The 56,454-nt window shown below is 68.0% G+C and carries 55 protein-coding genes, 1 tRNA gene and 1 pseudogene (2 of these 57 running past the window's edge); 30 read left to right on the top strand and 27 right to left on the bottom strand.

The window, feature by feature from the left end; translation table 11 throughout:
• Together RS84_RS03635 and RS84_RS03630 are read right to left on the bottom strand one after the other, a co-directional pair.
• Positions 1-21: the start of a hypothetical protein gene (locus tag RS84_RS03635; protein ID WP_045256377.1), read on the bottom strand. Its footprint begins 312 nt before the window's first position; only the first 21 of its 333 coding nucleotides appear in the window; the start codon lies at positions 19-21; the stop codon falls past the left edge of the window.
• Positions 22-122: 101 nt separating this feature from the next.
• Positions 123-398 carry a helix-turn-helix domain-containing protein gene (locus RS84_RS03630; RefSeq protein WP_052676194.1) on the bottom strand — a complete coding sequence of 92 codons (276 nt, stop codon included), beginning with the start codon at positions 396-398 and terminating at the stop codon, positions 123-125.
• A gap of 106 nt (positions 399-504) precedes the next feature.
• On the opposite strand from RS84_RS03630, the gene RS84_RS03625 reads away from it, so the two are divergent.
• The 9 genes from RS84_RS03625 to RS84_RS03585 all read left to right on the top strand — a co-directional run bounded on the left by RS84_RS03625 (position 505) and on the right by RS84_RS03585 (position 12,905).
• Positions 505-1,158, top strand: coding sequence for an N-6 DNA methylase (locus tag RS84_RS03625; protein ID WP_235281376.1), 654 nt, complete (start codon positions 505-507; stop codon positions 1,156-1,158).
• Between the two features lie 107 nt (positions 1,159-1,265).
• Positions 1,266-2,831, top strand: a complete 1,566-nt coding sequence (locus tag RS84_RS03620) for an Eco57I restriction-modification methylase domain-containing protein (protein WP_235281375.1) — start codon at positions 1,266-1,268, stop codon at positions 2,829-2,831.
• Positions 2,824-5,361, top strand: coding sequence for a GIY-YIG nuclease family protein (locus tag RS84_RS03615; RefSeq protein ID WP_152641739.1), 2,538 nt, complete (start codon positions 2,824-2,826; stop codon positions 5,359-5,361). The genes RS84_RS03620 and RS84_RS03615 overlap by 8 nt, the downstream gene beginning before the upstream one ends.
• A gap of 211 nt (positions 5,362-5,572) precedes the next feature.
• Positions 5,573-6,226: a hypothetical protein gene (locus tag RS84_RS03610; RefSeq protein WP_045256375.1), complete on the top strand. Its 654-nt coding sequence runs from the start codon at positions 5,573-5,575 to the stop codon at positions 6,224-6,226.
• Positions 6,227-6,288: 62 nt separating this feature from the next.
• Positions 6,289-7,764, top strand: a complete 1,476-nt coding sequence (locus tag RS84_RS03605; RefSeq protein ID WP_045256374.1) for an HNH endonuclease signature motif containing protein — start codon at positions 6,289-6,291, stop codon at positions 7,762-7,764.
• Positions 7,765-8,429: 665 nt separating this feature from the next.
• Entirely contained in the window at positions 8,430-10,958 is a 2,529-nt protein-coding gene (locus RS84_RS03600; RefSeq protein WP_045256373.1) for an ATP-dependent Clp protease ATP-binding subunit, read from the top strand.
• A 116-nt stretch (positions 10,959-11,074) separates the two neighbouring features.
• On the top strand, positions 11,075-11,578 hold the full coding sequence (locus RS84_RS03595) for an amino-acid N-acetyltransferase (RefSeq protein ID WP_045256372.1): 504 nt from the start codon (positions 11,075-11,077) through the stop codon (positions 11,576-11,578).
• A 9-nt stretch (positions 11,579-11,587) separates the two neighbouring features.
• Positions 11,588-12,235, top strand: coding sequence for a hypothetical protein (locus RS84_RS03590; RefSeq protein ID WP_045256371.1), 648 nt, complete (start codon positions 11,588-11,590; stop codon positions 12,233-12,235).
• 259 nt (positions 12,236-12,494) lie between these two features.
• Positions 12,495-12,905: a hypothetical protein gene (locus RS84_RS03585; RefSeq protein WP_045256370.1), complete on the top strand. Its 411-nt coding sequence runs from the start codon at positions 12,495-12,497 to the stop codon at positions 12,903-12,905.
• A 4-nt stretch (positions 12,906-12,909) separates the two neighbouring features.
• On the opposite strand, the gene radA is transcribed toward RS84_RS03585, so the two are convergent.
• Entirely contained in the window at positions 12,910-14,277 is a 1,368-nt protein-coding gene (radA, locus tag RS84_RS03580; protein ID WP_045256369.1) for a DNA repair protein RadA, read from the bottom strand.
• A gap of 168 nt (positions 14,278-14,445) precedes the next feature.
• On the opposite strand from radA, the gene RS84_RS03575 reads away from it, so the two are divergent.
• The 6 genes from RS84_RS03575 (at position 14,446) to RS84_RS03550 (ending at position 20,984) form a co-directional block, all read left to right on the top strand.
• Positions 14,446-15,093: a helix-turn-helix transcriptional regulator gene (locus RS84_RS03575; RefSeq protein WP_045256368.1), complete on the top strand. Its 648-nt coding sequence runs from the start codon at positions 14,446-14,448 to the stop codon at positions 15,091-15,093.
• A complete protein-coding gene (locus RS84_RS03570; protein ID WP_045256367.1) occupies positions 15,080-16,495 on the top strand; it encodes a cytochrome ubiquinol oxidase subunit I in 1,416 nt (471 codons plus the stop codon). The genes RS84_RS03575 and RS84_RS03570 overlap by 14 nt, the downstream gene beginning before the upstream one ends.
• Before the next feature lie 15 nt (positions 16,496-16,510).
• On the top strand, positions 16,511-17,530 hold the full coding sequence (gene cydB, locus RS84_RS03565; RefSeq protein WP_045256366.1) for a cytochrome d ubiquinol oxidase subunit II: 1,020 nt from the start codon (positions 16,511-16,513) through the stop codon (positions 17,528-17,530).
• Between the two features lie 11 nt (positions 17,531-17,541).
• Positions 17,542-19,191, top strand: coding sequence for a thiol reductant ABC exporter subunit CydD (cydD, locus tag RS84_RS03560; protein WP_045256365.1), 1,650 nt, complete (start codon positions 17,542-17,544; stop codon positions 19,189-19,191).
• On the top strand, positions 19,188-20,831 hold the full coding sequence (gene cydC / locus RS84_RS03555; RefSeq protein ID WP_045256364.1) for a thiol reductant ABC exporter subunit CydC: 1,644 nt from the start codon (positions 19,188-19,190) through the stop codon (positions 20,829-20,831). Before cydD ends, cydC begins: the two co-directional genes overlap by 4 nt.
• 62 nt (positions 20,832-20,893) lie before the next feature.
• A tRNA-Ser gene (locus RS84_RS03550) sits at positions 20,894-20,984 on the top strand.
• Between the two features lie 51 nt (positions 20,985-21,035).
• Here RS84_RS03550 and RS84_RS19560 read toward each other — a convergent pair.
• The 4 genes and pseudogenes from RS84_RS19560 to RS84_RS03540 all read right to left on the bottom strand — a co-directional run bounded on the left by RS84_RS19560 (position 21,036) and on the right by RS84_RS03540 (position 22,789).
• On the bottom strand, positions 21,036-21,527 hold the full coding sequence (locus RS84_RS19560; RefSeq protein WP_235281380.1) for an integrase core domain-containing protein: 492 nt from the start codon (positions 21,525-21,527) through the stop codon (positions 21,036-21,038).
• A gap of 6 nt (positions 21,528-21,533) precedes the next feature.
• Positions 21,534-21,749: pseudogene (locus RS84_RS19555) on the bottom strand (IS481 family transposase); the annotation flags it as partial.
• Positions 21,695-22,156 carry a helix-turn-helix domain-containing protein gene (locus RS84_RS19550; protein ID WP_235281379.1) on the bottom strand — a complete coding sequence of 154 codons (462 nt, stop codon included), beginning with the start codon at positions 22,154-22,156 and terminating at the stop codon, positions 21,695-21,697. The pseudogene RS84_RS19555 and the gene RS84_RS19550, both read right to left, overlap by 55 nt.
• A gap of 294 nt (positions 22,157-22,450) precedes the next feature.
• Positions 22,451-22,789, bottom strand: a complete 339-nt coding sequence (locus RS84_RS03540) for an NIPSNAP family protein (protein ID WP_045256432.1) — start codon at positions 22,787-22,789, stop codon at positions 22,451-22,453.
• A gap of 151 nt (positions 22,790-22,940) precedes the next feature.
• On the opposite strand from RS84_RS03540, the gene RS84_RS03535 reads away from it, so the two are divergent.
• Together RS84_RS03535 and RS84_RS03530 are read left to right on the top strand one after the other, a co-directional pair.
• A complete protein-coding gene (locus RS84_RS03535) occupies positions 22,941-23,327 on the top strand; it encodes an ArsR/SmtB family transcription factor (RefSeq protein ID WP_045256363.1) in 387 nt (128 codons plus the stop codon).
• A gap of 10 nt (positions 23,328-23,337) precedes the next feature.
• Entirely contained in the window at positions 23,338-23,814 is a 477-nt protein-coding gene (locus RS84_RS03530; RefSeq protein WP_045256362.1) for an SRPBCC domain-containing protein, read from the top strand.
• A 169-nt stretch (positions 23,815-23,983) separates the two neighbouring features.
• On the opposite strand, the gene RS84_RS03525 is transcribed toward RS84_RS03530, so the two are convergent.
• Positions 23,984-25,090, bottom strand: coding sequence for a sensor histidine kinase (locus tag RS84_RS03525; protein WP_235281374.1), 1,107 nt, complete (start codon positions 25,088-25,090; stop codon positions 23,984-23,986).
• 381 nt (positions 25,091-25,471) lie between these two features.
• Between RS84_RS03525 and RS84_RS03520 the strand changes: the two genes are divergently transcribed.
• Both RS84_RS03520 and RS84_RS03515 read left to right on the top strand, forming a co-directional pair.
• The gene (locus RS84_RS03520; protein WP_045256361.1) at positions 25,472-26,122 is read left to right on the top strand and encodes a response regulator transcription factor; all 651 of its coding nucleotides are present in this window, start codon (positions 25,472-25,474) and stop codon (positions 26,120-26,122) included.
• 225 nt (positions 26,123-26,347) lie between these two features.
• Positions 26,348-27,583 carry a hypothetical protein gene (locus tag RS84_RS03515; RefSeq protein ID WP_045256360.1) on the top strand — a complete coding sequence of 412 codons (1,236 nt, stop codon included), beginning with the start codon at positions 26,348-26,350 and terminating at the stop codon, positions 27,581-27,583.
• Positions 27,584-28,129: 546 nt separating this feature from the next.
• Here the strand turns inward: RS84_RS03515 and RS84_RS03505 are convergent.
• Entirely contained in the window at positions 28,130-28,705 is a 576-nt protein-coding gene (locus tag RS84_RS03505) for a hypothetical protein (RefSeq protein WP_045256358.1), read from the bottom strand.
• Between the two features lie 103 nt (positions 28,706-28,808).
• On the opposite strand from RS84_RS03505, the gene RS84_RS03500 reads away from it, so the two are divergent.
• Together RS84_RS03500 and RS84_RS03495 are read left to right on the top strand one after the other, a co-directional pair.
• A complete protein-coding gene (locus RS84_RS03500) occupies positions 28,809-29,399 on the top strand; it encodes a TetR/AcrR family transcriptional regulator (protein WP_045256357.1) in 591 nt (196 codons plus the stop codon).
• The gene (locus RS84_RS03495; protein ID WP_045256356.1) at positions 29,396-30,244 is read left to right on the top strand and encodes a sugar nucleotide-binding protein; all 849 of its coding nucleotides are present in this window, start codon (positions 29,396-29,398) and stop codon (positions 30,242-30,244) included. The genes RS84_RS03500 and RS84_RS03495 overlap by 4 nt, the downstream gene beginning before the upstream one ends.
• Here RS84_RS03495 and RS84_RS03490 read toward each other — a convergent pair.
• Positions 30,213-30,539, bottom strand: coding sequence for a hypothetical protein (locus tag RS84_RS03490; RefSeq protein ID WP_045256355.1), 327 nt, complete (start codon positions 30,537-30,539; stop codon positions 30,213-30,215). The genes RS84_RS03495 and RS84_RS03490 overlap by 32 nt on opposite strands.
• Before the next feature lie 106 nt (positions 30,540-30,645).
• On the opposite strand from RS84_RS03490, the gene RS84_RS03485 reads away from it, so the two are divergent.
• From RS84_RS03485 to RS84_RS03470, 4 genes are all read left to right on the top strand, one after another.
• Complete coding sequence (locus RS84_RS03485; RefSeq protein WP_045256354.1) at positions 30,646-31,968, top strand: flavin monoamine oxidase family protein; 1,323 nt, start codon at positions 30,646-30,648, stop codon at positions 31,966-31,968.
• Positions 31,969-32,113: 145 nt separating this feature from the next.
• A complete protein-coding gene (locus RS84_RS18580; RefSeq protein ID WP_052676192.1) occupies positions 32,114-32,887 on the top strand; it encodes a hypothetical protein in 774 nt (257 codons plus the stop codon).
• Positions 32,888-32,923: 36 nt separating this feature from the next.
• Positions 32,924-36,847: a Pls/PosA family non-ribosomal peptide synthetase gene (locus tag RS84_RS03475; RefSeq protein ID WP_045256353.1), complete on the top strand. Its 3,924-nt coding sequence runs from the start codon at positions 32,924-32,926 to the stop codon at positions 36,845-36,847.
• Positions 36,844-38,220, top strand: coding sequence for a M1 family metallopeptidase (locus RS84_RS03470; RefSeq protein ID WP_082062012.1), 1,377 nt, complete (start codon positions 36,844-36,846; stop codon positions 38,218-38,220). Before RS84_RS03475 ends, RS84_RS03470 begins: the two co-directional genes overlap by 4 nt.
• Here RS84_RS03470 and RS84_RS18575 read toward each other — a convergent pair.
• Positions 38,162-38,725 (bottom strand): hypothetical protein, encoded by a 564-nt coding sequence (locus RS84_RS18575; RefSeq protein ID WP_052676191.1) that lies wholly within the window; start codon positions 38,723-38,725, stop codon positions 38,162-38,164. The two genes, RS84_RS03470 and RS84_RS18575, sit on opposite strands and share 59 nt — an antisense overlap.
• A 243-nt stretch (positions 38,726-38,968) precedes the next feature.
• On the opposite strand from RS84_RS18575, the gene RS84_RS03455 reads away from it, so the two are divergent.
• Positions 38,969-40,234, top strand: a complete 1,266-nt coding sequence (locus tag RS84_RS03455) for a hypothetical protein (RefSeq protein WP_045256352.1) — start codon at positions 38,969-38,971, stop codon at positions 40,232-40,234.
• Here the strand turns inward: RS84_RS03455 and RS84_RS19100 are convergent.
• Genes RS84_RS19100 through RS84_RS03445 form a run of 3 tightly spaced genes read right to left on the bottom strand, consistent with a single transcriptional unit; the run spans position 40,118 to position 41,822 of the window.
• Positions 40,118-40,609 carry a hypothetical protein gene (locus tag RS84_RS19100; RefSeq protein WP_152641738.1) on the bottom strand — a complete coding sequence of 164 codons (492 nt, stop codon included), beginning with the start codon at positions 40,607-40,609 and terminating at the stop codon, positions 40,118-40,120. The genes RS84_RS03455 and RS84_RS19100 overlap by 117 nt on opposite strands.
• Positions 40,606-41,166 (bottom strand): hypothetical protein, encoded by a 561-nt coding sequence (locus RS84_RS03450; RefSeq protein ID WP_045256351.1) that lies wholly within the window; start codon positions 41,164-41,166, stop codon positions 40,606-40,608. The genes RS84_RS19100 and RS84_RS03450 overlap by 4 nt, the downstream gene beginning before the upstream one ends.
• Positions 41,163-41,822 (bottom strand): hypothetical protein, encoded by a 660-nt coding sequence (locus RS84_RS03445; RefSeq protein ID WP_152641737.1) that lies wholly within the window; start codon positions 41,820-41,822, stop codon positions 41,163-41,165. The genes RS84_RS03450 and RS84_RS03445 overlap by 4 nt, the downstream gene beginning before the upstream one ends.
• An 83-nt stretch (positions 41,823-41,905) precedes the next feature.
• On the opposite strand from RS84_RS03445, the gene RS84_RS03440 reads away from it, so the two are divergent.
• Both RS84_RS03440 and RS84_RS03435 read left to right on the top strand, forming a co-directional pair.
• Positions 41,906-42,808, top strand: a complete 903-nt coding sequence (locus tag RS84_RS03440) for a hypothetical protein (RefSeq protein ID WP_045256349.1) — start codon at positions 41,906-41,908, stop codon at positions 42,806-42,808.
• A gap of 162 nt (positions 42,809-42,970) precedes the next feature.
• Positions 42,971-43,999: a PLP-dependent cysteine synthase family protein gene (locus RS84_RS03435; protein WP_045256348.1), complete on the top strand. Its 1,029-nt coding sequence runs from the start codon at positions 42,971-42,973 to the stop codon at positions 43,997-43,999.
• Here the strand turns inward: RS84_RS03435 and RS84_RS03430 are convergent.
• The 7 genes from RS84_RS03430 to RS84_RS03400 all read right to left on the bottom strand — a co-directional run bounded on the left by RS84_RS03430 (position 43,978) and on the right by RS84_RS03400 (position 49,293).
• Positions 43,978-44,775 carry an endo alpha-1,4 polygalactosaminidase gene (locus RS84_RS03430; RefSeq protein ID WP_082062020.1) on the bottom strand — a complete coding sequence of 266 codons (798 nt, stop codon included), beginning with the start codon at positions 44,773-44,775 and terminating at the stop codon, positions 43,978-43,980. The genes RS84_RS03435 and RS84_RS03430 overlap by 22 nt on opposite strands.
• A gap of 8 nt (positions 44,776-44,783) precedes the next feature.
• A complete protein-coding gene (locus tag RS84_RS03425; RefSeq protein ID WP_045256347.1) occupies positions 44,784-45,473 on the bottom strand; it encodes a DUF899 domain-containing protein in 690 nt (229 codons plus the stop codon).
• 61 nt (positions 45,474-45,534) lie between these two features.
• On the bottom strand, positions 45,535-46,911 hold the full coding sequence (locus tag RS84_RS03420) for an MFS transporter (protein WP_045256346.1): 1,377 nt from the start codon (positions 46,909-46,911) through the stop codon (positions 45,535-45,537).
• A 46-nt stretch (positions 46,912-46,957) separates the two neighbouring features.
• The gene (locus tag RS84_RS03415) at positions 46,958-48,034 is read right to left on the bottom strand and encodes a YbdK family carboxylate-amine ligase (protein WP_045256345.1); all 1,077 of its coding nucleotides are present in this window, start codon (positions 48,032-48,034) and stop codon (positions 46,958-46,960) included.
• Between the two features lie 6 nt (positions 48,035-48,040).
• Entirely contained in the window at positions 48,041-48,307 is a 267-nt protein-coding gene (locus RS84_RS03410; RefSeq protein WP_045256344.1) for a Rho termination factor N-terminal domain-containing protein, read from the bottom strand.
• 84 nt (positions 48,308-48,391) lie between these two features.
• Entirely contained in the window at positions 48,392-48,598 is a 207-nt protein-coding gene (locus RS84_RS03405; protein WP_045256343.1) for a CsbD family protein, read from the bottom strand.
• 113 nt (positions 48,599-48,711) lie between these two features.
• The gene (locus RS84_RS03400; RefSeq protein WP_045256342.1) at positions 48,712-49,293 is read right to left on the bottom strand and encodes an NAD-dependent epimerase/dehydratase family protein; all 582 of its coding nucleotides are present in this window, start codon (positions 49,291-49,293) and stop codon (positions 48,712-48,714) included.
• A 138-nt stretch (positions 49,294-49,431) separates the two neighbouring features.
• Between RS84_RS03400 and RS84_RS03395 the strand changes: the two genes are divergently transcribed.
• Positions 49,432-49,809: a hypothetical protein gene (locus RS84_RS03395; RefSeq protein ID WP_235281373.1), complete on the top strand. Its 378-nt coding sequence runs from the start codon at positions 49,432-49,434 to the stop codon at positions 49,807-49,809.
• Between the two features lie 29 nt (positions 49,810-49,838).
• Here RS84_RS03395 and RS84_RS03390 read toward each other — a convergent pair whose 3' ends face one another.
• Entirely contained in the window at positions 49,839-50,186 is a 348-nt protein-coding gene (locus RS84_RS03390; RefSeq protein ID WP_045256340.1) for a hypothetical protein, read from the bottom strand.
• Between the two features lie 260 nt (positions 50,187-50,446).
• Between RS84_RS03390 and RS84_RS03385 the strand changes: the two genes are divergently transcribed.
• Positions 50,447-50,932, top strand: coding sequence for an FBP domain-containing protein (locus tag RS84_RS03385; protein ID WP_045256339.1), 486 nt, complete (start codon positions 50,447-50,449; stop codon positions 50,930-50,932).
• On the opposite strand, the gene RS84_RS03380 is transcribed toward RS84_RS03385, so the two are convergent.
• The 5 genes from RS84_RS03380 to RS84_RS03360 all read right to left on the bottom strand — a co-directional run.
• Positions 50,922-51,725: a PaaX family transcriptional regulator C-terminal domain-containing protein gene (locus RS84_RS03380; protein ID WP_045256338.1), complete on the bottom strand. Its 804-nt coding sequence runs from the start codon at positions 51,723-51,725 to the stop codon at positions 50,922-50,924. The genes RS84_RS03385 and RS84_RS03380 overlap by 11 nt on opposite strands.
• A complete protein-coding gene (locus tag RS84_RS03375) occupies positions 51,722-52,954 on the bottom strand; it encodes a kynureninase (RefSeq protein WP_045256337.1) in 1,233 nt (410 codons plus the stop codon). The genes RS84_RS03380 and RS84_RS03375 overlap by 4 nt, the downstream gene beginning before the upstream one ends.
• A gap of 1 nt (position 52,955) precedes the next feature.
• A complete protein-coding gene (locus RS84_RS03370) occupies positions 52,956-53,966 on the bottom strand; it encodes an amidohydrolase family protein (protein ID WP_045256336.1) in 1,011 nt (336 codons plus the stop codon).
• A complete protein-coding gene (locus tag RS84_RS03365) occupies positions 53,966-54,817 on the bottom strand; it encodes a tryptophan 2,3-dioxygenase (RefSeq protein WP_045256335.1) in 852 nt (283 codons plus the stop codon). Before RS84_RS03365 ends, RS84_RS03370 begins: the two co-directional genes overlap by 1 nt.
• Positions 54,818-54,980: 163 nt before the next feature.
• A protein-coding gene (locus RS84_RS03360) for an amidase (protein WP_045256334.1) crosses the window boundary here: on the bottom strand, positions 54,981-56,454 show its 3' portion. The gene runs 236 nt beyond the window's last position; only the last 1,474 of its 1,710 coding nucleotides appear in the window; its start codon lies beyond the right edge, outside the window; it ends in the stop codon at positions 54,981-54,983.

Here is a 56,454-nt window from a genome sequence, read left to right as displayed (position 1 = left end):
CAGGTTCCGGTCGATATTCATGCCCCCACGCTACGCCGCTCACAGCCGATCGATAGGGAGAAGTGATGGGGAGGAGTGCCCATGCGGGGGGTGCGTCAGCTCGCACAGTGGCGGCACATCCGTTAGCTCGCGCGGCGGCGTCCGTCCACGAGCGGCGTCGCGAAGTCGGCTGAGGAGACCTCGTCGATGAACGAACCCGGCGACGCATGCAGCGCCTCTGAGATGCGCACGAGCGTCAGGATGCTCAGCATCGAGCGGCCCGATTCATAGCTGCGGATGTTCGAGGAGTCGATTCCGCTGAGCACCGCCAGCTGGTCCTGCGTGAGCCCCTTGCTCTTGCGTTCCGCCGCTATCCGAGCGCCGATCCTGGCGGCAGCGGCGGAGGGAGTACGGGGCACCCGACAAGCCTGATCGCGCCCGGTCGATCACGCCAGGGCGCAGGTCCCCGGGTACTTGTACACTCACGATGTGAACAAGGGGACGGATGCTGCGCCTGAGCAGCTGGTGAAGTCGCGCAAGCGCGTGGCTGATCATGGCGAGGTGTTCACTCCGCGATGGCTGGTCGACGACATGCTCGATCTGATCAAGGGGGAGACGGAGCGCATCGATTCCCGGTTCCTCGAGCCCGCGTGCGGATCGGGGAACTTCCTGGTGCCGGTGCTGGAGCGCAAGCTTGTCGCGGTGCAGGCGCGTCACGGACGGAGCGAGTTCGAGAAGCGGCACTACGCGCTGTTCTCGCTGATGTGCATCTACGGCATTGAGTTGCTCGCCGACAACGCCGCAGAATGTCGCGAGAACCTGAAGGGTACTTTCGCCCGGTATCTCAAGCTGGATGATCGTTCGTCGAGCGATGAGCGCAGAGACGAGACGACACGCGCCGGCGACGCTGAATGGCTCCGAGCCGCATCCACCGTCGTCGAAGCGAACATCATCCAGGGTGACGCGCTCGCGATGACCACCGCTGATGGCGAACCCATCGCGTTTCCCGAGTGGGGCTACTTGGGGCGCGGGAAGTACCAGCGACGCGACTTCCGCCTGGACACGCTTACGCAGCGCGCGTCGGCCTCGGAGGGTCTCTTCGCCCACTTCGAAGAGCATGAGATCTTCACGCCCATTCGCAGCTATCCGGTGATGACTGTGAAGGAGCTCGCGGTATGAGCGAACAGGCGGCCTTCGCTCTTCGCAGGCACAATCCCGACGTCCTCACGTGTATCGCGAACCTCTCGAACGACGAGGTCTTCACGCCGCCCGAGTTCGCGAACGAGATGCTCGACACCCTCGAACGGGCCTGGGCGGAGTCGAACGACGGCGCGTCGATCTGGGCCGACCCCGATGTCACCTTCCTCGACCCGTTCACGAAGTCTGGGGTCTTCCTGCGCGAGATCACGAGACGGCTGACCATCGGGCTCGAGTCCCAGATCTCCGGTCTCGAGGAACGTGTCGATCACATCCTCACGAAGCAGGTCTTCGGCATCGGCATCACGCGTCTCACCGCTCTTCTCGCCCGGCGCAGCGTCTACTGCTCGAAGGACGCGACCGGCGAGCACTCGATCGCGAGCGGCTTCGATCGCGACTGGGGCAATATCTGGTTCGAACGGACCGAGCACACCTGGGCAGGGCGCAGGAAGGTGCGGCGCGCCCATCCGCTCACGGGCGACGAGCAGGTGATCGAGCAGGACGGGACGGGGCGTTGCGTGTTCTGCGGCGCCTCGGAAGCCGAATACGGCCGTGACTCCGATCTCGAGTCCCATGCGTACGCACTCATCCACACCCACGACATCAAAGCTCGCATCGCCGAGCTGTTCGGAGCCGAAATGCAGTTCGACGTCATCATCGGCAACCCGCCTTATCAGTTGAGCGACGGTGGATTCGGAACTTCCGCAGCGCCGATCTATCAGCTCTTCGTGGAGAAGGCGCTTGAACTCGATCCGCGCTACGGAGTGTTCGTCACGCCATCACGCTGGTTCGCGGGCGGCAAAGGTCTCGACGCCTATCGCGAGCGGATGCTGGGCGATCATCGGATGCACGACATAGTCGACTATCCGAAGCTTTACGAGGCGTTCCCCGGTGTCAAGATCCGCGGCGGCATCTCTTACTTCCTTTGGGACCGCGACTACGACGGCCCCTGCACGGTTCAGACGATGTGGGACGGCCAGCCTGTCGGCGAACCCGTCGCGAGATATCTGGACGCGTTCGATGTGCTCGTCCGTTGGAACGCCGCGGTTCCGATTCTGGAGAAGGTGCGGGCGAAGGGGGAGCCGACGCTTGACGCGCAGGTCTCGTCTGGCAAGCCCTTCGGTCTTCGCACCTTCGTACACGGGAGCGCCACAGTCGAGGGACTGAAGGACCCGGTGAAGCTCTTCGGTTCGCGCAAGATCAGTTGGATCGAACGGGAGCGAATAGAGGCGAACTCGGCGTGGATCGACCAGTGGAAGGTTCTCATGACCGCGGTCCAGGGTACGAGCGCAGCCGTCGAAACCAAGTTTCTCTCTCGCCCCATCGTGGCTGGCCCAGGGACGGCGTGCACCGAAACCTACATCGTCGCGGGTCGATTCGACACAGTCGATGATGCCAATCGCATGGCACAGTTTCTCCGCACTCGTTTTGTGCGGTTCCTGGTCTCGCTTCGCAAATCCACTCAGCACGCGACGCGTGACGTCTACGCATTCGTCCCGGCTGTTCCACTTGATCGTGAGTGGACCGACGAATCGCTGTACGTGCGCTACGGCTTGACAGACCAGGAGATCGCGTTCATCGAGTCTCAGGTCGCCTCCCATGACGTGGTAAACGTGGAGGAGGATGCGCTCGCAGAGGATGATGCCGGTGCCTAAACAGCTCGACGAGCTCTTCGAACCGAAGCCGGAGTCCCGCCTCCGCATCTATGCGTATTCGATCGCCGACGATGCGCATTCAGGCCTCCTCAAGGTCGGCCAGACGACGAAGGATGTCGGGGCCCGCGTCGCGCAGCAGGTCAAGACCGCGGCCATCCAGAATTACGAGATCGTGCTCGACGAGCCGGCAGATCGCCACGATGGGACGACGTTCAGCGATCACGAGGTGCGGGCTCGTCTCAAGCAGAAGGGCTTCAAGAACCCCACGCTCGAATGGATGGAATGCACGCTCGACGACGTCCGCACGGCGATCGCCGAGCTTCGGTCCGGTCAGGTCTTCGGGGGGACCCATCACGCAGACTTCCTGATGAGAGCCGAGCAGCAGGCTGCGGTCGATAAGACGTTCGGCTACTACCAGTCGCGATGGTCCGAGGACTCCGACGCCGTCCCCGAGTTCCTCTGGAACGCCAAGATGCGCTTCGGCAAGACGTTCACGACCTATCAGCTCGCGAAGAAGCTCGACGCGAGGCGGGTTCTCGTCGTCACGTTCAAGCCCGCCGTCGAAGACGCCTGGGAGGCGGACCTCAAGAACCACATCGACTTCGACGGGTGGCAGTACATCTCGAAGGCGACGGGTGGCGACCCGGCATCCGTCGATTCTGAGCATCCGCTGGTCTTCTTCGGGTCCTTCCAGGATCTGATGGGGCGCGACGCGGCCGGAAACTTCAAGGCCAAGCACCAGTGGCTCACCGAGCTGAGCTGGGACCTCGTCGTATTCGACGAGTATCACTTCGGTGCCTGGCGCGACGCGGCCAAGGAGCTGTTCGAGGGGGAGGACGAGAAGGCCAAGAAGAAGGCGACAGACGACGAGTTCGGTGCCGACCTGGAGAAGTTCGCCGAGGAGCGCGAAGAGCAGGGTCTCGACGAGGATGCCTTCGTTCCGATCAAGGCGAACGCCTATCTATACCTCTCTGGCACGCCGTTCAAAGTCCTCAACGAGGGCCGCTTCATCGAAGAGCAGATCTTCAACTGGACCTACACCGACGAGCAGCGGGCCAAGGCAGAATTCACCCGGCAGCATCCTGATCTCCCGAATCCCTATGCCTCCCTGCCCGAGATGCGGCTGCTCACCTACCAGATGCCCGACGAGCTCCTCGCGATCGCCAGTCAGGGCGAGTTCGACGAGTTCGACCTCAATGCCTTCTTCGAGGCGAAGGGCACGGGGGCGGATGCTGAATTCGTGCACAAGGATGACGTGCAGAAGTGGCTCGACATCATCCGCGGCAACTATGCGCCGACGCAGGTTGATGCGCTGAAAGCCGGTCAGCGTCCTCCTTTCCCGTACTCGGACACGCGTCTGCTTCCGTATCTGCAGCACTCCCTTTGGATGCTGCCGTACCGCGCATCCTGCGATGCGATGAAGAACCTGCTCTCGGAGCCGCACAACGTCTTCTGGCACGACTACACGGTCGTGAACGTCTCGGCGCCGGGTGTTGGCGTCGGACTCGCGGCCCTGCCGCCGGTGCGCGATGCGATCGGCAACGGCCATGACACGAAGACCATCACGCTCACTGTCGGCAAGCTCACCACCGGCGTGACGGTGCCTCAGTGGTCGTCGATCCTCATCCTCCGCAACCTGCAGGCGCCGGAGACGTACTTCCAGGCGGCGTTCCGGGTGCAGTCGCCGTGGACCATCCGAAACCCGGAAGGTGATGACCCGTCGCGGACCGAGATCCTCAAGCCGGTCTGCTTCGTCTTCGACTTCGCGCCGACCAGGGCTCTCCGGCAGATAAGCGAGTACGGACGCGGATTGGCGCCGGAGAACCCCAACCCGGAGCGCGCGGTCGAAGAGCTCGTCTCGTTCCTGCCGGTGCTCGCATACGACGGCTCGCACATGACGCAGGTGGACGCCGCGGGCATCCTCGACATCGCCATGTCGGGTACCTCTGCGACCCTCCTCGCGCGCAAGTGGGAGTCGGCTGTGCTAGTGAACGTCGACAACCTGACGCTGAAGAAGATCATGTCGTCCGAGGCCGCGATGAACGCCGTGATGAACATCGAGGGCTTCCGTGCGCTCGGCTCGGCCGTTTTCGAGACCGTCGTGAACAAGAGCGAGGCCGTGTCGAAGACCAAGAAGGCGAAGGGCGACGACATCACACCGGGGGAGAAGAAAGAGCTCTCTGCGGAGGAGAAGGAGTACAAGTCCAAGCGCAAGCAGATCCAGGAGAAACTGATCAAGTTCGCTACCAGGATCCCCGCGTTCATGTACCTCACCGACTATCGCGAGAACACCCTGTACGACGTGATCACGAAGATCGAGCCTGACCTGTTCCAAGCAGTGACCGGCCTCACTGTCGACGACTTCAACCTCCTCGTCGGTCTCGGCGTCTTCAACGCCGGGCACATGAACCAGGCGGTGTTCGCGTTCCGCCGCTACGAGGACGCGTCGCTGTCGTATACGGGCATCGAGTCGCACGAGGGACTCCGGCACTACGGGCTGTATGACACGGTCGTGGCGGTCGAATCGTGACGATGCTCACCGGCCACCTCGGAGCCGCCAGCATCCTCGCGTGGATCACGTCCCTGGCCGAGAGAGGTCCATGGAATCGCCGTTGATCACACGCGTTGAACGTCCTCGCGATGAAGGTCCGTTGATCGAGGCCAGAGATGGTGTGGACCCCTGGACCTGGGCCGTACCTCTCCCGTATCGCGCCCTCGCTGATCCACACAGGGCTGCCATCATGCCCGCGGCGCCGACGCCGCGGACCGACGAACTCGACGCGGTCGGCTACTTCGCCTGCCTCCAGTCGTTCCTCACGTACTCGTTCGGCTGGACCCGGCACGACAGAGGCCTCATCTGGTGGTGCGACGCAGGCATGCCGGTCGACGATCCACGGTTCGCCCTGATCCGCGACGTCTGGGTCGCCGACGGCTTGCTCGACACGTACATCGACTGGTGCTCGACCCATTCGGTGATGACTGCCCTCGATGCACTCGCCACGCGCGTCGATCGTCGGCCTCTCGACCTCCCGATCGAGTGGCGCCGACGACTTCCCGGTCAACCGGGCGACGTGGATCCGACCAGCGCCTACGGCAAGCACCTCGAATCCGGTGGCCACATCAGCGGTCCGTCGGAACCGACGAGCGCAGCCGGCACGCGGGTCTTCCGTGGCGACGACGGCTCGCCGCGGGCGACCTTCGTGAGCGACGTCGTCGAGGGGTGGTACGCATCGCTCGCCGCGCGGGGAGCGGACCTTCCGGCGCTGATCGACGACCGCAGCTGGCACGTCGACGTCTTCGTCAAGCCGATCGGCTTCTTGGGAACGTACCGCCGATCGCGGTCGACCGGACTCTGGTTCTCGGGGCGACACGCACTGCACAGCGTCGGAAACTGACGGCGGCTCCATCCGTCCTTAGACAAACGTCCGAATGTCGGTACCCGATGTCATCATGAACTATGGCAGTTTTCACCGATGTTGCGGCGCTCATCCCCACACTGGGTGAGCGACTCGACGCGGGTGCGCAGTTGGCTCAGGCGACTGCGCTGATGATCGAGATGGCGGATGCCGACATCGTCGCGATCCTGCGGGAATCCGCCGAGCTGTCGCGGTCTGCCGACCAGATCCGCGTCGTCGCGGCGGGCATCGTCGCCGAACGGTCGTCGCGAGAATCCGGACATTCCGGCCTCGCACAATCGCACGGGCATCGGACGCCGGCCGGCTTCGTGCAAGAGCTGACCGGAGCGACGAAGAGCGAGGCGGCGCGCGATACGCGCGTCGGGCAATCGATGATCGAGCGGCCGTCGGGGGCGACGGATGCTGAAGAGCAGGCCGTGCCGAAGACCGCCGTGTGGCACGAGCCGCTGCGCGCTGCGTTGAGCGATGGGACGCTGACGGCCGCCCAGTACGACACCATTCGTCGCGGATTGGGGGAGCCGCCGGCGCCCGACGATCCTTACGCGTCCGAGGAGGAGCTCGCAGCGCTCGTGCATGCCATTCATGAGGCGTGGTCGCTGGCGTGCGAGCGACTGGTCGAGGAGGCCGCCGCGCGAACGGTCGAAGAACTGGGATCGGCCGCCCGCTCGATTCGCGATCTGCTCGACCCGGAAGGCGCCGAGGCTCGGTTCCTCGCGCGGCATGAGAAGCGTGCATTCCGAACCTGGCGCGATGCAGACGGAGTTCTGCGCGGGAGCCTGGCCTTCGACGACGAGGGCGGAGCATTCGTCACGTCACTGCTCGATTCCGCGCTACGACCGCGGAGAGGCGGCCCGCGTTTCGTGGACTCGGATGAGGATGAGCGATCTGAGGCCCTGATCGCCGACCCGCGGACGAACGAGCAGCTGGCCTATGACCTGCTCCTGGATGTGCTCCGCTCCGGCGTGCTCGCCGACGTCGAGAGGGTGTTCGGCACCAGACAGGCGGGTGTGCGGCTGACCCAGACCGTAGATGCCGCCGGTCGCCGCGCCCCGATCGCGCTCTCGGAGGACGGTCTCGTGTCGATGCCGGCATCCGCCGCCGATCAGCGCGCGTGCGAAAGCGGCTACATGTCGGTGACCGTCGATTCGTTCGGCAACCCTCTCGACGTCGGCCGGGAGCGGCGATTGTTCACGCCCCGGCAGCGGATCGCTCTCGCGATCAGAGACGGCGGATGCCGGTGGCGCGGGTGCGACCGCCCGGCCTCATACTGCGAGGCGCATCACATCGACGAGTGGTCGGGAGGAGGGCGAACCGACATCGATCGCGGAATCCTGCTGTGCAGGTTCCACCACATGAACCTGCACCATCATGGCTGGAGTATCACGCGCAGCGGCACTGGCGACTTCGTACTGCACGATCTGGACGGTGGAGGCCAGGTACTGCGGCCGCGCGCCGTGCTCACCTACCTCTGGGCCGGCGTCGACCCGCCGCCGAAGCGGTTCCGGCCGGCGGCGTGATGTCGGACGGCGAGTCGGCATGTGACGGGGTCCCTAGTGATGTCGGCGCGTCACGGTCGCGGCCCACCAGGCGGCTGCGGCTGCGGCTCCGGCGGTGCATGACCGCCGCGCGGCTCCGGCAATTGCTGTCGCGTTGACGTGGTCGCTGCCGTGTTGGGGCGGGGCAACGTCGTCGCGCTGTTTGTGGTTGTGGTGGCGGATGCGGTGAGCGGCGGTCGCGCTCGGGTGACCGGGTGACGCGTGACCGGGTGACCGGGTGACCGGGTGACGTGTGACGGTTAGGGGTGACGAGGGGCAGGTGGGAGGTCACGGGTGCAGGTGACGGGAGCAGGTGACGGGTGACTGGTGTCAACGACCGTGGCAGTAGTCGGCGCACTCGGTTGTGGCTGCGGCGCTTTGGCCGAGACGGCGGGCTGCCGCTGCAGCACTATGGCTCGGCAGTCCCAGATTTCTGACGGCAGGGAGTCAGGCGAGACAGGACGGCTAGGGCGCGCGCGCAGTCGCCCAGGCCGAAGCGCCGCATTCGGTCATCCCGCGACGCCGCACCGGTATGCCCACGGCGAACACGGGCATACCGGCCCGATGTGGTGGTTACTCTCGATGTACAAGCGCTTCACGCGTCTTCGCCAGTGTCGAACAACACGTGCGAATAAAGGAGTCACAGCATGTTCGAGAGATTCACGGACCGAGCCCGTCGAGTGGTCGTCCTCGCCCAAGAAGAGGCGAAGATGCTCAACCACAACTACATCGGAACCGAGCACATCCTGCTCGGCCTCATCCACGAGGGCGAAGGCGTCGCCGCCAAGGCGCTCGAAAGTCTGGGCATCTCCCTTGACGCCGTGCGCGAGCAGGTGCAGGACATCATCGGCCAGGGCCAGCAGCAGCCGACCGGGCACATCCCCTTCACGCCCCGCGCCAAGAAGGTGCTCGAACTCAGCCTCCGCGAGGCCCTTCAGCTCGGCCACAACTACATCGGCACCGAGCACATCCTGCTCGGCCTCATCCGCGAGGGCGAGGGTGTCGCAGCCCAGGTGCTCGTCAAGCTCGGCGCCGACCTCAACAAGGTCCGCCAGCAGGTCATCCAGCTGCTCTCCGGCGCACCCGGGCGCGAGCCCGCAGCCGTCGGCGCGCAGACCAACGACTCGCCCGCCGGCGCCCAGGGCGGATCGGCCGTGCTCGACCAGTTCGGCCGCAACCTGACCCAGGCCGCCCGCGACAACAAGCTCGACCCGGTCATCGGGCGCGAGAAGGAGGCGGAGCGGGTCATGCAGATCCTCTCCCGCCGCTCCAAGAACAACCCCGTCCTGATCGGCGAGCCCGGCGTCGGCAAGACCGCCGTCGTCGAGGGCCTCGCCCAGGCGATCGTCAAGGGCGACGTGCCCGAGACGCTGAAGGACAAGCAGCTCTACTCGCTCGACCTCGGCTCGCTCATCGCCGGCTCCCGCTACCGCGGAGACTTCGAGGAGCGCCTGAAGAAGGTCACCAAGGAGATCCGCACCCGCGGCGACATCATCGTCTTCATCGACGAGATCCACACCCTCGTCGGTGCAGGTGCCGCCGAGGGCGCGATCGACGCCGCCAGCATCCTGAAGCCGCTCCTCGCACGAGGCGAGCTCCAGACGATCGGCGCGACCACGCTCGACGAGTACCGCAAGCACTTCGAGAAGGATGCTGCGCTCGAGCGCCGCTTCCAGCCGGTGCAGGTGAACGAGCCGACGCTGCCGCACGCCATCAACATCCTGAAGGGCCTGCGCGACCGCTACGAGGCGCACCACAAGGTGCAGATCACCGACGGCGCCCTGGTGGCCGCGGCGAACCTCGCCGACCGCTACGTCTCCGACCGGTTCCTGCCCGACAAGGCGATCGACCTGATCGACGAGGCCGGCGCGCGTCTGCGCCTGAGCATCCTGTCGTCCCCGCCCGAGCTGCGGGAGTTCGACGACAAGATCGCCGCCGTGCGCGAGCAGAAGGAGCTGGCCTCCGAGGAGCAGGACTTCGAGAAGGCAGCGTCGCTGCGTGACGAGGAGAAGAGCCTCCTCGCCGAGCGCCTGCGTCTCGAGAAGCAGTGGCGCTCGGGTGACGTCTCCAGCCCCGCCGTGGTCGACGAGGGCCTGATCGCCGAGGTGCTCGCACAGGCCACCGGCATCCCGGTCTTCAAGCTCACGGAGGAGGAGTCCAGCCGACTCGTCTTCATGGAGAAGGCCCTGCACCAGCGCGTCATCGGACAGGAGGAGGCGATCGCCGCCCTCTCCAAGACGATCCGCCGCCAGCGCGCGGGCCTCAAGGACCCGAAGCGCCCCTCGGGCTCGTTCATCTTCGCCGGCCCCACGGGTGTCGGAAAGACCGAGCTCGCCAAGGCGCTCGCCGAGTTCCTGTTCGACGACGAGGCAGCCCTCATCTCGCTCGACATGAGCGAGTTCGGCGAGAAGCACACCGTGTCCCGTCTGTTCGGAGCCCCTCCCGGATTCGTCGGCTTCGAAGAGGGCGGCCAGCTCACCGAGAAGGTGCGCCGCAAGCCGTTCAGCGTCGTGCTGTTCGACGAGATCGAGAAGGCCCACCCGGACATCTTCAACTCGCTCCTGCAGATCCTCGAAGAGGGTCGCCTGACCGACGGTCAGGGCCGAGTGATCGACTTCAAGAACACCGTCATCATCATGACCACCAACCTCGGTGCTCGTGACATCGCCGGTGGCCCTGTGGGCTTCCAGATCGAGGGCAGCAACGCCACGACCTACGAGCGGATGAAGGGCAAGGTCAACGAGGAGCTGAAGCGCAACTTCAAGCCCGAGTTCCTGAACCGCGTCGACGACATCATCGTGTTCCCGCAGCTCAACAAGGAGGAGCTGGTGCAGATCGTCGATCTGTTCACCAAGCGCCTCGGCGAGCGGCTGCTCGACCGCGACATGACGATCGAGCTGTCGACCGCAGCCAAGGAGAGGCTCATCGAGATCGGGTTCGACCCGGCTCTCGGCGCCCGCCCGCTGCGTCGCGCGATGCAGCACGAGGTCGAGGACCGCCTGTCGGAGAAGATCCTGCACGGCGAGCTCGTCGCGGGCGATCACGTCAAGGTCGATGCCGCGAACGGCGAGTTCCTCTTCGAGCACGGCCCGCGCGGCGAGAAGGTCGCAGTCGGCGTGAACACCGGCGGAGCGATCTCCGGCACCCCCGACCTGGCGGTCGCCAGCGGGGAGTGATCGGGAATCACCGGATCGAACGGGGCGGGTGCTTATGGCATCCGCCCCGTTCGTCGTCTGCGCCGGGAGAGCGCGGTGCAGCATCCTGGCAGGCGGCGGGATCTAGGCTTGAGGGCGTGAGCGACTACATCGTCCGTCCGGCCCGCAGCACCGACATCGTCGGCATCCGCAACCTTCTGCAGCCGATGGTCGAGCGTCGAATCCTCCTGGGCAAAGACCTCGCGGTGCTGTACGGCGCCGTCCAGGAGTTCGTCGTCGCAGAGGCAGACGGCCAGCTGATCGGATGCGGCGCCCTGCACGTGTTCTGGGAGGATCTCGGCGAGATCCGCACGCTCATGGTCAGCGATGAATGGCTGCACCACGGCGTCGGCCGCGCCATCGTCGACCGGCTCGAAGAGCACGCCAAGACCCTCGGCCTCAGCCGCCTGTTCTGCCTCACCTTCGAGACCGAGTTCTTCGGACGCCGGGGATACACCCCCATCGGCGAGCAGGTCGTGGACTCGGACGTGTACTCCCAGCTGCTGCGCAGCGGCGACGCCGGTGTCGAGGAGTTCCTCGACCTGGCGCACGTGAAGCCGAACACGCTGGGCAACACGCGGATGCTCAAGAAGCTCGGTTAGCCTGGACGAATGCCCCGCCGATCCGCCGCCGTCTACCGTCGTCGGCGACTCGCCCTTCTGCTCGCACTCGTCCTGGTCATCGCCGTGATCGGCGTCTCCATCTGGCTGGTCGTCGCGAAGCCGTGGGCGAACGCTGCCGAGAGCGAGACTCCGAAGCCGACCGCACCCGCCTCGGACACGTCGTCGCCCGTCGCGACCGACACCGCCACCGCCAGCACCCAGCCGACGAGCGAGGAGACTCCCGGCATCGTCGCGTGCGAGGCCAAGGACGTCGTGGTCGAGGCGCTCACCGACGCAGACACCTATGAGGCAGGCGTCCTGCCGCAGCTGTCGATCAGGCTCACCAACAACGGCTCCACCGACTGCACCATCGATGTCGGCTCGAGCACTCAGGTGTTCACGGTGTCCAGCGGCGATGACGTGTGGTGGCGCTCGACCGACTGCCAGCAGAACCCGAGCAGCATGATCGCGACGCTCGCCGCGGGGGCGACCGTCGAGAGCAAGACTCCCGTCACCTGGGACCGCACCCGCTCGAGCGTGGAGACCTGCTCGTCGGAGAACCGTCCGCACGCCCCAGGAGGCGGTGCCTCGTACCACGTCGATGTGCAGATCGGCGGGTTCGCGGGAACCGTTTCGAAGCAGATTCTCCTGTACTGACGGGGATTTCCTCTCCGAGCGTGCCGCCGGCGCCCACAGCACTGGTTCTTTGGGATACCATTGACTTGGCTCTCTGAACATGCGGCAACATGCCATCCCCAGTGGCGTCGACCACAGCGTCCCCAGCGCTTCGACATCGCCGCTCGAGAGCCAAGGGCCCTCTCGAGTACCCCAGTCCCCAATGTGGGACTCGAGAGGGCCCCAACTCTGTCCAGGCCGGTTCGCGCCGAGGCTGACGGGCCGCGAATAAGCTGGAGACATGGCAGCGAAGAAGGCGAAGTCCGACAGCAGGAAGCCAGCCCCGGAGGATTTCCGATCGGATGCTCTGGCCGCAGCGCTCGAGAAGCAGGACGTCGCCGCGGTCGCTCTGGCCCTGCGCCATGGCACCACGGTCGTACCCCTGGTCAAGCCCGGCGCGCGCGACAACCCGCTCGACACCGGGGAGGTCTGGACCTACCGGGACGCCAAGACCGGTGACCTCGCGCTTCTGCTGTTCAGCGACGCGAAGAACAAGCCCGACAACCTGCCTCCCGGTGTGGGAATCTACACGGCCGACTGGCTGCGGAAGTTCCTCGCCACCCACCCCATCACGACCGTGTTCCTCGACATCGCCGGCCCGCATCCGATGCAGGCATCGCCCGAGGAGCTGCTCAAGGCACTCGACGCCTGAGCTGTCAGAACGGCGGGATGTCGTCTTCGTCGCGCCGCTGCGTGCTGCGTGAGCGCACATCGCCGAGCGCCGCGCGCAGGGTCTTCGAGCGGTCGTCGATCACCTGCTCGTAGCCCAGCCGCTTCGCCTCCGACCGCCGCTGCGCGAACTGCGTGACCGGCCGCACCTCGCCGGCCAGGCTCAGCTCACCCACCGCGGCGACCGTGCGCGGCACGGCGCTGTTGTTCAGCGATCCCGCGACGGCGATCGCGATCGCGAGGTCAGCGGCGGGCTCCGTGAAGCGCACCCCGCCCACGGTCGAGACGTACACGTCCTGATCGCTGACCTTGATGCCGGCGCGCCGTTCGAGCACGGCGAGCACCATCGCGACCCGTGAGCCGTCGAGTCCGTGCACGACCCGCCGCGGGTTGGGCGCCGTCGTCTTGATGGTCAGGGCCTGCACCTCGACCGGCATCGCGCGCCGCCCTTCCAGCGCGATCGCGACACAGGTTCCCGGTTCCGTCGCGCCCTGAGACAGGAACAGCCCCGAGGGATCGGGCACTTCGGCGATCCCGTCGCCGGTCATCTCGAAGCATCCGACTTCGTCGGTCGGCCCGAAGCGGTTCTTCAGCGCCCGCAGGAACCGCAGAGACGTCTGCCGGTCGCCCTCGAAATGACACACGACATCGACCAGGTGCTCGAGAACCCGCGGACCCGCGACCTGGCCGTCTTTCGTGACGTGACCCACGATGACGATCGGCAGCCCTCGCTCCTTGGCGATGCGGATCAGCGTCGAGGCGACCTCGCGCACCTGGCTGGGCTGGCCCGCGGCTCCGTCGATGAGCGAGGACGCGACGGTCTGCACCGAGTCCACGATCACGAGCTGCGGCTGCACCTCATCGATGTGCCCGAGGATCGTGGCGAGATCGGTCTCGCTGGCCAGATACAGCTCGTCGTGCAGGGCACCGGTGCGCTCGGCGCGCAGACGCACCTGCGCGGGCGACTCCTCGGCGCTCGCGTACAGCACTCGCCGCCCGGCCTTCGCGGCTTTGGCCGCAACCTCGAGCAGAAGCGTCGACTTGCCGACGCCCGGTTCGCCGCTGAGCAGGATCGCAGCTCCCGGCACGATGCCTCCGCCCAGCACCCGATCGAACTCGCCGACCCCGCTGGTGCGCCGCGGTGCGTCGGTGGTCGTGATCTGCGTGATCGGGCGAGCGGCGCGATCGGATGCGGGTGCCACCGCGGTGACGCGCTGCACGATGCCGGTCTGCGTGCCCTGCTCCTGGATCGTGCCCCACTGCTGGCACTCGCCGCAGCGGCCCGCCCACTTCGCGGTCGTCCACCCGCACTCGGTGCAGACGAACGCAGGGGGAGCGGGTTTTCGGGCGGCCATCACACCAGGCTAGTCGCGGCATCCGACACGGGATCGGTGCGGCGCGAGCGCACGGGGGAGCGCTCATGCAGCCCGGCTATCGAGGGCATCGGGGATCCCTATCGCGGAACGGCATTATTCACGGCCCAACAGGCGAATCCGGGATGATGCCCAGAACATAATGGAGTCATGGCCAGCGCCGGGCCCGTCTGCGGGCCGATCTCGAGCTTCTCCAGAGTGCAGATCCTGCACCTGGTGCAGAGCCGATCCGACCGTACGATCGGCGAGCTGTGCGAGGCCACCGGCCTGCACGCCAACACCGTGCGCGAGCACCTGCAGCGGCTGATCGACGGCGGTTACGTGATCGCTCAGGTCGAGCGGCGCGCCACCCGAGGCCGCCCGCGCACCCTGTACAGCGCGGCCACCGGCACGCCAGGGGCGTCCAGCCCGGTGGCGCGGGAGAAGGCCAAGGCCGCCGCGGTCCGCGGCGACATCATGCGCAGGGTCGTGCCGAGCGCAGCATCCGATCTCGGTCCTGCCGCCGACTATCAGCTCGACGCCCTGATCGAGCACCTCGAGGAGAGCGGATTCGAGCCCGTCGTCGACGACGCGCGCCTCACGGTCGACCTGAGCCCCTGCCCGCATGCGGCCGCGCGTCCCGAAGACCGCCCCGTGCTGTGCCAGGTGCACCTGAGCCTGATGCAGGGCGTGCTCGCCGAGGCCGGCGGCCCTCTCACGGCGGAGTGCGTGCGGGGCGAGCTCTCGGAATGCACGGTGCAGTTGAAGAACACGGTGCAGCTGGGCGATGTACGAGGAGTGAGACATGGAATGGCTTGATCCGCTGGTCCTGAGCCGATGGCAGTTCGGGCTCACCACCGTCTACCACTACCTGTTCGTGCCGCTGACGATCGGCATGGTCACGGTCGCAGCGATCTTCCAGACGGTCTGGGTGCGCACGGGCAGGATCGAGTACCTGCACCTGACCCGCTTCTTCGGGAAGATCTTCCTGATCAACTTCGCCATGGGCGTCGTCACCGGCATCGTGCAGGAGTTCCAGTTCGGCATGAACTGGTCGGACTACTCCCGTTTCGTCGGCGACGTGTTCGGCGCCCCGCTCGCGTTCGAGGGCCTGTTCGCCTTCTTCTTCGAGGCGACGTTCATCGGGCTGTGGATCTTCGGCTGGGACAAGCTGCCGCAGAAGCTGCACCTCGCGACCATCTGGTGCACGGCGATCGGCAGCATCCTCTCGGCGTACTTCATCATCGCCGCCAACGCGTTCATGCAGAACCCGGTCGGCTACGTCTACAACCCCGAGACCAACCGCGCCGAGCTCACCGACTTCTGGGCTCTGCTCACCAACCCGGTCGCGCTCGCGGCGTTCCCGCACACGATCTTCGGCGCGTTCATGTTCGCCGCCGGCGTCGTGATCTCGGTCTCGGCCTGGCACCTCGCCCGCAAGCAGCACGAAGACACGATGCGCAAGTCCCTGAAGTTCGGGCTGTGGGGGATGCTCGTCTCCACCGCGGGCGTCGTGCTCTCCGGCGACCAGCTCGGACTCGCGATGTACGCGGCGCAGCCGATGAAGATGGCGGCCGCCGAGGCGACGTTCAACACGGTGTGCGGCGCCGATGCATCCTTCAGCCTGTTCACCCTTGGCACGCCCGACGGCACGTCCGAGCTGTTCTCGATCCGCGTGCCGTACCTGCTGTCGCTGCTGTCGACGCACTCCCTCGACGAATGCGTGCACGGCATCAATGACCTCAACGCCGAGTACGCGCAGACCTTCGCCGACATGGGCATCACCAACTTCGCCCCGGTGCTGTGGGTGACCTACTGGGCCTTCCGCTGGATGATCGGACTCGGGATGCTGGCCGCCCTCGTCGCGGTGATCGGCCTGTGGCTGACCCGCAAGAGCGCCAAGAAGGAGCCGGCGCCCTGGATGTGGAAGCTCGCGATCTGGTCGTTCCCTCTCGCGCTCGGCGCGAACATCGTCGGCTGGGTCTTCACGGAGATGGGCAGGCAGCCGTGGCTCGTGTTCGGGCTGATGTCCACACGAGACGGCGTCTCGCCAGGGGTCAGCGGACTCGAGGTGCTGATATCGCTGATCGCGTTCACAGCGATCTACGCGGCGCTCGCGGTCGTGGAGATCAGGCTCATCGTGAGGGCCGCGCAGAAGGGACCCGACACCACCGAGCAGCCCCACGAGGAGACGGCCCAGCTGTCGTCTGTCGTGTACTGAGAGAAGGAGTAGACCGTGGAATACCTCTGGTTCTGGATCGTCGCCTTCTTCTTCGTCGGCTACTTCGTGCTCGACGGGTTCGACTTCGGCGTGGGCATGTCGCTGCCGTTCCTCGGCAGGAACGACGTGTCGCGGCGCCAGGTGATCAACTCGATCGGCCCGGTGTGGGATCTCAACGAGACCTGGGTCATCGTCGCCGGCGCCTGCCTGTTCGCCTCGTTCCCCGAGTGGTACGCGACGCTGTTCAGCGGCTTCTACCTGCCGCTGCTGCTGATCCTGCTCGCGCTGATCCTGCGCGGGGTGTCGTTCGAATACCGCCACCAGCGTGATTCCGCGCGCTGGCGAGCGGGCTTCGATCGCATGATCGTGATCGGCTCGGTCGTGCCGGCCCTGTTGTGGGGCGTCGCCTTCGGCAACATCGTGCAGGGCGTGGCGCTCGACGAGAACCACGTGTTCGTGGGCGGCCTGCTCTCGCTGCTGAACCCGTACGCACTGCTCGTCGGAGTGACGACGCTGCTGATCTTCTTCCTGCACGGCGTGCTGTTCGTCGCCCTCAAGACCGACGGCGAGGTGCACACCGACGCCCGGCGCCTCGCCAAGCTGGCTGCCGCGCCGACCGTGCTGATCGCTGTGGCGACCGTGATCTGGACCATCGTGATGGCCGCCGGCCGAGAGGCGCCGCTGCTGTGGCTCGTGATCGCGTGCGGGGCGATCGCTGCGGTGTTCCTGCTCGGCGCGGTGGTGTTCTCGCTGCGCGGGCTCGACGGATGGGCCTTCGCCTCGGCGGTCATCACGGTCGCCGCGGCGGTCGTGATGCTGTTCGGCGCGCTGTTCCCGTACGTGATGCCGTCGACCATCGACGATGCCTTCAGCCTCACGATCGAGAACGCCTCGAGTACCCCGTACACGCTCACGATCATGAGCTGGACGGCGCTGATCGCGATCCCGCTGGTGCTGCTGTATCAGGGGTGGACGTACTGGGTGTTCCGCAAGCGCGTCACCCGGGTCTCGATCGAGGCGGCGGCCGCGCACTGACCGCGGCGCACATGAAGCCCCTCGATCCCCGTCTGCTGCGCTACGCGACCGCCGCGCGGCGGTTCGTGGCGGCGTCCGCCCTGATCGGTGTGGTGCAGACGGCCGTGACGGTCGCCTTCGCGTGGGTGCTGACGGATGCCGTCACGGGTGCTCTTGACGGCCGAGGGGCGTGGCCGGACGTGGCCTGGCTGCTGGGGCTGGCTCTGCTGCGCGGGCTGCTGATCGCCGCATCGGATGCCGCAGGCACGCGGGCCGCGGCATCCACCGGGTCGCAGCTCAGGTCGGCGCTCATCACGGCCGTCGGGAAACTGGGTCCGGGGTGGCTCGCGCAGCGCAACCAGGCCGCGCTCGCCGTCACCGCGGGGCACGGGCTCGACGCGCTGGACGCCTACTTCGCCCGGTACATCCCGCAGCTCGTGCTGACGGCGATCGCGACACCCGTGCTCGTGGCCGTGATGTGGTGGCAGGACTGGCTGAGCGGACTGACGGCGCTCGTCACCCTGCCGCTGATCCCGCTGTTCCTCGTGCTGATCGGCATGGCGACGCGCACGGTGCAGACCCGGCAGTGGAACACGCTGCAGACGCTCGCCGTGCGGTTCGCCGACACCGTGCAAGGGCTGTCGACGCTGCGGCTGTTCGGCCGCGACCGCCGCGCGGCCGACCGCATCGAGCAGTCCGCCGACGACTATCGCCGCGAGACCATGAAGGTGCTGCGATTCTCGTTCCTCTCGGGGTTCGCGATGGAGCTGCTGGCCTCGCTCGCCGTGGCGCTGATCGCCGTGTCGATCGGGTTCCGCCTGCTGGCGGGCGATCTCCCGCTCGAGGTCGGGCTGTTCGTGCTGCTGCTCGCCCCAGAGGCCTTCCTGCCGATTAGGCAGGTCGGCGTGCAGTTCCACGCCGCGGCGGAGGGAGTCGCCGCGACCGAGGACGTGTTCGAGGTGCTGGATGAGACCGGTGGCGTTCACAGCTCCTCACAACTGTCGGCGGTTCGGCGTGCTGCGGGCACTGCGGAGCTAGAGCGATCGTTCACTGAGGAGTTGCGAACACGGGGCCGCTCTCTCGTCGTCGATGCCCTGCGGGTTCGGGACCTGCCACCAGTCTCCTTCACGGCGGATCCGGGCACGATCACGCTCATCGAAGGCCCGAGTGGCGTCGGCAAGTCGAGTCTGCTCGCCGCGCTGCGCGGCGCGACGGCCTTCGGCGGCGCAGCGACATTCGACGGCATCGACGTGCGTGAACTGAGCCCTGCCGAATGGCTCGCCTGGGCGGATCAGCGCCCGCAGCTGATGCGTGGAACGATCGCCTCGAACGTCGCTCTCGGCGACCCGGAGCCCGATGCCGACGGCATCCGCTCTGCGCTCGCCGCTGCCTGTGCGGACCTCGACCCGGTCCTCGAGCTGGGAGTGCAGGGGAGCGGCCTGTCCGGTGGACAGGCGCAGCGGGTCGCAGTCGCGCGAGCCCTGTACCGCCACGCCGCGGACCCCCGGCGGGTGCTCGTGCTCGACGAGCCCTCCAGCGCCCTCGACTCCGTCACCGAGGAGCGGCTGTGGGCGTCGCTTCGGGAGCGAGCGGATGCCGGAGCGACGATCCTGCTCGTCTCGCATCGCCGTTCGGCGCGGGAGATCGCCGATCACGTCGTCTCGCTGGGGGTGAGCGCATGAACCGCGTGCTCAGGGCCGCGCAGCCGCCCCTGGCACGGTTCCTTCCTGGACTGGTCTGGGGTGTGCTTTCTGCTGCGGCCGCCGTGAGCCTTCTCGCCGTGAGCGGCTGGCTGATCGTGAGCGCGTCCATCGTCGACTCGCTCGTGCCGCTGTCGATCGCGGTCGTGGGCGTGCGGTTCTTCGCGGTGTCGAGGGCGGTGACCAGGTATCTGGAGCGACTCAGCGGACACGACGCGGCCCTGCGACAGCTCGCGACGACCCGCTCCGACATGGTGCGCAGGCTCATCCCGCTGTCGCCCGCGGGCCTGGGCGGCACGGACCGCGGCCGCGTGCTGTCGGCGCTCGTCGACGACGTCGAGAATCTGCAGAACCTGCCGCTGCGGGTCGTGCAGCCCCTGGTCGTCGCGGGTCTCGTCGCCGTGGGTGCGGTCGGGTTCGTGGCTTTCGTCTCGCCCGTCGCCGCGTTGACGCTCGCGGTGTGCCTGCTGCTCGCCGCTGCGGCATCCGTCGGGCTCGGCTGGCTGCTCGGCTCACGTGCTGAGAGGTCTGTGTCGTCGCATCGCGCAGAGCTGTCGGCCGCGCTCGTCGACTACTTCGGCAGCCTCGACGTGCTGATCGCCTACGGAGCTGAGGCGCAGGCGCGCGAGCGCATCACGACCGCGGATCGCTCGCTGCGCGCGACGGTGCGCCGGGCGTCGCTCTCGCAGGCGGTCGCCGCCGGGGTCGTATCCGCCGCCGCGGGGGCGGCCTCGGCCTGGGCGCTCGCCGCCGCTGTCCCTTCGCTCAGATCCGGAGCGATCGACGGACCATGGCTCGCCGTCGTCGTGCTGGTGCCGATGGTGGTGTTCGAGATCTTCGGAGCCGTGCCTGTGGCGGCCGCGTCATGGCGCAGCGTGCGAGCGAGCGCCGAGCGCATCGATGAGGCTCTGCCATCGTCGTTCCCCGCCGAACTGCGGACAGACGAGGGGGTGGATGCTCACTTCGAGGCGACGCCTGCACTGCGGCTGCGCGGTGTTCGGGCGCACTGGCCGGGTGGTGCTCAGGCTCTTGCGGGTGTGGATCTCGATCTGGCTCCGGGGGAGCGGGTGCTGGTCACCGGTCCGAGCGGCGCGGGCAAGAGCTCGCTGGCCGCCGTGCTCGTCGGCTTCCTGCGAGCAGAGGGCGAGTATTCCCTGGGGGGCATAGGCGCCGCTTCTCTCTCGGGCGACGCGCTGCGCCGCACCGTCGGACTGTGCGAGCAGAGCCCTCAGCTGTTCGACGAGGACATCAGGCAGAACCTGCTTTTCGCGAGGGACACCGCGACCGACGAGGAGCTCCTGCAGGTGCTGGAGCGAGTGGGTCTCGGCGAGTGGGTGCGCGAACGAGGCGGGCTCGACGCGCGAGTCGGTGACAGGGGAGCTCTTGTGTCGGGCGGCCAGGCGCAGCGCATCGCGCTCGCGCGCGCCCTTCTACGGGGCTTCCCCGTTCTCGTGCTCGACGAGCCGACCGCGGGCGTCGACCCCGCGGCATCCGACGCCCTGCTCCGCGACCTGCTCGGTGCGGCGGGGGAGCAGTCGGTTCTGCTGATCTCTCATGTCGCACCACCTGCTGCTCTTGTCGACCGCACCGTGCGACTGGAGGCGGGGAAGACGCGCGCTTGAGCGGGCGGCCCCGCAGGTTCGCCGATTCGCGTCCGGGCCGTATCTGCTCTAAGCTTGTCCGCGGTGACGTGTCCGAGCGGCCGAAGGTGCAACTCTCGAAAAGTTGTGTAGGGTAACCCCCTACCGTGGGTTCAAATCCCACCGTCACCGCCAGTGTGATGTCTCAGGACATCGTGAACGACTGAACCCCCGGTTTCCGGGGGTTCAGTCGTTTTTGCGTTGGTAGTTCTTTTCGGGGTTGAGGGTGAATTCGGCGAGGAGTTCGCCGGTGGTCTGGGTGATGATCGTGGCGTCGTCGTTATGGACGAGGCAGATGATCTCGGTGCGTGCGTGGGCTCTGCCGATGCCGAGGTGCAGGAGTTTCCCGGTGTGGCGGAGGGTGATCTTGCCGTCGTTGTCGATGGTGTCGTAGCGGACGCGCCAGATGTTCGGGTCGCTAGGCGGTGCCGGTGTCGCTTTCGGGATGAGCTGGTAGGCGAACGCGGGGGCTCTCCGGCCCAGCGCGCGGTGGGGGCGGATCGTGTTGTAGTAGTCGCGGAACGCGTCGAGCGTGTCCTGCAGCTCGGCGAGGGTGGCCGCGGGGTGGGCGCCGAGGTGTTTCTTCAGCGTCTGCCAGAAGCGTTCGATCTTGCCCTGGGCGGTGGGTTTGAAGGGCTTGCCGTTCTTCTGGGTGATGCCGAGGGTGGCCAGCAGCATCTCGAAGTCGTTGCCGGCGCCGTCCCCGCGGCCTCGTCCGCCGCGGGCGAGGCGGGTGGTGTAGACCATGCCGTTGTCGGTCAGGGTCGCCGCGGGGTAGCCGTGTTCGGCGGCGGTCGCGGTGAACGTGTCGGTCACGATCCGGCCGGTGACGCGGCGATGGGCGCTCAGGTGCAGCATGCTGCGGGAGTGGTCGTCGAGCCAGCCGATGACCTCGACGTCGGTGCCATCGGTGAGGGTGACGTGGGTGAAGTCGGACTGCCAGAGCTCGTTCGGGCGGTCGGCGGCGACCGGCGCCAGGACGAGCGAGGACGCTTCTGCGGCTGTGTGGTGACGCGCCCTGCCGCTTTCAGGATCCGCCAGATGGTCGTTCGGGACAGCAGGATGCCTTCGCGGGCGAGGTGTTCCGTGATCGTGTCCGCGCCGGCGTCGAGTCCGTTGGCGGTGAGTTCATCACGCAGTTGCAGCGCCCGGTCCCGGACGCGCTCGGGGGTGCGGTTCGGCGTCGATCCCGGTCGTCGCGAGCGCGGTTCGTAGGCCGCGTCGCCCTCCGTCAACCACCGGTGATGGAGCTTGTGCACGAGGGTCTTCGAGACCCCGTAGCGGGCCGCGACCTGCCCGTAGGACATGCCCTGGAGGACAACAGCTTTGATCAGGATCTCGTACTTGGCCACCCGTTCACGATGTCCTGAGACATCACCGAGAGCCCACGAATGAGTCGTTCACGATGTCCCGAGACATGCGTTCACGACGTCCTGAAACCAGACACCCTCGTCACCGCCAGAACAGAAGCCCGTTCTCCCTAAGAATCACCGGGGAGGGCGGGCTTTCTTCTTGCCCGGCCGCAATCCCACGGAGCGCCCTCGCCGTGCGCCGCCGCGGGCTCGCGGCCACGAATGCCCCGCGTCTCCACCGGCGCGAGCTCAGCGGGCGGCGGGTGAGTCTCCTTCCGCGTCTGCGGAGAAGACGGGGCTGAGGAAGCGGCGCTCGTAGCGACGGATGCACTGCGTCCTGCGGGCCAGTTCGAAGGCCTCCACGCACTCGGGATCGGTCTTCGACGCCGTTCGGTAGATCTCGTACGCTGCCAAGGAGGGGAACGTGAACAGCGCGAAAGCCTCGTCGCTGTCGCCTTCGCTCGGCATGAAATACCCGTGATGGGTTCCTCCGTGCTTCGCCACCAGCCGGATCCAGGCGCGGCCGTACTCGGTGAACACGTCGAGCTTGTCGGGATCGATCTCGTAACGCAGGTGAACGGTGATCATGTCGTTCATCTTCTCAGAGCGCCGCGATCACGATGACGGATGCGGATCAGTGCGTGAGAGGACCACCGCGCAAAGTTATCAACCAAAAGGTTGACAACGCGTCTGCCGCCTCGTATCGTCGTTATCAACCAAATGGTTGAGGAGGGGCGAGATGGACGACAACCTGGATGACGGGTCTGGCGACGCGGCGACGCTGAGCCAGGTGTTTCAGGCTCTCGCCGACCCGATCCGCCGCGACATCGTGTCGCGACTCGCGATCGGCGACGCGACGGTCGGTGAGCTCGCGACTCCGTTCGACGTCAGCCTCCAGGCCGTCTCCAAGCACATCGCCGTGCTCGAGCAGGCGGGCCTCGTGACAAAGGGCAAGCACGGCCAGCGGCGGCTCGTGCACCTGGAGGCAGAGGTGCTCGGTCTCATGACCGCATGGATCGAGCGCCATCAGCGGCGGGCCGAGGAGCGCTTCGCGCGACTCGACGCCCTGCTCGCACAGCTGCCGCACGACGACGACGGCTCGGCAGGCGCCGAGTCCATCAGATAAGGAGCGCATCATGAACACCACCGCCACCATCGAGGCCGACCCGAACCTCCCGATCATCCGCACCACGAGGGATTTTCAGGCGACGCCCGCGCAGCTCGTGCGCGCACACCTCGACCCCGAGCTCTACGCCCGCTGGGTCGGCCCGAACGGCACCGCCGTCGTGTTCGACGTCTGGGACGCGCGGACCGGCGGCAGCTGGCGCATGCGCAGCACCGGGGAAGGCGACGAGTACAGCTTCCACGGCTCGTTCCACGACGTGACCGAGGACCGCATCGTCCAGACCTTCACCTGGGATGCGATGCCCGAGAGCGTCTCGCTCGAGACGCTCTGGTTCGAGGATCTCGGTGACGGGCGCACGCGCCTGCACGCCCAGTCGCTCGTCGACTCGTTCGAGGGCCGCGACGGATGGCTTGAGTCGGGCATGGAGGTCGGAGTCAACGACGGCTACGCCAAGCTCGACGCGCTGCTCGAAGGCGGCGAGGTCTGATCGATCGCCCAGTCGCCTGGCTGGAGGCTCACGAAGACCTCCTGCGATGCGGGCAAGCACCGTGAGGCCGCCGCTCGATGAGAAGAGCGGCGGCCTCGTTGCGTCCGGCATCCGTCTTAGCGTCGCGGGATGCTCCGGCGGATACTGAGCAGCAGCCGTATTGCGGTGCTTAGGCGCCTCCGTAGGGGTGGGTGTTCTTGTCTTGGCTGGATGGCACAGTTGCCAGAAGATTCCACCCCTCTGCAGTGCGCCCATGTTTCAAGTGGCCAAGGCATTGCGCCACACGTTGCTCCGCTCGGGCCAGGCCTCGTCCAGTGGAGGAAACTTCGCTTCGGGGCGTTAACGCCGTGAAGGTGTTCTTCACGGAAAGCTCAAGACATTCCGACTGACTATGGATTTCGATGCTTGCGGAGTGAGAGTTCGGCGCGTGCTTGATGATGTTCGTGACTGCTTCGATCGCTGTCTCGATGAGGATGAGCTCTGTCGCCTGTGTCAGGTTAACCGGGGGGCTTGGCGTCGAAACACGCGTGGGGATTCCTGCATCGTTCAAGAGGCCTCCGAGAGTGACGATCGCGCGGATCACATCTCCGCCGTACCGGTTCGCTGACTTCGGTCGCTCCGCATCTATATCTCGCATCAGTGAGAGCAGGGCTTGGATGCTTCGTAGTGCTCTCTCGGCGGACTCCTCGATCGTCGAGAGGGACACCTGACGTGCTTCTTCGTCTGGTTGCTTCGGCAACGCGCGTGCGTGGAAAAGGACGAGCGTCAAGTCATGTGCGATGCCGTCATGAAGCTCGTCCGCGATGCGCTCTTGATCTTCTCGTGCGAGTTCCTCAAGATCCATCGTGATGCGAGCGCGTTCAGCGACCAGCACCGTCTCCCTTGCTGCCACCAGTCGGAAACCGATACCTATAAGGAAGGCGATTGTCGCTATCCCCGCAATGCTGAATATGCCACCCCCGGCTAAGGTCTCCCCTCCTATCGCAACGTATGCTGTCAGGGCCATAAGCAGGGTTGCGTGAGTAACGATCAACCATGGCGCGCCGGTCGCCGAGACTAGGCTGAGCGTAAGAGCGAGCTCGAGCAGATCTCCGCCGCTGCCTGTGGGCACGACACCCACGCAGCTGATGAGCACGACCGTGAACGCCGCCGTGGTGGGGTGCCAGGCAAATGCGGCGAGGCCGACATAGAGCGCGATGGCCAAGAGGTCGGACATTGTGAACGTTCCGCTCGAGAAAACAAACCCCGCCGCGACACACAGCAGCACTCCTGCCACCACAAGCAAGAGAGTGCTTGCTACGGGGTGAAGGGAACGCTGTCCCCAAAAAGCTCGCGATCGCAGCATTCTCCCGATCGAGATTCGGGCGGCAAGGCCGGGCTCCCCCCGACGACCGGCACCCAGGACAGCTTCAGGCACAGATCCCCAACACCTGGCAAAGCCAGTCCCCCAGGTCAGCGCTCATCGCGACAAGATCATGCGCGAGTGGGCCGACATTGAACACATTGAATAGCTCCACGATGGTCTCCCCCCGCTTGGCGTCAGAACTGACATGCTCTGACGCTGAAACACTGTAACCCTTCGACCTCTACTCTGCAGGGTACGAACTCATGGCCGCTGGGTCAGAGTTTCGGAAGTGATCAGCGCTACCGTACAGGAGTGGATGGTGTTGTTCGCGTCGTGGTCGTTGATGACGAAGCCTTAGTGCGCCATGCTCTACGTGCGTTCATCTCCGGGGACCCACGTGTCGCTCTCGTCGGCGAGGCAGCGGACGGGGTGACGGCGCTTGACGTCTGCCGGGCATCGAACCCCGACGTAGTGCTCATGGACATCAAGATGCCTGAGATCGGAGGGGTTGAAGCGACGAGGAGGCTCCTCTCGTGGAACCCCCGCTGCCGTGTGGTGGTGCTGACTACATTCACGACCGAATGGCGTGCGCTTGAGGCGTTGCGCGCCGGCGCATGCGGATATCTCGTGAAGAACTCGACACCCGAGCAGGTCATAGATGCCATCGTCGCTGCCCAGGCCGGTGATCGAGTGGTTTCGCCTGAGGTGCAGGAGAGATTCGTCCGCGCAGTGATGGAGTCCGGCGACAGAAACCTCCGACCTGTGCCTGAACTAAGCCATCGCGAGTACGAAGTGATCAGCCTGATCGCTAGGGGCCTGTCCAACTCCGAGATAGCCAAAGTGCTGCACTACGCGGAGGGCACCGTAAAAGCGGATATCCGTAACATCAATCGGTTGTGGAGGGTTGAGAATCGGTTGCAGATCGTGCTCCGGGCGACCGAGATCGGGATCATCAGCCTCTAACGTCAGTCCTGCCTATGGATCGATTTTGCATCTGCCCCCGGAACCCGTAGCACGTTCTCGGCCGCCGGAAGGCGGAGATCGCGAACTCGTGGTCTTAGGGCCACGAACAAAGGAAGAGCGATGTTCATGCGCATGCTCGGGCGACACGATGGGCGTAGCTCCTGAGCGGTGACGGCCTGATGCCTGTCGCGAAGTGAGCTGTGATTGCGTCAGGAAAGGGATGGAATGAAGAAGAAAAGGATGATGGTGGCGGCAACTGGTGCCGCTGCGCTTCTCGCGGCGTCGTTGGCGACACCACTTACGGCGAACGCTTCGGTCGTTGGGGCCTCGGGCGGAGTTTACGTCGGTCTTGCGTCGATTGCAGCCGCCTCAGCGAGCCTCGAGATGACGAGAGTGACCGTCCCGTTCAGTGCAGCTCAGCGCGCCGTTGACGCGCTAAGCACGACGGAAGTTGACGGCTATCCGGTGGTTGCGTATCGATTCGAGAACGCGGAGGTCGTCGGGGAACTGAGCGCGAGCCCTCAGACATCGGTGGAGGACTTCCTGCGCAGGTTCGACGAGAGCTACGGAACTCAGCCCCAGTTCGTTGCGGTCATCATCGAAGTGCCCGAAGCTCAAGCGGAGACAAGTTACGCATCGAAGCGCAGTGCGGTACTCGAGAGCACGGGCCCCATCTTTGCGGCGAACCCAGCCGACCCGGCACACATCGAATCACTGCTGGACCAGTCTCGATCCCGTGTCGGCGCTGAGAAGGCGGCCTTCGGGGTCCAATCCTTGCCCGCGGGGGCGGAGGATTGGTTCCCGGAATACGCAGAAGTCCTCGTGCAACGGGACGATCCGTTGCGCGTACTTTTCGACCAGTACTACACCTGGAATGGAACCGACTCCAAGACGTCGAACCTGTCGGGTGATGACGGATTCGAGATGGAGGTCAACATCACCACGTCTAACCCCGACTATCAGGCAGGAGTGCGGGGCGGGCTTGCATGCCCCGCTGGATACAAGGATCAGCCATTTGCGAAGAACTACGACTTCGAATGGTGGGCAGCGCTCGTTAACACGGGCAGCGGTCTGACGGCCATGGCCTCCGATGTGAACGCATACGCTGACTACAACGACCTAAGCGACGACTGTAACCGCAACTCGATGGCGATCGGCTTCCGCACCCCGCAGCTGATTCCGGCCTATCCCGATGGGCACCAGGAGGTCTCCGTCCAGATCATGGCGTTCCGTGGAGTTGACACCACAGGACGCATTTCTTCGGGCGTGGTGCAGTCCGTCAATGCGACCGGGTGCGTGCTGCAGCCGTGGCTCTCGCTCACCGATTGCATGGGGCTGACGACTTCGACCTCTGGCAACCGCCTAACGCTGAGCGAGAGTAGTTCGGTGGGTTGGACAGCTCCCCCTAAGTGCTGGGCCTCCACCGACTATGGATTCAGCGGAGTTTCGAGCTTCTGCTAGTAGTGTCGACCCCCATGACGAACCAGAGAACTGAGCGGAGCTCCCGGGCGGCGACGTCCGGGAGCTCCGTCGTCTACTTCATTTTCGCCTGCGTAGCCACGTTGGCGGTCCTCGCGATGCCTATTTATCAGTTCTTCAGTGTCGGTAGTAACGCTGGCTATGCGTGCATTACTGGCTACGTGCCTCCTGGCATTGACGAGTCGGGGATGACGGCACTTTTGGATAGTAGGGAGACGGCGTTTCCGGCAGGAAGATACTGCGAGTGGGCGAGCATCTCCGGCGATACCACCGCTTACCAGACGGGATGGCCCACGACAATCGTGGCTTGTATCGCGACCGTGTTGGTGATCTGGATGACGATTCTGGCGGTTCGTTCGGTCCGGCCGAGAAAACTCCTCGTTGCGCTGGTTCCTAGCTTCGTCGTCCTGCTGTCATGGGCCGCAGTGTTCATCTAATTCTCGACATCACCTGCGACGCGTCCGGCATCCGTCGTTGGGGGTGCGACATGACGGCCCCCGGCGTCGTCGCGACCCGGGCGTCTCGCGGTCAGGCGCTTTCCCGCTTCAGGCGGATGCTCAGCACGATGGCGGAGATGAGGAAGAAGACTGCGCCGACGCCGGCGTAGCCCGCCACGCCCGCGATCATGCCTCCGCCCTGCAGGCCCTGGAAGAGGAACCCGGCGCCGGCGAAGAGCGAGATGCCTCCGGAGAGCATCTGGGCGACCTGTCCGCCGTTTCGACGGTTGCGGATCGCGGTGATCAGCTGCGGCGCCCCGGCGATGATCGCCCACACGCCCCACACGGCGAGCGCGGCCGACAGTGAGATCGACGAGGCGATGCCGAGCGCGACGGCGATGACGAGACTGACGATGACGCCGGTCCACTCGGCGGCCTTCGTGCGTGAGCGATCGGGATCCGCGCGCAGCTGCCAGAGCACGGCGCCCGCATCGAACAGGGGATAGGCGATCAGCAGCGCTGTCAGGAGCGGGTTCGGCTCGGCGGCGGTCGCAGAGGTGGCGAACATCACGCCCACCCAGACGATCGCGAACGCGAAGCGGACGACGTAGAGCGAGCGCAGCGCGCGAGCGTAGCTGAGCGAGGTGGTGGGAGCGGAGGTGGTCATGGTGCCTTCCAGAACATAAATAGAGTGACTAGTTCGTCTACTTAGCTCAAGGTAGACTACTTCGTATACCTGCGCAAGCGCGCAGGTCGATCTCGGAGGAACCATGCGGACGGATGAGGCGCCGAAGCGATCGCGCACCGGCACACGGGAGCGGATCCTCGCTGCGACGAACGAGCTGTTCTATGCGCAGGGCATCAGGGCCACGAGCGCCGATCGCATCATCGAGCAGGTCGGGATCACCAAGGTCACCTTCTATCGACATTTCCCCAGCAAGAGCGACCTCGTGGTCGCCTACCTCGAAGTCCAGGCGGCGAGGGAACAGGCTTGGCTGATCGGTGCGAGGGTCTCGGGAGATCCCCGCGCGTCTCTGCGCGCGATCGCCGAGGGGATCGGTGCGGCAAGCTGCAGCCCGGGCTTTCGCGGCTGCGCGTTCATCAACGCGGCGGCCGAGTTCTCCGACCCCGACGATCCGGTGCGAGCGGTCGTCGCCGGGCATCGACAGCGGATGCTTGACGAGTTCACGAGCATCGCCGCGGAAGCGGGTGTCGATGACGCGGTTGTCGCGGGCCGGCGCCTCATGATCCTCCGCGACGGCGCGATGGTGAACGGATATCTGGGTGAGGCGGCATCCGTCGCGAGCGCCCTCGCTCCCGCGTTCGATGCCGTGATCGCGCCGGCGGGGGAGAGCCGATGACCGACCGGTGGGACCGCGGGCGACGAGTTCCCGGCCGCACCCTCCTCGTCGGCTGCGGCGCGCTCGGCACCAAGCTGGGACGGCGGCTCGTCGCGGAGGGCGCCGACGTGATCGCGCTGCGCCGGAACACCGACGGCCTGCCGGCAGAGTTCGCGACGATCGCCGACGACCTGGGCATCCCTCGGGTGCGCGAGCTCCCAGCCGTGGACTCGGTCGTGATCACGCTGCCGCCCGGTTCTGCCGGGGGAGGGCTGTACCGGGCATCGCTCACCGCGCTCGCGCAGGGGCTTCCGGCCCGTCCCTCTCGTGTCGTCTTCGTGTCGTCCACGCGCGTCCTCGAAGGGCGGGCGGGTGAAACCCCGCTCACGGAGCAGACCCCGCCGGCCCCGACGAGCGTTAGGGCGCAGGAGCTCCTCGACGGTGAGGTCATGGCGTCGGAGCTGTTCGGCGCCTGCATCGTGAGGCCGGCCGGCATCTACGGCCCGGGTCGTGAGTCACTGATCCGCAGGGTCGGCGAGCACGCTCCGGTCGACCACACGCGGCGGACCAACCGCATCCATGAAGACGACCTGGTCGCGCTCCTGCATGCCATGCTGACGGCCGGATCCCCGCCGCCGCTCATCCACGCCGTCGACCAGGCCCCGGCATCCCTGGGCGACGTGGTGACGTTCATCGCGGAGCGCCTGGGGGTCGAGCCGCCTCCGCACCTCGATCCCGAGACGAGCGGGGGAACGGTGCTCGACGGCAGCCTCATGCGGGAGTTCGCGGGTCCGCTGGAGTTCCCGTCGTTCCGCGAGGGCTACGAGCGGATGCTCAGTGAGACTCGTCGTCGGCAGCCTCGATGATCTCCTGCATGACGGTGCGCGAGATCTCCTCGCGCGAGCCGTCGGCCCACTCGTGCACGACGAACGCCGCACCGATCTCATCGAGGTACGCGGCCGTCTTCTCCAGCCGAGGTACCACCTCGATGTGGTCTTTGCCGAAGAGCGCCGCGGTGTACACGGGCTCGCCGGCGCGGATCGAGTTGCGCAGCTCGACCGTGGAGCGTCCGGTGATGCGGTAGAGCGCTTTGAGCACCTCGCTCGGGTAGTCCGGAGTTCCGGCGACGGTGAGCGAGAGGGCGTTCTCGGGAGTTGGCATGGCTCCATCTCACCACGGCGGGCGGGACTTTATGGTCCGGTCCGCGGGCCGGTTGGGCGATCGCCCCTGCCGACTTCAGACTGAGAGGACTGCCGGAAGGAACCTCATGAAGCACGCAGACGTGATCGTCATCGGCGCGGGTGTCGCGGGGCTCACCGCAGCCCGGCTGCTGCAGGAGCACGGCCTTACCGTGATCGTCCTCGAAGCGCGGGAACGAGTCGGCGGGCGCGTGCACACGATGCGCGACGGCCGCGTGACCGATCTCGGAGCCTCGTGGATCCACGGCGTCGACGGCAGCCCGGTGGCCGCTGCCGCCGAGGCCTTCGGCATGCCCGCGGTCGAGTTCACCGTCGGCGGCTTTCAGCCCGACAGCCGGCCGATCGCCTACTACGGCCCGGACGGCACCAGGCTCTCGGACGCCGAGGCCGCTCGCTTCGCCGCGGACATCCACGAGGTCGACGCCGCGCTGGCCGCGGTGGTCGCGGTCTCAGCATCCGACGCCTCCTACCGCGACGTCACCGAGCAGGCATTCCTGCGCAGGGGATGGGATGCCGAGCGCACCCAGCGAGTGCGGGAGTACTTCGAACACCGCGCCGAGGAGCAGTACGGCGTGCAGATCGAGGATCTCGCGGCGCACGGTCTCGACGACGACTCGATCGAGGGGGACGAGGTGGTCTTCCCGAACGGATACGACGAGCTGCCGAGGGGTCTCGCGGAAGACCTCGACATCCGGCTCGGACGGATCGTCACAGGTGTGGAATGGTCGGACGGGGTGCGAGTTCGCACCGCCGACGAGCACTTCACCGCGGATGCCGCCGTCTTGACTGTGCCGGTCGGCGTGCTGAAGGGCGGCGATCTGGAGATCTCGCCGCCGCTTCCCGCAGTGAATGCCGCCGCGCTCGCGCGCCTAGAGATGAACGCGTTCGAGAAAGTGATCCTGCGGTTTCCGGCGAGGTTCTGGGACGCGGACGTGTATGCGATCAGGCAGCAGGGCCCCGAGGGTCGCTGGTGGCACTCCTGGTACGACCTGACGCCGCTGCACGACGAGCCGACGCTGCTCACCTTCGCCGCAGGCGCTGCGGCCCGCGGCATCCGCGACTGGGACGACGATCGCGTCGTCGACGCCGTGATGGCGCAGCTGCGACGACTGTTCGGCCCCGAGGTCCCCGCGCCCGTCAGCATCCACCGCACCGCCTGGCAGGACGACCCGTTCGCCCGCGGGTCCTACGCGTATATGACCGTGGGCTCGACGACCGCGGATCACGACGACCTTGCGACCCCGATCGGAGGAGTGCTGCACATCGCCGGCGAGGCCACGTGGACGGATGACCCGGCGACCGTTCCGGCGGCGATGCTGTCAGGCCATCGTGCCGCAGGGCGCATCATCGGGCGCGCGATCGCGATCGAGAGCCTGTGGACGCAGGTGTGAGCGCACTCACGGCAGGGTGATGACCGACGGGCCGCCCGTCGTCACACGGAGTCGCCGTTCTCCAGCCGTTCACCCGGCGTGAGTAGCATTGGCGCGCTGCGGCACCCCCCCGATCGGTGCCGCCCGATCGGATGGCGAGGATTCCATGGCCACGAAGACCAAGGCGCAGAAGGCGGCCGAGGCCGCGATCGACGCGGCGGCGCTCGCCGCGAAGAGCGCCAAGAAGCTCAGCAAGACACTGCCCAAGAAGGACGGGCGCAAGCTCCGCGAACTCGCGGATGAGACGAAGGACGCCGCGCAGCCGTCGAAGAAGAGGCTCACGGCCAAGCCGCGCAAGGTGGAGAAGGTCGCCGTCGCGGCGACCGCGCGCCTCGAGAAGGCTGCTGCGAAGGTCGAAGCGAAGGCCGTCGCGAAGAACACGGTCGAGAAGAAGGCGGATGCGCGGACCGTATCCTCCTCCGCGAAGAAAGCGGATGCTGCGGCGGCGGATAAGGCGGAGAAGAAGCCGAACGCGGACAAGAAGGCGAAGCCGACGAAGAAGCCGACGAAGAAGAAGTCCGCTCCCAAGGCAGCCGCGTCGGCCGTGAACGCGGCACCTGTCGTATCCAGCACCACGGATCAGTCGCGCGAAACGGCCTCGACCGCGCAGGCCGCATCCGCCAAGACGGTTCCCGCGGAGGCTGCGGTGGCCGATATCGCACCGGAGAAGGCCTCGGCGGATGCAGATCTGACCACGGCTGCGAAGCGCCCGGCCCGGGCTGCAACGAAGACTGCACCGACCCGAACCGCTGCCACAGCATCCGCTCCCGCCCTCGAGACGCTCACGGTCGCCGCCCTCCGCGACCGCGGGCGGGAGGCGGGACACACCGGCTACTCCCGCCTCACCAAGGCGCAGCTGATCGCGCTCCTGTCCGACTGACGGCGAAGACACCAGAGAACGGCAGACAGACCGACAGTGGCAGACGTGCAGCAGGGATACGACCGCACCGCTCAGGTGCCGGATCCCCGGACGCTCATCGACATCCTCCGCGACACCGCGACGCGATTCCCCGACGCCTCGGCGATCGAAGACGCGGCGGGCGCGATCAGCTACGCCGAGCTGATCGCCCGCATCAATGTCACGGCCGCCCGGCTGCATGAGCAGGGTGTGCGGCGCGGCGACCGCGTCGGTGTGCGGATGCCGTCTGGTGAGCGCGCGCTGTACATCTCGATCCTGTCGATCCTCGCGGCCGGCGCCGCCTACGTCCCTGTCGACGCCGACGACCCGCAGGAGCGCGCCGACCTCGTCTTCGGCGAGGCGCAGGTGCGCGGTGTCATCGGCGCAGGCGGGGTGTTCACGGCCGCCGACGCCGGCAACGCGAGCCAGCTCTTCGCCGGCGACGCGCCGCACCCCAGCACCTCGGCTCTGCCGATCGTCGCGCCGCCGACGCCCGACGGCGACGCGTGGATCATCTTCACCTCGGGCTCGACGGGAACGCCGAAGGGCGTCGCCGTCTCGCATCGGTCGGCCGCGGCCTTCGTCGACGCCGAGGCGCGTCTGTTCCTGCAGGACGCCCCGCTCGGCCCCGGCGACCGCGTGCTCGCGGGCCTGTCGGTCGCGTTCGACGCCTCGTGCGAGGAGATGTGGCTCGCCTGGCGCCACGGCGCCTGCCTGGTGCCGGCCCCCAGAGCGCTCGTGCGTTCGGGAGAAGACCTCGGCCCCTGGCTGGTCGGCCACGGGATCACGGTGGTCTCCACTGTGCCGACGCTCGCCGCTCTCTGGCCGCAGGACACGGTCGAGAACGTGCGCCTGCTCATCTTCGGCGGCGAGTCCTGCCCGCCCGAGCTCGTCGCACGCCTGGTCGGCGAGGGCCGCGAGCTGTGGAACACCTACGGACCCACCGAGGCCACCGTCGTCGCCAGCGCCACCATCATGGACGGCGAAGGCCCGGTGCGCATCGGCCTGCCGCTGGACGGCTGGGCGCTCGCGGTGGTCGACGCGGAAGGGCTTCCAGTCGCCGATGGAGAAGCCGGTGAACTGATCATCGGGGGAGTGGGCCTCGCCCGCTACCTCGACCCGGCGAAGGACGCCGAGAAGTACGCACCCATGCCGACCCTCGGCTGGGAGCGCGCCTACCGCTCCGGCGACATGGTGCGCGCCGACCCCGAGGGCCTGATCTTCCAGGGCCGAGTCGACGATCAGGTCAAGATCGGCGGCCGGCGCATCGAGCTCGGCGAGGTCGAGGCCGCCTTGCAGGCCATCGACGACGTGACGGCCGCCGCGGTGGCGGTGCGCAGGACGGATGCCGGCATCGCCCTGCTCGTCGGCTACGTCGTCCCCGCGGACGGCTTCGATCGCCAGCGCGCTCGCGCACAGCTCGCCGAGGCCCTGCCCGCCCCGCTGATCCCGCTGCTCGCCGTCGTCGACGACCTGCCGGTGCGTACCTCGGGCAAGGTCGACAAGGCCGCCCTCCCCTGGCCGCTCACCGACACCGACGCGGGCGACTCCACTCTCTCAGGCACCGCGGCCTGGCTCGCCGAGCAGTGGTTCTCGGTGCTCGGCATGCGACCGACCGAGGAGAGCGCCGACTTCTTCCAGCTCGGCGGCGGCTCTCTCGCGGCGGCGCAGCTGGTCTCCCGCATCCGCACCCGCGCTCCCGAGTTCACGATGGCCGACGTCTACGACCTGCCGAAGCTGGCGCAGATGGCGGATGCCGTCAAGGCGGCCTCGGTCGACGAGGCCGCTCGGTCCTTCACCGCAGCAGCCCCCACACCCAAGCGGATGCAGTGGGTGCAGACCCTGCTCGGCATCCCCCTGTTCATCCTCTCCGGCGCCCGCTGGATCACCTGGCTGCTGGCGGCGAGCTGGCTGCTGCAGCTCGTGCCGGGCTTCGACTTCCTGCCCGACGCTCCCGTCTGGGCGATCATCACCGGTCTCATCGTGTTCGCGACCCCGTTCGGGCGCATGGCGCTCTCGGCCCTCGTGGCCCGGCTGCTGCTCGCAGGCGTGCGCGGGGGCGACTATCCGCGCGGCGGCTCGGTGCACCTGCGCCTCTGGCTCGCCGAACAGGTCTCGCATCAGGTCGACGCGGTCGGCCTCGCCGGCGCCCCCTGGGTGATCCACTACGCACGCGCCCTCGGCGCGCGCATCGGCAAGGGCGTCGACCTGCATTCGCTCCCGCCCGTCACGGGCATGCTGCACATCGGCGACGGCGCCGCGATCGAGCCCGAGGTCGACCTCGCCGGATACTGGATCGACGGCGACACCGTGCGCATCGGCGAGATCCGCATCGGCGCCGACGCGACGGTGGGCGCCCGCAGCACTCTCGCGCCGGGTACGAAGATCGGCCGAGGTGCGGAGATCGCACCGGGCTCCGCGGTGTTCGGGCGGGTGCGCGCGCGGCAGCGCTGGGCGGGCTCGCCCGCCGTGCGCGTGGGCGGCAAGAGCGTGCCGTTCGCCCCTGAAGCGCCGCCGAAGCGCGATCGATGGCTGTGGGCGTACGGCGCCTCCTCCACGCTGCTCGGGCTGCTGCCGTTCGTCGCCTTCGCCGCCGGCGTGCTCGTGCTCGCCGCCGGCATCCGCGGGGCCGGCTCGCTGAACGAGGCGATCGGGGCCTTTGCGGCGTGGCTCGTGCCGGCCGTGCTCGTCACCGGTCTCGTGTTCGCCGCGGCCGTCGTGCTGTTCGTGCGGCTGCTCGCGATCGGACTGACCGAGGGCGCGCATCCGGTCCACGGCCGCGTCGCATGGCAGGCGTGGACGACCGAGCGCCTGCTGGATTCCGCCCGCACGCTGCTCTTCCCGATCTACTCGAGCCTGTTCACCCCGATCTGGCTGCGGATGCTGGGCGCGAAGGTCGGGCGCGAGGTCGAGGCGTCGACCGTGCTGCTGATCCCCCGCATGACCGTGATCGACGACGGGGCGTTCCTCGCCGATGACACCATGGTCGGAACCTACGAGCTTCGCGGCGGCTGGATGCGCCTGGCCACCGCGCGCATCGGCAAGAGGGCGTTCCTCGGGAACTCCGGGCTCGCCGCGGCAGGGCACCGGGTGCCGAAGGACGGCCTGATCGCCGTGCTCTCGGTCGCGCCCGAGAAGTCCAAGCCCGGCTCGTCCTGGCTGGGTTCGCCCGCGGTGCGCCTGCGCCGTGTGGTGAACGACTCCGATCTCGAGCGCACCTATCGTCCACGGCAGTCGCTGCGCTGGGCCCGAGGTCTGTGGGAGCTCGGACGCATCCTGCCGGTGTTCGTGACCTGCGCGCTCGGACTCGCCGTCTTGCTGACGCTGGCATGGCTCACCGAGACCTGGGGTCTCGGCGTCGCGATCCTGCTGTCCGGCGGAGTGATGCTCGCCGCGGGAGCCGTCGCCGCCGCCGTCACCACGGCGGCAAAGTGGATCTTCGTCGGGCCGATCCGTGCGGGGGAGCATCCGCTCTGGTCGAGCTTCGTGTGGCGCACCGAGGTCGCCGACACGTTCACCGAGATGGTCGCCGCCCCCTGGTTCGCGAACGCGGCCGCGGGTACTCCGGCTCTCGTGGTGTGGCTGCGCAGTCTCGGCGCGAAGATCGGCCACGGCGTCTGGACCGACAGCTACTGGCTCCCCGAGCCCGACCTCGTCCGCCTCGGAGACGGCGCCACGGTGAACCGCGGATGTGTGGTTCAGACGCATCTGTTCCATGATCGTGTGATGAGCATCGACACGGTCACCCTCGAATCGGGCGCCACACTGGGCCCGCACTCGGTCGTGCTGCCCGCCGCGACCATCGCGGCCGACGCCACGGTGGGCCCTGCATCCCTCGTGATGCGGGGCGAGACCGTCCCCGCGGGCAGCCGCTGGAGCGGCAACCCGATCGGACCGTGGCGGGCCGTCACCGTGCGCGCCTACCAGGCTGAAGGCGCATGAACGTCGATCCGTACACTCCGCACGCGGGCGACGCGCGCATCCGCGTCGAGCACTACGACCTCGACCTCGACTACAAGCTCTCGACCAACCGGCTGACGGCCACGGCGGTGATCGACGTGCGCGTCGCGCAGGAGACGGCGGCCTTCGGTCTCGACCTCGTCGGCCTGCGCGCGAAGAAGGTGCGCGTGGAGGGCATCCCCAAGGCGGGGTTCAGTCAGACCGACCGCAAGCTGAAGATCTCGCTCGGAGCCCCGGTCGAGGCGGGCACGGTGCTGCAGGTCTCGATCGACTACGCCGGCGCTCCGAAGCCGCGCCGCACCCGCTGGGGGGCGCTCGGCTGGGAGGAGCTCGAGGATGGACTGCTCATCGCCTCGCAGCCGACGGGCGCTCCCACCTGGTTCCCCTGCAACGACGTTCCCTACGACAAGGCGACGTACCGGTTGCGGGTGGTGACCGACCCCGGCTACGCGGTCGTGGGCTCGGTGCCCGCCGCGCGGTCGACGTCGAAGGGCCGTGCGGTGTGGGACTTCGACATCGCGGTGCCGACGGCGACGTACCTGATGACTCTGCAGATCGGCCAGTACGCGCAGGAGCGGATGCCGCTGGGCACTGTCTCAGGCCGGTTGTTCTTCCCGCGGGCGCTGACCGCGCGGGTGCACGCCGACCTCGAGGACCTCGCGCGGATGATGACCGTGTTCGAGGAGGCGTTCGGACCGTATCCGTTCGCCGAGTACACGGTCGTCGTCACCCCTGACGAGCTCGAGATCCCGCTCGAGGCGCTGGCATCGGCGATCTTCGGCGCGAATCACATCGACGGCGAGCACGGGCTCGAGCGGCTGATCGCGCACGAGCTCGCGCACCAGTGGTTCGGCAACAGCGTGGGCGTCGCGCGCTGGCAGGACATCTGGCTGAACGAGGGCTTCGCCTGCTACGCCGAGTGGATCTGGTCGGAGGCGTCGGGGGGCCCGACGGCCCACGCGAAGGCGCTCGCGCATCACGCGCGCCTCGCGGATCTCGACCAGGACGTCGTGCTCGCCGATCCTGGCGCCGACGCCATGTTCGACGATCGTGTCTACAAGCGCGGCGCGCTGACACTGCACGCGCTGCGGCTCACGGTCGGGGATCAGACGTTCTTCGAGATCCTGCGCTCGTGGACATCGTCGCGCGCCCACGCGACCGCGACGACGGCCGACTTCGTGGAGCTGGCGACGCGGGCGGGAGGCGCCGAGCTGGACGCGCTGCTCTCGCGGTGGCTCGACGATCCCGCGCTGCCGCCGCTTCCGGCGGGGCCTGCAAATGTGGAGGCGGCTCCGCTCACCGGTCCGATCCTCGGCCTCGGCGGCTCGGCCGGACTGGATCGATCGCGACGCTGATCACATAGCCGGAGGGCGCCTCGATCTCGGCGACCTCGATCGGCGAACGTCCGGCGATGCGTGCGAGAGAGCCCTCGAAGCGGATGTCCGCCGGGGCGATGCGCAGCCCCCGGCCGTCGGCCTTGACGACGGCCTCGATCATGGTCCACTCGCGAAGCGTGGGCGGCTCGCGCGGAGCGAAGAGGGCCGCGAGCTCGGTCAGCGGGGCAGACCCTCGATCGGCTTCGATGTCGATGCCGACGGATGCCGCGGCATCCGCCCGTGCGATCGCTCCGGCCGTGAGGTCGCCCGCATGGCTGAGGCTGAGCACCGTCGTCCCCGAGGAGGTGCGCAGCGGGCCGTGGGCTGCGGATCCGCACCGCGGACATTCGTGCGTGACCGCATCGCCAGGGCTGCCGGCATCGCGCAGCAGCCGGTCCAGAACAGTGCGCCGAGCATCCGTCCCGCTCGCCCACGCGATGTGCACGAGGCCGCTCCAGGCGGTCGCGGCGTGGCTGGCGGGCATGCGAGAAGCCTACGGGGACGGCGGGGGCGGGAAGCGAGAAGCGAGATACCGCGGACCGTCCGGCCTCCTGCTCGCCGCATCAGCTCCTGCTTGCAGCGTGACATCCGCATTGCTGCCTGAGAACCGTGGTCTCCAGGTGGGTGTCACGCCTGAATCCCCACCTAACGCGGGAATCCGGGTCTCACGCAAAGCCAGGCGAACTCGCCTGCGCGGCGCGGGGCCGATCCCCGGTACCGTGAAGGCATGCAGCAGGCACTTCGCACGTTCGGGCGCGTCCTGGGCGGCCACTGGCCGGCCCTGATGGCCTGGTATCTCGCGGGCGAGGTCGTGCATCGCCTCGTGCTGCAACTCGCCGGAACGGTCGGCGGCCACACGACCCTGGGCGGACTGCTCATCCTTCCGATCGCCGTCGCCGCGCGCATGGTGTCGTACGTCGCGATGTACCTGACCGTCCGCCCGTCGCTGCCGCACGCGGCAGCATCCGATCCGATCGACCGGCGCGATTTCGCGCATGCCGTGCTCGTCTCGATCCTGCCGTTCTTCGCCTTCTACGAGGCATGGGGGATGCTGGATGCCGACCGCGACGCGTTCTTCCGCATCGCCAGCGACGTGGCGTTCGAGCAGACCGGCTACGGCCAGGAGGCGCTCGGCGATCGCGGCGGCATGATCGGCGTCGGCGCGCTCCCGGTCGCGGTCCTGGTGATCGCTCTCGCGCTCCGCATCGTGCTCGCCCGATTCGATGATCGCCTCTCGATGAGCCTGCGCGCGCTCGCCGCGTACGCGGAGGTGCTCTGGACATTCATGCTCTTCACCCTCGTCGGCCAATGGTGGGCAGGCGTGCGCGAATGGCTGGCTCACCGCGCAGGGGCAGACTGGCTGCGCGACATCGGCGACTGGTTCGCCGTGCACATCCCTCCGGTCGCCGGCATCTGGGAGGGCGGGTCCTGGGCCATCGGCATCGTGATCGCCGTGCTCATCGTGCCGGCCGGCTGGCTGGCCATCGTCGGCGTGATCTACGGCACCACCTTCGACGTGCAGTCCCGTCTCAGCGGCTGGAGCGACCGGGCCCTGCGGGGAACGGCGCGGTCACTCGCGCGCACCCTCGTGGTGCGCCTCGAGGGGCTGTGGGCCGCAGCCGCGGTGATCTGGCGCGGCGGGCCGGCGCTGTTCGGCGCGACAGCGCTCGTGTACGCGTTGTGGATGCTGCTCGATCGGGTGGGCGCGCGCGCGGTGCTGCAGCTGATCGGCGGGCAGGATGAGGCGTTCTGGGAGGCCTGGCTGCCGGTGATCCTCGTCGCGATCGCCGCAGTCGCCGAGCCACTGAGGGTCGCGCTGCTCGCGACGGGCTACGACGCGGTGATCGCACGCCCTGAGGCAGGACTGGATGCCGGATCAGGGCTCGACGAGGAAGCGGGTGACGACATCGTCCTCGCCGGCGATGTCGAGATAGAACGGGCCGGCGGCATCGTCGGGGACGGCGAACACCGAGATGATGTCGTAGGGCGCTGACTCCTCCAGGCAGTACGACTCGCCCTCCTCGTACGGCACATCCACCAGGTCGCCCGCGTCGAGCCAGGTGCGCGAGCCATGCACCTCGGTGAGCGTGACCTGCCCGCACATCGTGGAATCGGGCCCGCCGGATGCCGTGAGCCGGACGCTCACGATGCGGGCGCCGTTCGGGGCCGGGAACTCGTCCCAGCGCGCGCTCTCGAGCGTGAGCTCCTGCCCGGCGACCTCAGCCGTGCCATCGACGGCTTCGGTGATCGTGACGCTCTCGGCCTCTGCGACAGGGCCTATGTCGAGCCACAGGTACACGCCCGCCACGGCGATGGCGCTGAACATCAGGGCGGTCAGGGCGACGCGCTGCCTGCGCAGCCAGCTCACGGCGCCTCGCCCGTCGTCGGTTCGACGATGTCTATCGTGGACTCTCGCCCGGCATCCGTGAGATCGAGGGGCACCACGATCACGTCGTCGAGGTGGGGAGTGCTGTACGGCATTGACACCCGCAGCTCCGCCTCGCCCGCGGTCACGTCGGCTGGGAGCTCGAAGGCGACCATACCGCTCGTCTGGATGCCGACGCGAAGATCGTCGCCGACGATCGACGTCGCAGGTCGCTCGCTGGCGACGAATTCGCGGCCGTCGACCACGAGCTTCACGAGCCGCAGCGCAGCGTCGACCTCGCTCTGCCGCGCCGCCGCGGACAGGGAGACGACGAGCCAGTTGCCGTCGGCCTCCCAGTCGTCGTCCTCCACGGTGACCCGGTCGGTGAACGTCGCGTCCTCGACCACGACGGTCAGGTTCCGCGACGTGACGGGGTGACCGGCGGTGCCGTGCGTGAGGAAGGGGCCGTCCTGCGCGTCGGCGTCGGGCGTGATGACTGCGACGACTCCGGCCGTCACCACGAGAGCGGTCCCCGCGAGCCAGGTGAGCGCCCGCCTCATCCGCGGACCTCCAGGCCGATCCGCGCGACCTGTTCGCCCTGCGCCCAGGTGACGACGTCGGATGACAGGATGATCTGCCCCGTGTGCACCTCGGCTTCATGGACTTCGAGTGCGATGCCGGAGTCGAGGTCGCTCGAATCGACTCGCCATGCGACGGTGACCTCGGCGGGCACACCGGGTTGCAGCAGGGGAGCGGCGGCGGACGTGATGTCGTGCCACGCCCTCGTTCCTCGCTGGTCGGACACGCCGGAGAGCTCGAGCAGCGGAGTGGTGGTGCCCACCAGCCGCGAGGAGATCCGGTCCGAGGTGGTGCCGACGCCGATCGTGGCGTCGCTGAGGTTCTCGAGCCTCATCGTCACGAGCAGCAGCGTCTCGCCGGGGTCGGCCTCCAAGAACTGCTCCTCCACGGCATCGGTCACCTCGACGTCGAGCACGGTGACGGCATAAGTGGGCGTCCGCACTTCTTCCCCGATCGCGACGTCCGCGGGCACGTGCCGCGCGGTCGCGAAGGCGCCGGCCGAGATGAGCGCGGCGCTGCCCAGCGCGAGCACCCCGATCGTGATCCAGGCGGGGATCGCGCGGCGTGAGATCGCCGAGCGGATGCCGTGCACGGCGCCTCCGCGCACCCGCCTCAGCGGTCCCCTCACCTCGATCACCCGCCCAGCCTATTGGGGAGCGTCGAGGCTGCGCGATCGAAACCGCCGAGGTGCGTCCTGCGGCGCGCCCGTAGGATCGACCTGTGACCGAACACACGCCCCCGCTCGGCCTGCTTCTCGATGTCGACGGCCCCATCGCCAGTCCCGTGACCCGCTCGATCGCGATTCCCGAGATCGCGACAGATCTGGCGGAGCTTGCGAACCTCGGCATCCCGATCGCGTTCAACACGGGGCGCTCTGACGCGTTCCTCCGCGAGCAGGTGATCCCGCCGCTTCTCGCCGCGGGCCTCGAGGAGGGCGTTCACGTATGGGGCATCTGCGAGAAGGGCGCGGTGCGGATGCGCATCACCGCCGGCGGTGCGCAGCAGGTCACGGTCGATGACGACCTGCGGATGCCGCCGGCCTTCGGCCGAGAGGTGGAGCGGATCGTCCGCGAAGACTTCTCTGATCTCGTCTTCTTCGACGACACGAAGCGCGCGATGGTCTCGGTCGAGCAGCTCACGGATGTCGAGAGCGGCGACTTCCTCGACCGCCAGCCCGCGCTCAACCAGGCGATCGCCGCGGCGCTGAAGGAGCAGGGCCTGGGCTACGAGTGGGGCGACGAGCGTGTGCCCGATGCGGAGGGGAGGGTCGCGTATCGGATCGATCCGACCATCATCTCCACCGACATCGAGTCGAACCGCGTGGGCAAGGACCTCGGGGCGAGCCTGATGCTCTCCTTCCTCGCCGCCGAGGGTGCGCGGCTGCCTCGAACCTGGCGCACGATGGGCGACTCCCGTACCGACTACGCCATGGCCGACTGGCTGCATGAGAACGGCCACGACGTCGTGCACGTCGATGTGCGCCCGTCAGACGGCGTGCCGGCCACGCCCTACCCCGTGCGTCATCACTCCTCGCTCATCCATGACGAGGCAGGGGCGGTGTACCTGCGCCGATGGGTCGAGATCGCGCGCGGTGCGGCGGACGGAGACGGCGATCTCGGCTGATCGACCGCTGAGAGTTGCCAGCCCGAGCCCCGCGGGTTACAGTTCGGGTGTGTCCCTGACGTGTCGTTGTTGTCGCTGAGCGCTCCGCTCACCATCGACTGACCCATCCGACACCCGCGCGCGCCTCGAGACGCGCGCCCCTGAAGATCAGGAAGAACCTCCGTGCGCTACGCCCAGCACATCGCCGAACTCGTCGGCCACACGCCCCTCGTCCGCCTGAACGCCGTCACCGCCGGCATCCGTCCCGCGGTCCTCGCGAAGGTCGAGTACTTCAACCCCGGCAGCTCGGCCAAGGACCGCATCGCCGGCGCGATCATCGACGCCGCCGAGCGGGAGGGACTCCTGAAGCCGGGCGGAACCATCGTCGAGGCGACCAGCGGCAACACCGGAGTCGGACTCGCCCTCGTGGCGCTGCAGCGCGGCTACCGCATGGTGTTCGTCGTGCCCGACAAGTTCGCAGGGGCCAAGGTCGCGACTCTGCGCGGCTACGGCGCCGAGGTCGTCGTCACCCCGACCAGCGTCGACCCGACCGATCCGCGGTCGTACTACAGCGTCGCCGCGCGGCTCGCCGCAGAGATCCCCGGGGCGTTCAACCCGAACCAGTTCGCGAATCAGAACGGCCCGCTCGGCCACTTCCAGACGACCGGACCGGAGATCTGGGCCGACACCGACGGGCGCGTGACGCACTTCGTCGCGGGCATCGGCACCGGCGGGACGATCAGCGGCACCGGGCGGTATCTCAAGCAGGTCAGCGACGGGCTCGTGCGAGTGATCGGCGCCGACCCCGAGGGTTCGATCTACTCCGGCGGACCCATCCACGGCTATCACGTCGAGGGCGTCGGCGAGGACTTCATGCCGCCGACTTTCGATCCGTCGGTGGTCGACGGCTACGAGCGGATCTCGGATGCCGAGTCGTTCGCGATGACCCGTCGCCTCGCCGCGGAGGAGGGGCTGTTCGTCGGAGGATCCAGCGGCATGGCCGTCGTGGCGGCGCTGCGCACCGCGGCCGCGCTCACCGAGGACGACGTGGTGGTCGTGCTGCTGCCCGACCACGGACGCGGCTATCTCGACAAGCTCTACGACGACGAGTGGCTGGACGAGCGCGGGTACGAGGTTCCCGTGCGGCCCGTCGATCCTGCGGTGGCCGAGGTGCGCGCGTTCCTCGAGGCTCAGCAGGTCTCGAAGGCGTAGCCCTCGTCGTCGGGCGTGAGCAGCTCGCGGTCGCGCAGGACCATGGATGCCGGTGAATCCGGGTCAGCGCACATCTCGGCGAACGTCCGCGGCAGCTCGTCGACGTACTCGATGTCGATGACGTGCGCGCCGTAGACCTCGATGTACACCGGGCACTCCTGGTAGGCCGCGCACTCCTCGGTCACCGCGAAGTCGAAGCCCGCCTGGGCATGCAGTGCGGCGGCATCCTCCGCGGCGTTCTTCTGACCGGCCGCGAGGCCCGCGCCATGCGCGATCTCGACCAGCCGCGTGGCCAGGTCGAGATTGTCGTCGAGTGAGAGGGCTCCCTCGGAGCGGGTGTAGGAGTCCAGGTTGTCGAACTCGACGGCGTCGAAGCCGGCATCCGCACATCCGATGATCCACGGCTCGATCGTCGCGGCGATGCGGTCGCGTCGATCGCCGGTCGAGGTGTCGAGGAGCGCCTCATCGGGCCAGTCGGGATCGAACAACGGGTCGCCGTCACGGTGCAGCAGCACATCGTCGGGCCAGGATTCGAGTTCCCCTGGCTGCGTCTGAAAGCCGTTCACGTAGCAGATCGAGTACACGCCCTCGGCGGGCTCGGCGGCGCGGTCCCGGCCGACGACGCCCACGACCTCAGCCGGAGGATAGGCGCCGCCGAGCTGGTAGTCGGGGGCGGACCCGGGCGGAGGCAGTGCGATCTCGACCCCATCCGCGGCGCATCCGCCGAGCCCTGCTGCAAGGGCCAGGGCGAGGGCGAGGGCGAGGGCGAGTGCCAGGCCGCGCTTCAGCTCCCGGCCCCGTACAGCTCGCCGATCTCCTTGGATCCCATTCCCTGCGAGTAGGTCGGATGCTGCGGCCAGCCGGCCGGCGACTCCTCCCACTCCTCCTGGCGCCCGTAGGGGAGCAGATCGGCGAGAGCCTGCAGATGGCTGAGACGCTCCGTGCCCCGCCCGTTCGAATGCCACGTGCGGTAGACGGTGTCACCGTCGCGGAGGAACACGTTGAGCGCGAACCCGGCGTTCGGGGGCGCACCGACGTCGGCGCCGAAGCTGCTGTCTGCGCTCGAGAACCACTGCATCCTGTTGCCGACGCGATCACGGTAGGCGAGCAGCTCGTCGATCGGGCCGTTGCTGACGATCACGAACTTCGCGTCGTAGTAGCGCTCGAGGAAGTCGAGACGCGTGAACTGCGAGGTGAAGCCGGTGCACCCGGGGCACTGCCACTCGTTGCCGTCGGACCACATGTGGTTGTAGACGATCAGCTGCGAGCGGCCGTCGAAGATCTCGGCCAGGCGCACAGGGCCGTCCTCGCCCACCAGGGTGTAGTCGGGCAGCTCGACCATCGGCAGTCGCCGGCGCTGCGCCGCGATCGCATCGAGCTCTCGGGTGGCGGCCTTCTCCCGCGCGCGCAGCGCGTCGAGCTCACGCTGCCAGGTGGCGGCATCGACGATGGGCGGCAGGGGAGTCGTGCTCACAGTGGACCTCCGTTGGTGATGGGCGACGGCTTCCTCAGTCTGCGCCGGGTCGGCGACGGGGTCAACGGTCCGCGGCATCCGCCTCCTCGGCAGGATTGCGGCGGATGCCGATCCACGACACGACTCCGCCGAGCACGAGCAGCGCGGCCGTCACGACGGCCGCGCTGTGGAAGCCGGCGAGGTTGAGCGTGCCACCGACGATCGTGGAGATCATCGCGACCACGAGCAGGCCGGCGACGCGGGCGACGGCATTGTTGACGGCCGAGGCGATGCCCGAATGCGCCTCGTCGATCGCTCCGAGGATCGCGGCAGTCAGAGGTGCGACGGTGAGCGACAGACCGAGACCCATCACGATCATGGCCGGCAGCACCTGCCACCAGTAGTCGAAGTCCTCGGAGACGAACAGAAGCATCACCGCGCCGACCGCCATGATGAGGGGACCTGCGGTCATGAACAGCCGAGGACCGAATCGGCCGGCCCAGGCGCCCGCGCGCGAGCTGACGAGGATCATCAGGATCGTCATCGGAAGGCTCGCGAGCCCTGCCGCAGTGGCGGGCAGCCCCGCGCCCTGCTGCAGATACACGCCGATCACGAACCCGTTCAGCGACAGCGCGGCGTAGACGAACAGCGTCGCGAGGTTGCCCCACGCGAAGTCCCGCACGCGGAACAGCGACATCGGCAGCAGCGGCGAGGTCGAGCTCTTCTGGCGCCAGAGGAACGCGCCGAACAGCACGACTCCGACCGTGCCGGGGACCCAGATGACGGGCGATCCCCAGCCGCGCAGCGGCTGCTCGATCAGCGCGAAGACCACGGCTCCCAGACCCAGGGCGCACAGCGCGCCGCTCCACCAGTCGACGCGCCGGCCGCTCGGATGCTCCGGCAGCTTCAGGCGGGAGAGCAGCACGAGGTTCACCGCGATCGGGATCACGTTGATGAGGAACACGAACCGCCACGACAGGAAGTCGACGAACAGCCCGCCCAGCAGGGGTCCCACGAGCTGGGCAGCCGTCGTGAACGCCGTCCACACCCCGATCGCCCGGGACTGCACATCGGCGCGCATGGTCGCGGTGATGAGCGCGAGCGAACTGGGAACGAGCAGGGCGCCGGCGGCGCCCTGCAGTGCCCGGGCGATGATCAGCACGAGCGGATCGGGCGCGGCGGCCACGGCGAGCGATGCGACGCCGAAGGCGATCAGGCCTATGCGCATGACGAGCACGCGCCCGTAGGCGTCGGACACCGTGCCGGCGAGCAGGATCAGCGCGCTCAGCGTGATGAGGTACGCGTCGACCACCCATTGCTGCGTCGTGATGCCGCCGCCCAGCTCGCGGCTGATCGCGGGAAGGGCCACGTTCACGACCGTGCCGTCGAGGAACGTCACGAACGAGGCGAGGACCGCGATCGCGATCACGAGCCGCTGCAGAGGAGCGAAGGAAGCCACGGTCCGAACACTACCGCCGAGAGCGGACACCGGGGGCGGATGCCGGTCAGTCGCCCGTCATGCCGGAGAGATACAGATCGCGCAGTCCATCGACGCCGTCTCGTACGTACGCGCGCTCCTGACGCTCTGCCCCGGTGCCGTCGACGCGGATGCGCTCGAGGTGGGCGGTCACGAACTCTTCGTCGCCCTGCTCGGCGAGCACGGGGCGGGCGTGGGCGATCATGGCCGCAGCCGCCTCCCACAGCGGCGCCGCCTCGCCCGTGGTGGGATCGATCACGCGCGCGTGCGTTCCCCGTCTGGCCGCGGTCCACATGGACGCATCGATCGCGTCGGGATCGGAGGGGCCGACGGTGTCGGGCGCATCCGAGAGGATCAGGGCGCGCGAGAGCGCGGCGGCGAAGAGGCTGTCATCGGGCGTCAGCTGCGCGTCGAACACCCTGACCTCTACCGTGGGGAAGCGTCGCGAGAGCCGAGCCGCCCAGGCGATCGAGGCCGCGTCGCCGATCGCGCCGAGGGCGACGAGACGGTCGACCCGCTCGGTGTAGTCGTCGAAGTCGTGAAATGCGGGAGGGCACCACGAGGAGGGCAGCCGGCGGATCAGGATGCTGCGCCAGCTGGCGAATCCGGAGTTCCGGCCGTGCGCGTAGGGGCCGTTGCCGGTGAGGGCGAGCAGCGTCGGAAGCCACTCGCGCACGCGGTTGAGAGCACGCACGCGCTCCTCATCGTCTGGCACCTCCACATGCACGTGCAGGCCGTTGACCTCGTGGTCTCTCGTGATCGCGGCAAGCTGATCGGCGACCTCGTCGTAGTGCGTCGACGGGGAGACCACGAACTCGCCGGGTGCGATGAAAGGCGTCGCCGAGGGTGCCGCGAGTGCACCCTCACCCGCCGCGTGAGCGGCGAGCAGGGCGCGCATCCGGCGCAGCTGCTCGGCGGCATCCGCCCGGTTCTGCACAGGGGCGGTCGCGCATTCGAGCTGGCAGGTCAGATACTCCGGCATCACCTCGCCGCCGCCGAGGCGCCCCGTGATGCGTTCGCGCGCTCCGTGATCCATGCCGATCGGTGCGAGCGTCTCGCGATCGAGGACGACGAACTCCTCCTCGATGCCGAAGCGCGCGGACATCGGGACCTAGTGATCCCGCAGGTCGGAGATCAGCTCCGACTTGCGCTTGCCGCTGTAGCCATGAAGGCCCAGCTCCTTCGCGCGCTTCCTGAGCTCGTCGACGGTCCAATCCTCGTAGTCGCCGTGCTCGCCCCCGCGACGGCCGACCGCGCTGCGCCCGTCCCGGGCCGCGGCGTTCGAGATGCGAGCAGCCTTCTCCTTGGATGCGCCGTCGTCGCGCAGCTCTTCGTACAGCTCCGGATCCTTCAGCGAGCTGTTCCTGCGTCCTGGCATCGGAATCTCCTCTCCGGTCCTGTGCTCGGGGTCCGCGTCCGGCAGGGCGGTCTCCCGGAGGAGCGCCCTGCCGATGCGGGGGACTTACTTGTCGAAAGCGTCCCTGACGTTGTCGCCGGCCTTCTGCGCGGCGTCCTTCACGTCTTCGCCCGCCTGCTTGGCGGCGGCCTTCGCCTGGTCGAGACGGCCTTCGTTCTCGAGGCTCTCGTTGTCGGTGGCCTTGCCCACGCCTTCCTTGACCTTGCCGCCCATCTTCTCGGCAGCGTTCTTCATGTCGTCTCCGACGCCCATGGTGTGCTCCTTTCGCGAAGCGATCAGTGGAAACGCCACTGTCGCATGCGAGTCGCGTCAGCACGACGGGATTGACATCCGCCGTGGCATCCGTCTAGGAGACCGACCGCGGGTCAGTCCGTGAGCGTGATGATGCCCGAGGGTGCACCGAGAGCCGCGACCGTGAGGTCGGCGGCGCGATCGAGGTGCACACGCGGCTCGGCGGGGATCTCGGTCTCCCAATAGGTGCCGGGGCCATAGAACTGCCCGTATCGCAGGACCACGCCGCCGTACTCGAGGATCCCGGCCTCGAGCGTCGCGACGCCGCGCGCGCCGACCTCGTCGGACATGGTCCATGCGACGCTCTGCGCCAGCAGGGCGGGGCGGCCGGCGGCCCGGGCTGCGGCGATGAGATTGGCCGTTCCCTCGATCCGGATGCGGGCGTTCGCCGCTCGTCGAGCGGGGAGGTCGGCCGCGGAGTCGGGGAGATCCGTCAGCTCGTGGAGGATGACATCCGGAGCGATCCGGGTCACCGCCTCCACGATCCCTGCGCGGTCGAAGGCATCGCACACGACGGGGATTCCTCCGAGCTCCTCGACGAGCGCAGCCTTGTCGGTCGAGCGGGTCAGTGCGTGCACCTCGTGCCCTTTCTCGACGAGGAGCGGCAGAAGTCGGCGGCCGAGCACTCCGGTGGCACCGGCGAGGAATACGCGCATGCCCAGATTGTATTCAGATAGCCGAATCGCCCGTCGACGCATCACGCGGCGAGGACTACTCTGGCGTCAAGCGGGCGGTCCCGCCCGCGGACCCGAGACGGAGAGCGGTGTGCGATGGACTCGATGATGATGGGCGCCATGTCCGAGAACATGATGTCGATGCCCGACATGGCGGCGATGGACATGTCTGTCATGCAGGCGTGCATGGATGCGTGCTCGGCCTGCGAACAGGCCTGCACCGTCTGTTCGACGCAGATGATGGACTGCGCCCCGGCGTGCATGAACTGCGCGGACATGGCAGGCACCATGATGCGCTCGATGATGCGGATGCAGGGCATGACCCCGGCGTCGATGATGTCGATGCTCGATGCCTGCATCGCGATGTGCCAGACCTGCATGGACATGTGCATGATGCACGCGGATGACAGCGACGTGTGCCGGATGTGCGCTCAGTCGTGCCAGGCGTGCATGGACGCGTGCATGGCCATGAAGGACATGATGATGGCAGGCGCCTGACCCTCCGTCGCGCTCAGCGGCCCGGGTGGTCAGACCGTCGCGACGTTGAACTGCGTGCGCCCGACCGCCAGCACCCCATAGCGCACGTGCAGCGCGACCGGGGTGCCCGCTGCTGCTTCGAGTGCGGCGCCTGTGGCGTTCCACAGCGCGTGCGCGTCTCCCTCGAGCGTGCGCACGACGAGCTCGCCGGTGACGGCATCCGCTCGTTCCACGATCGCGTCGACCCATTCCGACGGCGTCGCCGAGGCGAGCCGCGCCTGGATCAGATGCAGGCCGTGACCCGAGGCGAACGACGAGCAGACGGCCCCGTGCGCGCACATGCACGCCGAACGCTCACGCACCTGAGAGGGCGGAAGGTGGTTCAGCGGCGTGGACACGGTGTCTCCTGACGGTCGAGGTGTTCCACACAGAGTAGGTCGGCTCGAGCCGAGGGCGAAGGGCGGCCGACACGCAGTGAAACAAAGGGGTGTAAGATCGCCGGGTGTTGATTTCGAGGAGCGCCGATCAGGCGCGGAACGGAGCCGCAGGCGCGTTGAGCGCCGCGGGCAGAGGCTGAGGACCAGCCGGAGGCGGAACCCCCGTCGCCGGTGCTGAGACGTACCCACCTCCACCCTTCACACGAAAGCACTCATCACTCATGCGTCCCCTCGACGAGCGCACCATCCGCGCGTCCTTCATCAACGCCTCTCGCAAAGAGATCGCAGACCTGAGCCTTCCCGCCGGCTTCGCCGACATCGACTTCGACAAGCTCGACTACCTCGGCTGGGTCGACCCGAAGCTGCCTCGCCGCGCGTACGTCGTCGCCTGGCGCGACGACGAGCCCGTCGGCGTCTTCCTGCAGCGCGCCGAGCAGCGGCTCGCCGCCAGGGCCCAGTGCTCGTGGTGCGAAGACGTGACGCTGCGCAACGACGTGCAGATGTTCGTCGCCCGCAAGGCGGGCCCTGCCGGCCGCAAGGGCGACACGGTCGGCACTCTGGTGTGCGCCGAGTTCGGCTGCTCCCGCAACGTGCGGATGCTGCCGCCGCTGGCGTACCAGGGCTACGACCGGGAGCTCGCGAGAGATCTGCGCATCCTGCGCCTGCAGGAGCATGTCCTCGGGTTCCTGTCCGAGGTCAGCGGGTAGCGGCCTCGACCCGCTCCCACGCGGGGGCCTCGTGCTGGGCCGCCAACCGCGCGAACGCGTGGAAGCTCGATGCTCCCGGCCAGTCGGCCGGGAGCATCGACGGCGGCAGCCCCGGGTCGGTGTAGGGCAGCACGCGCCAGCGGTCGATCAGGTGGACGTACGCCGCGAACGATTCGGAGGGCAGCGTGGAGAGCGACGCCTGGAAGACCTCGTGCGCCGAGCGGAGCGCCGCCAGGTCCCACCACTGCGCGGCAGCCTCGACGAGCGAGGTCGCCGGTGCCGGCGCTGCGGCGGAGAACAGGGTCGCCCAGGCTCGCGCATCCAGGTCGTGGAGGATCTGCTCCACCTCGCCCTCGAGATGGCCGGGGCAGATCCACAGGGCGGATGACACGGTTCCCGCCCCGATGAACTGCAGGCGCTTGCGCAGCTGATGCCGCACGCTCCTGGCGCTCTCCGGAATCGAGAAGGAGACGAGGCACCAGCTGTCGGCATCCGTCATCTGCCGCATCTCGAAGATGCGCCGATCGCCGCGCTCGAGCATGGTCACGGCGGCAGGATTCAGGCGGTAGCCGGGAACGTCGTCGCGCTCGGCGAGCAGCAGGCCCTTCTGCTTGAGCCGGGTGATGCCGGTGCGCGCCTGCGCCTCGGGAATGCCCAGCGATCCTGCGAGCGAGACCAGCGCGGACGCAGAGATCCAGCCGCCGAGCCGGCGCAGATACAGGCCGACGAAGGTGCGCAGGAGTGAGGCGGTGCTGCCGGGCCGCGCATCGATGTCGTCGATGATCGGGGTCATAGGCGCGTCAGCGCGTCGCGCACGGCGAGCACGCCGGTGACGGCCTCGACGTGCGAGGTGCTGAGCGGGGAGAGGCCGAGGCGGATGCCGTCGGGGAACCGGAAGTCGGGGATCACGCCCTCGCCCCACAGTCGCTGGGTGACGGCGCGGAAATCGGGATGGCCGATCGTGACGTGTCCGCCGCGACGTTCGGCGTCGCGCGGGCTCAGCAGGCGCACGCCGAGAGGGGCGAGCGCCTCGTCGACGGCCTGCACGGCGAGATCGGTGAGGGTCTTCGACTTCGCGCGGATGCCGTCGATCGTCGCCTGCTCGATGCGATCGAGCATCCCCTGCATGGGCAGCATCCCCAGTACCGGCGGGGTGCCGCTGATGAACTGACGGATCGTGGCGTCGGGGGAGTACGCCGGTCCCATCGCGAAGACGTCGGCCGCTCCCATCCACCCCTGGATCGGCTGTCGCAGCACTCCGTGGTGGGCGCTGCGCACGTACGCGAACGCGGGCGCACCCGGTCCGCCGTTCAGATACTTGTAGGTGCAGCCGACGGCGAGGTCGACGCCCCACTCGTCGAGCTGCATCGGGATGACGCCCGCGGAGTGGCAGAGATCCCACAGCATCAGCGCGCCGGCCTCGTGCACCTGCGCCGTGATGCCCTTCATGTCGGCGAGGGCGCCCGAGCGGTAGTCGACGTGGCTGAGCACGACCAGTGCCGTGCGCTCGGTGACGGCATCCGCGATGTCCTCGGCTCGCACGCCGTGCACGGGGTCGGCGGTGATCCATCGGATGGTCATCCCCGTCTCGGCCGCGACTCCCTCGGCGACGAAGCGGTCGGTGGGGAAGTTGCCCTGCTCGATCACGATCTCGGAGCGGGCCTTCGAGGTGGGTCCCTGAGCCCGTCGAAGGGCGGCACGCATGAGCTTGTACAGCAGCACGGTGGTCGAGTCGGCGACGACGGTCTGCCCGGGTGCGGCGCCGAGGCACGCGGCCCCGATGCGGTCGCCGAGTGCCGTGGGCAGCTCCATCCACTGCTCGTCCCAGGAGCGGATCAGCCGGGTGCCCCAGTCGTCGCGCACGAAGTCTGCGATCCTCTCCCCGGTGTCGCGCAGGGGGCGGCCGAGGGAGTTGCCGTCGAGGTAGGCGATGACTCCGGGCATCTCGGCGAAGGCGTCGAGGTGATGGCGGAGCGGGTCGGCGGCATCGAGAGCGCGGGCGGTGTCGAGCAGTTCGGTCATGTCACACCTCGAGGATCTGTGCGTGCAGGGGGTCGGCGTCGCCCTCGGGGAGGAGGAGCTGGACGGATGCGGGGTCGGACGGGTCGACAGGGTGGAGGGCCTGCAGCAGAGCGGCGCCGTCGACGCCGGCTTCGCGCAGGGCGTCGATCTCGCGCGGGTTCAGGTCGACCGGTGTGGGGCCGTTGCCCATGTCGGTGCCGTACAGCACGGCGCCGCCGGCCGCGTGGAAGCGGCGGACGTTGTCGATCGCTCGTGCGCGATCGGCATCGTCGTGGATCGCGAGGGTGGAGATCCACGACACGGATGCCGCCTGCTCGGCGATCTCCTCCTCCGTGAGGCGCTCGGTGAACGGGGCATGCGCGAGGGTCGCGGCGCCGAGGCGCGCTGCGCGCTGAGCCTGCCCCGGACCTTCTGCGTGCGCGACGACCGGCAGACCGCGTGCGCCGGCGAGCTCGACGATCGTGCGGAACACGGCGTCGGCGAAGACGGGGCCGGCGGTGCTGTTGCTCGCCACCTTGATACGGGTCGCGCCGGCATCCGCCATCTCTGCGACGGCCGTCGCCGCATCCGCCTCGTCTGCGATCTCGCGGAACGATCCGGTCGGAGCCCAGGAGCGATCGGAGGGGTAGCCGCCGGGAGGCGTGAGGAAGGCGCCGGCGAACTCGACGGATGCTCTGCGGAGCTCGCCGCGTGTCGCCTGTGTCGCTGGCGCTCGCTCGCTCAACGACCGGGTGGTGTGTTCCCGGACCGAATCCCGGTCGTCGAGCGAGCCGTGGGTGCCCTCCCGGTCGTTGAGCGAGCCGTGGGTGCCCTCCCGGTCGTTGAGCGAGCGAAGCGAGACGAAACGCGGTGATCCCGCATACGAGGTGAGCACCTCGGGGTTCCCGCCCAGATCGATGACTCGTCCGAGCCGCGATCCCGCCAGCGACGCGTGGTCGACGAGCTGCAGGTGCACGTGGTGGTCGGTGAACCCGCCGATGATCGCGCCGTCCGCGTGCGGAAGGGACTGCATCAGCTGCCGATCTCGGTGCGCACGGTGTAGAGCTCGGGGAAGAACGTGAGCTCGAGAGCGCGCTGCAGGAATCCCGCGCCGCTCGATCCGCCGGTTCCGACCTTCATCCCGATCGTGCGGGTCACGGTCTTCAGATGCCGGAACCGCCAGAACTGGAAGTTGTCCTCCAGGTCCACGAGGTCTTCGCACGCCTCGTAGAGGTCCCAGTGCTGCTGGGGGTTCAGGTAGATCTCGCGGATCGCCGGCACGAGGGCCGGCGTCTCGCGGTACGGCAGCCGCACGTCGCGCTCGAGGATCTCAGCGGGCACCGGCAGGCCGCGGCGCGAGGCGTAGCGCAGGAACTCGTCATACAGGGTCGGCTTCTCCCACTCGGCGGTGAGCAGCGCGAGGTTCTCCGGATGGTCGCGGAAGACGCCGAGCATCCTCTCGTTCTTGTTGCCGAGCGCGAACTCGACGGCCCGGTACTGCACGGACTGGAAACCGGACGAGTTTCCGAGAGCGCCGCGGAACTGCGCGTACTCGGTGGGAGTCAGGGTCGCCAGCACCGACCACTGCTGGGTCATCACGTCCTGGATCTTCTTGACGCGGGCGACGCGCTTCAGCGCCTCGCGGAGGTCGTCGCTCGCGAGCAGACGGCGGGCCGACGACAGCTCGTGCAGCAGCTGCTTGAGCCAGAGCTCGGTGGTCTGATGCTGGATGATGAACAGCATCTCGTCGTGGTGCTCGGGGGAGCTGACCGGATGCTGCGCCGTGAGCAGCTGGTCGAGGGCCAGGTACGACCCGTAGGTCATGCGGCCCGTCAGATCGGTGACGATGCCGTCTTCCAGGGCGCGCTCGTTCTCAGTGCTCATGCCCTGAACATATCACTTTCGCGCCGAGCGTCACAGGAGTGAAATGTCACGCTCGCCGAAACCCCCTCTTATCGCCGAGACCCCCACATATGGACGTGAATACGTGGGGGTTTCGGCAGCAAGTGGGGGTCTCGGTGTCGATCGGGGTGGGGCGGTCGACGAGTCAGAGGCGCGGGGTGCGGGGCGGGGGAGTGCGGCGGGAGCCGGGCGCGCCTGCCGCCTCGAACGCCGCGGCCAGCGCCAGCAGCCTCGAGTCGTCATAGGCGCGGCCGGCGAACGTGAGCCCGATCGGCATGCCGATGTCCCTCATGAGGCCCATCGGCACCGTCACGGTGGGCACGCCGAGGTGGCGCACGATCAGGTTGCCGTTGGCGATCCACGTGCCGTTGCGCCAGCCGAGGTCGGCGGAGGCCTCGACCCTGTCCATGTCGGCGGGACCCACGTCCGCGACGGCGGGGAAGACGACCGCATCCAGTCCGAGCGAGTCCATCCACTCCTCGAGGTCGAGGCGGCGCGTCTCCTCGAGCCCGCGCAGGCCGTCGGGGAGTTCGGGCATGTCCAGGAACCCGACGCCCGGGTTTGCGCGCACCCAGCCGGGGTACTCGGCGATGTCGTCGTCGAAGCCCGTGTAGCGGTCGGGCAGCGCGCCCTCCGGGTGCGGGAAGATCGTGTCGCCGTCGACGTCGGCGAGTGTCGAGAGGTTCGGGTCGCCGTTCGCCTGCAGGAAGTCCTCCCAGCCCCACGCTGAGAGGTCCACGATCTCGCGGCGCAGGTATTCGGGCGACGCGAGTCCGCGCGTCGCGATGGTCGCTGCTCCCGGCCGGTCGCCCTCGTAGTTCGACACCACGGGGAAGTCGACCTCGATCACCGTGGCGCCCGCGGCCTCGAGGTCACGGCGGGCCGACTCCCAGCGCTCGATGACGGAGGCGCGGGTCTCGATGCGCTGCCCGGTCGGTCCGCCGATGCCCGGCTTCTCGGCCGTGCCGGCATCCGGATCGGCATTGATGTACATGCGCGGGATGCCGATGCGCGCGCCCTGCAGCGTCGCCGTCCCGGCGAGAGCCGGATAGGACGCGGGGCGCACCTCGGATGCCGAGGGCAGCGCCACCCACGGCTGGGAGCGCCAGAAGTCGCCGCGGGTGTCGGCGTCGTCGGCGACGATCACGTCGAGCACCTCGAGCAGGTCGGCCATGCTGCGGGTGTGCGGCACCACGACGTCCATCGTGGGGACGAGCGGCCAGTTGCCGCGCGTCGAGATCACGCCCCGGGAGGGCGTGTATGCGCACAGCGCGTTGTTGGTCGCGGGGCCTCGGCCGCTCGACCAGGTCTCCTCACCCATGCCGAACGCCGCGAAGCTCGCCGCCGTCGCGGTGCCCGAGCCGTTCGACGAGCCGGAGGCGAAGGGCGCGGTGAGGAAGTCGGCGCTGTACGGGCTCTCCGCGCGTCCGTACACCCCGCGCTGCATGCCGCCGTTCGCCATGGGCGGCATGTTCGTCAGCCCCAGGCAGATCGCCCCGCCTGCGCGCAGCCGCTCGATCGCGAACGCGTCGCGCTGGGCGACGAGATCCTTGAAGGCGGGACTGCCGGATGCGGCGGTGAGACCCTTCACCAGATAGCTGTCCTTCGCGGTGTACGGG

Origin of the sequence: Microbacterium hydrocarbonoxydans (genome assembly GCF_000956475.1) — a bacterium.
GTDB lineage: Bacteria > Actinomycetota > Actinomycetes > Actinomycetales > Microbacteriaceae > Microbacterium > Microbacterium hydrocarbonoxydans_A.
The sequence above is the reverse complement of the archived record's forward strand: the minus strand, read 5'-3'. Positions and strand labels throughout refer to the sequence as shown.

Excerpts from the sequence above, each read along its gene's own strand:
- RS84_RS03620 (WP_235281375.1), top strand. The coding sequence starts at position 1,266 with ATGCTCGACACCCTCGAACGGGCCTGGGCGGAGTCGAACGACGGCGCG.
- RS84_RS03610 (WP_045256375.1), top strand. The coding sequence starts at position 5,573 with ATGCCCGCGGCGCCGACGCCGCGGACCGACGAACTCGACGCGGTCGGC.
- RS84_RS03605 (WP_045256374.1), top strand. The coding sequence starts at position 6,289 with ATGGCAGTTTTCACCGATGTTGCGGCGCTCATCCCCACACTGGGTGAG.
- RS84_RS03600 (WP_045256373.1), top strand. The coding sequence starts at position 8,430 with ATGTTCGAGAGATTCACGGACCGAGCCCGTCGAGTGGTCGTCCTCGCC.
- RS84_RS03590 (WP_045256371.1), top strand. The coding sequence starts at position 11,588 with ATGCCCCGCCGATCCGCCGCCGTCTACCGTCGTCGGCGACTCGCCCTT.
- RS84_RS03585 (WP_045256370.1), top strand. The coding sequence starts at position 12,495 with ATGGCAGCGAAGAAGGCGAAGTCCGACAGCAGGAAGCCAGCCCCGGAG.
- radA (WP_045256369.1), bottom strand. The coding sequence starts at position 14,277 with ATGGCCGCCCGAAAACCCGCTCCCCCTGCGTTCGTCTGCACCGAGTGC.
- RS84_RS03575 (WP_045256368.1), top strand. The coding sequence starts at position 14,446 with ATGGCCAGCGCCGGGCCCGTCTGCGGGCCGATCTCGAGCTTCTCCAGA.
- RS84_RS03570 (WP_045256367.1), top strand. The coding sequence starts at position 15,080 with ATGGAATGGCTTGATCCGCTGGTCCTGAGCCGATGGCAGTTCGGGCTC.
- cydD (WP_045256365.1), top strand. The coding sequence starts at position 17,542 with ATGAAGCCCCTCGATCCCCGTCTGCTGCGCTACGCGACCGCCGCGCGG.
- cydC (WP_045256364.1), top strand. The coding sequence starts at position 19,188 with ATGAACCGCGTGCTCAGGGCCGCGCAGCCGCCCCTGGCACGGTTCCTT.
- RS84_RS19560 (WP_235281380.1), bottom strand. The coding sequence starts at position 21,527 with ATGCTGCTGGCCACCCTCGGCATCACCCAGAAGAACGGCAAGCCCTTC.
- RS84_RS19550 (WP_235281379.1), bottom strand. The coding sequence starts at position 22,156 with ATGTCCTACGGGCAGGTCGCGGCCCGCTACGGGGTCTCGAAGACCCTC.
- RS84_RS03540 (WP_045256432.1), bottom strand. The coding sequence starts at position 22,789 with ATGATCACCGTTCACCTGCGTTACGAGATCGATCCCGACAAGCTCGAC.
- RS84_RS03535 (WP_045256363.1), top strand. The coding sequence starts at position 22,941 with ATGGACGACAACCTGGATGACGGGTCTGGCGACGCGGCGACGCTGAGC.
- RS84_RS03530 (WP_045256362.1), top strand. The coding sequence starts at position 23,338 with ATGAACACCACCGCCACCATCGAGGCCGACCCGAACCTCCCGATCATC.
- RS84_RS03515 (WP_045256360.1), top strand. The coding sequence starts at position 26,348 with ATGAAGAAGAAAAGGATGATGGTGGCGGCAACTGGTGCCGCTGCGCTT.
- RS84_RS03505 (WP_045256358.1), bottom strand. The coding sequence starts at position 28,705 with ATGACCACCTCCGCTCCCACCACCTCGCTCAGCTACGCTCGCGCGCTG.
- RS84_RS03500 (WP_045256357.1), top strand. The coding sequence starts at position 28,809 with ATGCGGACGGATGAGGCGCCGAAGCGATCGCGCACCGGCACACGGGAG.
- RS84_RS03495 (WP_045256356.1), top strand. The coding sequence starts at position 29,396 with ATGACCGACCGGTGGGACCGCGGGCGACGAGTTCCCGGCCGCACCCTC.
- RS84_RS03490 (WP_045256355.1), bottom strand. The coding sequence starts at position 30,539 with ATGCCAACTCCCGAGAACGCCCTCTCGCTCACCGTCGCCGGAACTCCG.
- RS84_RS03485 (WP_045256354.1), top strand. The coding sequence starts at position 30,646 with ATGAAGCACGCAGACGTGATCGTCATCGGCGCGGGTGTCGCGGGGCTC.
- RS84_RS18580 (WP_052676192.1), top strand. The coding sequence starts at position 32,114 with ATGGCCACGAAGACCAAGGCGCAGAAGGCGGCCGAGGCCGCGATCGAC.
- RS84_RS03470 (WP_082062012.1), top strand. The coding sequence starts at position 36,844 with ATGAACGTCGATCCGTACACTCCGCACGCGGGCGACGCGCGCATCCGC.
- RS84_RS18575 (WP_052676191.1), bottom strand. The coding sequence starts at position 38,725 with ATGCCCGCCAGCCACGCCGCGACCGCCTGGAGCGGCCTCGTGCACATC.
- RS84_RS03455 (WP_045256352.1), top strand. The coding sequence starts at position 38,969 with ATGCAGCAGGCACTTCGCACGTTCGGGCGCGTCCTGGGCGGCCACTGG.
- RS84_RS03450 (WP_045256351.1), bottom strand. The coding sequence starts at position 41,166 with ATGAGGCGGGCGCTCACCTGGCTCGCGGGGACCGCTCTCGTGGTGACG.
- RS84_RS03415 (WP_045256345.1), bottom strand. The coding sequence starts at position 48,034 with ATGTCCGCGCGCTTCGGCATCGAGGAGGAGTTCGTCGTCCTCGATCGC.
- RS84_RS03410 (WP_045256344.1), bottom strand. The coding sequence starts at position 48,307 with ATGCCAGGACGCAGGAACAGCTCGCTGAAGGATCCGGAGCTGTACGAA.
- RS84_RS03405 (WP_045256343.1), bottom strand. The coding sequence starts at position 48,598 with ATGGGCGTCGGAGACGACATGAAGAACGCTGCCGAGAAGATGGGCGGC.
- RS84_RS03400 (WP_045256342.1), bottom strand. The coding sequence starts at position 49,293 with ATGCGCGTATTCCTCGCCGGTGCCACCGGAGTGCTCGGCCGCCGACTT.
- RS84_RS03395 (WP_235281373.1), top strand. The coding sequence starts at position 49,432 with ATGTCCGAGAACATGATGTCGATGCCCGACATGGCGGCGATGGACATG.
- RS84_RS03385 (WP_045256339.1), top strand. The coding sequence starts at position 50,447 with ATGCGTCCCCTCGACGAGCGCACCATCCGCGCGTCCTTCATCAACGCC.
- RS84_RS03380 (WP_045256338.1), bottom strand. The coding sequence starts at position 51,725 with ATGACCCCGATCATCGACGACATCGATGCGCGGCCCGGCAGCACCGCC.
- RS84_RS03375 (WP_045256337.1), bottom strand. The coding sequence starts at position 52,954 with ATGACCGAACTGCTCGACACCGCCCGCGCTCTCGATGCCGCCGACCCG.
- RS84_RS03370 (WP_045256336.1), bottom strand. The coding sequence starts at position 53,966 with ATGCAGTCCCTTCCGCACGCGGACGGCGCGATCATCGGCGGGTTCACC.
- RS84_RS03365 (WP_045256335.1), bottom strand. The coding sequence starts at position 54,817 with ATGAGCACTGAGAACGAGCGCGCCCTGGAAGACGGCATCGTCACCGAT.